The organism is Paenibacillus sp. J22P15 (assembly GCF_056269345.1).
This window is the reverse complement of record NZ_JBWDNT010000019.1, coordinates 1-57671: the sequence shown is the minus strand read 5'-3', so window position 1 is coordinate 57671 and position 57671 is coordinate 1. Positions and strand designations below refer to the sequence as shown.

Here is a 57671-nt window from a genome sequence, read left to right as displayed (position 1 = left end):
GTTACAGACCCAGCTTCAAGGACAAATGGATTATCTTTCAAGCACATCGGGAGCGACTGACTCCTTGCAAAACCTGAATATTAAAAACACGCTTTCTGAAGTCATAAGCAATTTTGTCCGGCCTAATACTCTAATTGCCGCCGCAAGTGTGATGGACTACAAAAACCATCTCTTTGATATAGGCTACGCTGATAACAACAACATATCAAGAATAATGAATCCGGATTTGATCCGCATGATCAAGGAAAAACAAGTTCCTGTCTGGACAAACCTGTTTGCCTTTAAATACAATCACGGCACTATTGAAAACAGTTTTGCAGTTGCGAAAGCGGTCATTCATAAAGATACAGGCAAGACTGTAGGGGTTGTCGTTTTGTATCTTACAGAAAAAGATATCGCGTCTATTTATTTGGATCATATGAAATATAAGGGCGGCAGATTTTACATTTTAAATAAAAACGGGGAGGTCATATCGTCTCAAGACAAGAATGAGCTTTATAAAAAATTCAGTGATATAAGCAAAATTACGTTTAATAATGAGTCTCGCATGAATGAGAGTCATATAAACGGAAGCGGCAAAGACAAAGTTCTAATAACTACACATAACTTTGAAAAACTAGAGTGGAAAATTTTAAGTGTGATTCCACTTGATGAGGTCACGGTCGAGAATAAAAAAATTAACCAGTTGATCGTTATTATAGGAATTATGTGTTTGTTATTTGCCTTTATCGTTTCCTTCATGCTTTCACGAACCATTACCAGGCCGATATTGCAGATCGCAAAGACGATGAAGGAAATACGGCTTGGCCATTTACATGTTAGGATAGACAATAATTCTTTAGATGAAATCGGATTGCTCGGCGAAGGCTTAAACAGTCTGATGAACCGAATCGAGAATCTCATTGTTGAAAACTATGAAGAACAGAGAACGAAAGCTGAAATAGAGTTTAAACTACTTCAATCACAAGTCAAGCCACATTTTCTGTACAATACGATTGAAACCGTTATTTCATTTATCAAGCTCAATATGAAGGAAGAAGCCATAACTGCTTCGAGATACTTAGCCACTTTCTACAGAATTTCGCTCAGTAAAGGAAACGATATCATTAAATTCAGTGATGAGGTGCAATTAACCGTCAGTTATTTGGAAATTCAAAAGTTAAGATATATGGAATATATGAACTTTACGATTGATTTCGATGAAGACATCATGCATTATTCGATTCCCAAACTGACGATGCAGCCACTTGTTGAAAACGCTATTTATCATGGTCTTAAACAAAAAAACGAACAAGGAACTTTGAGTATAATAGGTTATAAAAAAGAGCGGTATATTGTGATCGAAATCTATGACGACGGCGTAGGAATGAGCGCTGATGAAATAAAGAAAGTATTAAAACCGCCGAAGAAGCAGTCGACTAAGCTAACAAAGCACACCGATTTCGGTGTCGGCAGTGTCAACAACCGAATTAAACTGTTATATGGTGATGAATATGGCCTCGAAATTGAAAGTGAAGTAGGGACATATACAAAGGTTGTGATCAAATTGCCACTAAATGATAAGTGAGGGGTTGTTTAGCTTGCTTAAAGTATTGATTGTTGATGACGAATATTATTTTAGACAGGCATTGAAGGTTTCATTGCCATGGAACGATCTCGGGTTTGAAATTTGCTGTGAGGCCAAGAACGGGAAGGAAGCTCTAGAGAAAATTCATGAGTACAATCCGGATATTGCGCTTGTCGATATTAATATGCCGGTAATGGACGGATTAGAGTTTATCTATAACGTAAAGGAGCAAGAGAAAAAGCTTAAAATTATGATTCTTACTGGGCATAGCGAATTTACTTATGCCAAACAAGCTGTGCAGTTAGGAATCTACAATTACATTTTGAAGCCTATTGATGAGAATGAAATTAAGAAATCGCTACTGGAGCTCAAATCTATAATCGAAAGCGAGAAAAGGTTCAAACTCGAGATGGATGAATTAAAGAAACAAGCCCGTGAGCATATGCCGGTATTAAGGGACAGGCTGATCAACGAAATATTGCATGGGAATCTCCCCAATGACAGTAAGGAAGCGGAACAAAGACTGGAATATTTGGATATTTCTCTTCTTTCACCTTACTATCTTTCATTTGTCATCGAAATTGATAGGAAAGAGGAGTTTCATTGGACTGAAAAAAATTTTCAAATCTGGCAATTTGCTGTTTCCAATATTGCCTCTGATTTGGTTCAGGATCTATATGAGTATACAATTTGTCGTGATCCATATGACCGAATTTGCTTCATTCTTGGCTTCAAGGAGAAAGAGTCGCTTGACAACATGGAGGCGCTCTGTGACAGAATTAGGCATTCTGTCCGAAAATATTTGAAGTTTACAGTAACAATTGGAATAGGGGGCATATATAAAGGGCTTGAGGATGTATCAATTTCTTATAAAGAGGCATCATTTGCCTTGAAAAATAGATTGATTTTAGGGGAAAACCGGGTTATTCCGTATAACATGGTATCGGAAACAGGGATGATGGCCACGTTATACTCCATGGCGCAAAGAAGCCAATTGTTGATGAGCATGCGCATCGGAAATGTCATGGAAACAGAAAATCGGCTTACAGACTATTTCGCCATGTTCAGGACGAAAAATATCAGTGTTGACATGCTATTTGTTACAAGTGTTGAATTGATTTCTACATGCTTGGAATACCTCGCAGAAACAGAACAGAGCATCAAAGAGGTTTTTGCGGATACCGATAGTCTTCTTGCAGCCATTCAACAAATGCAGTCCATTGATCAAATCGAAAAGTGGATTAAAGATATGTATGCAACTACTATACGCCACGTACAACAAAATAAGCTTTCAAAATCGGCGAAATTAGTCGAGGAAGTAAAACATTACATCCAGTGCCACTTTTTATATGAAGAACTGAAAATTGACGATATTGCAAAACAAGTATATACAAATTACAGCCACCTTTGCTTTGTGTTCAAAAAAGAGACCGGAAAAACAATTAACGATTACTTGACGGAGGTGCGCATGTATAAAGCGAAAGAGCTATTTGATCACGGAGAGCGGTTAATTCAAATTGTCGCGAATAAAGTTGGTTATGCGGATGCCAACTATTTCGGCAAGTGCTTCAAAAAAAATTATGGCGTAACACCAAGTAATTATATAGAAAACATAAAAAAATAATGATTCTTTTAAAATGCTTCTATGAGATGGAAGCATTTTTTGTTTGCATACAAAAAAACCAACAATTTTACTGTTGAACCGATAATTTTCTCTTAAAGGTGTAAAGCGAAAAGGATAAGATATATTCAGGATAGGAAAGCGGAATAAAATAAGCTGTCCGAAAAAAAAGTTATCATTGGAGGTCTTGAAATGTCAAAATATTTGAAACTAACTAACGCATTATTAGTCGGTTCAGCTTTAATCGCAATGACAGCATGTGGAACAAGTGGAAATTCGGGTAGTACTTCCACCGCAACGAACACCCCCCCGAGTGTGAAGAAAGTTAAAATTAAAGTAGTGACAATTAGTACGGATGAAGCCAGAAATAATATTATGGAAAAGTTTATTAAGCCAAATATTGAAGCTGCTCTTCCTGATGTAGAAGTAGAGTTTGAAGCAGGTGGAGGAGGTGCAGATTTATCTAATAAATTAAAGGCGTATAATGCATCTGGAGATTTACCTGATGTATGGTATGGCGAGTCCAGTCAGGCAATCCCGATCATGTCTGCGGGCAACTTGCTGGATTTGACGCCCTATGTGACGAAGGATAAATTTATTGAAAAATATGCGGTTCCGGATGCTTTGAAATATAGAGATAAAATTTATGCGCTTTCATCTGGGGCTGATACATATTTTACTCCGGTCATTTTCTATCACAAAGATATGTTCGAACAGGCAGGAGTACAAATACCTAAAACGTTCGACGACCTGATAAGAGTAGCTCAGACGCTTAAGAGCAACGGGGTTGTACCGATCTCCACTCCGGGTAAAGGCGGATGGGCAACGAATATATTCTTATTCCAGAACATGGTACAAATTGGAGACCCGCAAGCCATGGATGATATGTTAAACAATAAGACGGATTTCAACAACCCATCCATTAAAGCGGGACTTGCAAAAATCGAGGAATTAGCGAAATCAGGTGTATTGCCTGAGGGGGTAGCTAATCTTGATTACGGACCAGCCAAAGAGTTGTTTACATCGAAGAAAGCGGCAATGTATATGATGATGACTTGGGAACTGCCTGATTTAGCAAATGATTCTACGGTAGATTTCTTCCCATTCCCTTCTGCAAGTGACAAATACGATCCTACCGAAGTAGCCCAATATTGGGGCTCGCCTCTTAACGGCTATTCTGTAAACGCGAAAAGTAAAAACGTAGAGGAGGCCGTTAAGGTTGCCGAGTTCTTGGCTATGGCAGATGCGCAATACTTCGAATCCACTGGTGCTCCTGTTGCACTTCAAACAGGAAACGTATCGGGTGAAACGCAACCGTTAATGAAAAAGTTTTTAGACTGGTATAATGCCGTACCTAAAAAAATCGCTTCCTATTCGCTCAATGCCCAGGACGGTAGTGTAGCTGCTGAGTTTTCTACACTGGGTCAAAACCTGCTGACAGGCCAATATACGTCTGAACAGTTTGTCAAAGATTTTGATAAAACGTGGAAGGAAAATACGTGGTTTAAATAAGCAGTAAAGAATAGTTTATCGTGTACTACATTCCATTCTGAATAGAATTTCTTTATGGGATGTCGTACACTAATCACTTTTCAAAAAATGGAGGCAAAATGAGAAGGTTCTATAACAACAAACTCTCCATCTTTGTATTTGCATTTCCGGGATTGCTTATTTTTACACTCTTTGTGGTGTACCCTCTCTTCCCCGAATTGTTGATCAGCCTGCAAAAACACGATGGTTTTAAGAGCCATGGGTTTATCGGATTGGCAAATTACAAGGAAGTACTCGACTCCCCTCAATTTTGGCGAGCCAACAAGAATACATTTCTCATTGTAGCATTATCCACATTCGTTGCCTTGCCTATTTCGCTGATGTTGGCATTTCTTATGGATGCACAGAGTCCCAATATACGGAGATTTTTTAAAGCAACCGCTGTATTCCCCGCAGTGCTTTCTGTAACGGTAATATCACAAATGTGGGTTGCTTTTTATGAGCCTAGCTGGGGTTTGTTTAATTATATATTAAGAGAAATAGGTTTTGGCCAACTCGCCCAACAATGGTTGACCGATAAACATACGGCACTTATTAGCATAGCCATAGCTTTCTTGTGGCAATATGTCGGGTTAAATGCGCTACTTTTCTATACGGGGATAAAAACGATCCCTAATAATTACTATGAAGCAGCTGAGATCGATGGGGCGAATTTTTTTCAAGTGAGGATAAAAATTGTGCTCCCGCTGTTACAGGATATAGTCAAGTATGTTTTAATCATTTCGGTACTTGGCTCAATGGCACTATACGGGCATGTAAGAATTATGACCATGGGCGGTCCGGGAGATTCTTCAAGAACCATCGTATATCAAATGTACTATATGGCATTTGAAAGGTCCGATTTTGGGGTAGGATCGGCTACTGCATTGTTATTTATAGTAGAGTGTCTCGTTGTTTCTTTTATTATTCATAAGTATGTTGCCAGAGAAAAAATAGAGTTTTAGAACAGGATAGAGGGTGAGAAACGGTGACATTAAGACAAATAAGGACGAATCTATCTAATTATGGACTAAAAGCATTTTTATTTGTGCTGAGCTGCAGCTTTATTTTCCCTTTATATTGGATGATAAGCTTATCGTTCAAGTCCAAAAGTGAGGCATACGATAATCCATTTGGTTTGCCGAAAGACTGGGTATTTACGAATTTCTCTGAAGCGCTGAGCAAGTACCACTTTTTTGTCTACTTTAAAAATAGCGTCATATATACCGTTGGGACACTCGTCATCACGATTCTCATCGGGAGTATGCTGGCATATTGTTTAAGCAGAATGGACTGGAAATTCAGTAAAACTGCGATTATGTATATTACTTTGGGATTAATTATTCCTATCGAGGTCGTCATCATTCCGTTGTTTATGCTGGTTAAGAATTTGGGCATAAAGGACAGCTATCTCGGATTATTGTTACCTTATACCGCCTTTTCGCTGCCATCCTGTGTGTTAATGCTCTATGCGTTTTTCAGATCACTGCCTAAAGAACTCGAAGAAGCTGCTTGTTTAGACGGGTGTAACATTTATCAATCATACTTTCGAATCATTGTTCCCGTTGTCATGCCGGCATTTGCTACACAATGTGTTTTGTTATTCATGCGTAATTGGAATGAATTTCCACTTGCCTACATTATTGCCGGAAAAGATAGCTTTAGGCCCCTTACGATCGGATTGCTTGATTTTTTCGTAAGCATAGGAGTATCCGACTGGGGATTGATTGGGGCGGCCATGCTCGTTTCAAGTCTTCCGACGATTATTGCCTACTTAATTGGAAACGAGAAAATAGAGAATGCCTTAACCGCAGGCGCAATATTAAAGTGAAACAGACCTCAATCATCATGAGACCGGAAATCCTGGGTTAAAGCTTCCTTACTAGTGAGCCCTGCAAAAGTCACACTAAAATCTGTAAAAAACAAACCCCGTGCCGCCTCGGTACTGGGTTTGTTATATAAATGGTAAAAACGAAAGAGCTGGATTCATTGCTGCCTTCCGTTAAACAACTAACTGTGTCTTTTCATGCATAACCATATAAACTAACTGGAAGTTATATTGCTTAAAATTGTAAAAAACCATCAATTTTACTAGGGAACCGAGAATATTCCCTTTATGGAAACTAAAAAAGAACATAAGATAAACACAAGACAAGAAAGCGGATACAAAGGAGTAACCGGAAATTATGGAGGTGATTCATAGGAGGTAATTCATGATAAAAGTACCCAAACACTTTGTTAAGCTCGGACCCTGGTTTCATTGGAGAAATTCGAAAATTGAGAGGAGAAATTGAAGTTGAGAAAACCTAAGCAGTGGTTAATAGCGATGATTTCGCTAATCGTTCTAAGCATGAGTGCGTTGTCCAGCGTATCAGCTGAAGCTGGGAGCCAGAAAGCGCAAGCTACGAATATTATGAAAGAGATTTACGTTGCAAATACAGGCAACGATACCACGGGTGACGGCTCGCTAAGTAACCCATTTGCAACGATTGAACGTGCGCGTGATGAAGTACGCACAATAAACCAAAATATGACTGGTGATATTTATGTTTATCTTCGCGGAGGCAATTATAGAATCAGTAATACCATTACACTCGGCCATGATGATTCAGGCACTAATGGTTATAACATTACTTACCAAGCGTATTCAAATGAAAAGCCTGTAATTAGCGGTGGACAACAAATCAGCGGCTGGACGCAGGACTCGACGAATCCAAATATTTATAAGGCGCCATTGACTAGGGATTCAAAGTTAAGAGCATTGTATATAAACGGTCAACGTGCATCTATGACAAGCAAAGCTTTAAGCGCGATTGGAAGCGGTTACGGTACCTACACCATTACGGCAGGGCAAAATTCCTGGGCTTGGGAAAGTGGTTCGAAGAATGCTGGGCCCGTGTTCAGTGCATCCGATATTCCTTTAAAGACGAGAAACCAATCGGATATCGAGCTTGAAACGCAAATGACCTGGAATCGTTTTATAGTTACTCTCGATCAATTAAAAGACATTGGTAACGGCCAGGTAGCTGCTATGCTGCAGCAGCCTTTTGGCTCAATTGCACAACGATACACACACACTGGTTATAAAACGAGTGGTACTCAAATTGTATACAATGTCTTTGAATGGCTAACCAGTCCAGGACAATTTTACTTTGATAGACAGGGACAAAGCCTCTATTATTACCCACGAGAAGGCGAGGATCTGAGTACGTCGGAAATCATCGCTCCATCGGTAGAAACGTTGGTACGTATAGAAGGTACACCGATAACTGGACGGGCGAATCATATTATTTTCAAAGGTATTAGCTTTACACACAGCGATTATAACTTGTATCACGTTGGTAATTCGAGCGGTGCGGCTACTACACAGGGTTCAACCGTTTTAACTGCTTACGGCAATAGTAGTGATCATAAAGATTTTTATCGAAACTTTGATATATTGCCCGGTGCGATTAAAATCAGCTCAGCTAACGACATTCAAATTCTTGATAGTGAAGTGAAGCTTACTGGAGCGGTTGGTATCTCAATCGAAAATGATGTACAAAATATTAATGTAACTGGGAACTATATTTACTCCACAGGGGGAAGCGCCATTTCTATCGGCCATCCGCAACATGTTTATGAGAATGACCCGGTAACCTACAAGCATCCGGACGGAGCACCTGCTACCAAAGAAAAGTATACGGAAGGAACCGAGGGAGCACCGAAAAATATCAGTATTACAAATAACTATGTATTAGAACCATCGAGGTTTTTCCCAGGTTCTGCCGGTATTATGGCTTTCTATGTTGACTCGCTGACACTGCAACACAATCGCATAGAAAAAACGCCATATCAAGGGCTTTCACTTGGCTGGGGATGGGAGCAATTTAACGGAGACTCCTCCGCGGTTCTACCAAATATCCCAACGACAATCGCAAAAAATAACAATATCAGCTACAACGAATTTATTGATACCATGAACATGTTGGACGATGGTGGTGCGGTTTATACGCTTGGAGAGCAGCCAGGGACGACAATTAGCAACAACTATATTAAAGGTATTCCCTCCGGTCATAAATACGCACTCCATCCGGATGCGGGATCTGCTTATATGTCCTATACAAACAATCTTACCGATGTAAATAAAGGGATCAGGTGGATAATAGAATCGGGAACATGGGGAAAACAGCATGATCTAACGATCACTCAAACCTACGGTACGATCAATAAAGTGGATAATAAGAACGTGCCGAAAAGTAACATCCAAGATGTAATCGTTTATGAAGATGCCGTTTGGCCGACGGAAGTTTATAGTATTGCGATGAACTCAGGTCTTGAACCCGCCTATAAAAACATCGTACCGTCGACCACGATCCCGTTACAGGATTATGTGCTTCCTGCCAGTGTATTTGTTAATGACCCAGCGAAGACGTCGATCCAGATTCGTCCTGCAGGCGATGACAGCAAATCCGTTTGGCTGGCTCCTTCTGGAACGACCATTTTCACAGAGGGCTCAACCATGACCAAGGCAAGCGGGTCGGCGACTTCGATTGCCGTTCCTGAAGCCAGCGGACTTTACAAATTATATATTGTTGATGGACAAGGAAATCGGTCTGCGGAATCAACCTCCCAATTGAGAGTAGGCCTGCAGGGTGGACAGTGGAAGCTTGTTGGAATAACAGCACCTTCACGTATAACAGCATTTCTCGGAACGGCAAAGACTGCGTCAGCTCTTGGATTACCTGTAACAGTACAACTGGTTACCGAAAATGGAAACGTGAATAGCGATGTGACTTGGGATTTAAGCGGCATTAATTACAATCCATCTTCGACGAATGTCCAGGGCTTCAGGGTACCAGGAACAGTAGCCCTGCTTAGAGGTATTGAAAACCCGAGCAAATTACCTTTGACAGTAAGCGTTAGCGTAACTGTAAATAAGATCCCTCAGTCAAACATTACGGCAACAGCGACAAGCCAGGAAACCGCTGGTGAAAACAACGCAGCCTCCATGGCGATTGACGGAAACCCGGGAACTTACTGGCATACAAAGTGGAATAAATCCGACGTTCTCCCCCAATCGATTGCCTTAAACCTTGGAGGAACCTACAATATCAATGAAGTCACGTATTTACCAAGGCAATCAGGCAACAACGGAATTATTACAGGCTATAACGTGTATGTGAGTACGGACGGTGTGTCCTTTACTAAGGTAGCAAATGGAAATTGGGCAAACGACGCTACAAAGAAAATCGCAACGTTTACTTCGACAAATGCATCCTATGTCAAGCTCGAAGCAACAGCGGGCGTCGGTGGGTATGCAAGCGCTGCGGAGATCGGTTTAACTGTGGTACCATCGGGAGTGCCGAATCTCATGAGCATCACAGCCCCGGCAGCCATTAGAGGAGTGGACAGCGGAACGGCGAAGACAGCGGACGCCCTTGGATTGCCAAAGACAGTATCCTTGGATACCGATGTATACAGTGTGGATGCCAATGTGACATGGAATGTAGATGCTTCAAACTATGATCCCACTGTAAAGACTGTACAGACATTCACAGTAAATGGAACTGTAACTTTGCCAACTGGGGTGGTAAATCCCAATAACGTGCCATTGACAACAAGCATTAGCGTAACTGTAGATAAGGCTTTCTCCTTGACCGATTACAGGGCGATGTGGGGCTTCAACAGCAACGGTAATGACAGCAGTTCTAACGGGTTTCATGCTACGTTAAAAGGTGGCGCAACGTACAGCACAGCAGACAAGAAGGAAGGCACAGCTTCGCTCATTTTGAACGGAAGCGGCAGTTATGCCAGCGCCAATCTGGTCACCACCAGCATAGATAATGTAACAATGTCTGCCTGGGTGAAATGGAATGGAGCCACGTCAAAAGCTCAACAAATCTTGTTGAACGGTAGCACAAGCGGAAGCGGTTATTCCATATTCCTAGAAAGCGACAATGCCAATAAAGTTGGAATCTTGCTTGGAGGTAGGGCTATTCTTAAATCACAGTCAGCTCTTCCTGTAGGTCAGTGGACACATATCTCTGCGGTGAGACAAAGCGGAACGTGGAAGTTATACATCGATGGCAGCAGCGTGCCGATTACAGGCAGTTCCTCGTCACCCAACATGCCTACAACCGGTACGTTTATCGGAAGCAACCAGTCCGGCGCCGAAACCTTCAATGGGTTGATCGATGATGCGAGAATTTATAACGTTGCGTTGTCCTCCGAACAAATCCAGTCGCTGGCAAGCGTGGAGCAACCTATCATGAAGAAGCTCGTAAGTATAACTGCACCGGCAGCAATCACAGAAGTGGTCAACGGAACAGCTAAGACGGCAGAAGCCCTGGGCTTGCCTATCACAGTAGAATTGGTTACCGATGCAGAAAGTGTGAATGCCAATGTGACATGGAATGTCGAGACTTCAAGCTATGATCCAGCTGTAAAGACTGTACAGACCTTCTCAGTAAATGGAACTGTAACTTTGCCAACTGGGGTGGTAAATCCGAACAATGTAGCATTGACAACAAGCATCCAAGTGACTGTGCTGGCAGCGCCAGCAATGCCTCAATCTACTTTGACAGGTTCACAGCAGGTGACTTCTGGCGAAACATTCGATATAACGATGGGGTTAAGCAACGTTACGCAAAGTGAACACCAGGTAATGTACGCTCAAGATTTGATGCTTCATTATGATCCGGCGAAATTGCAGTTCGAATCGGTTGAATCGCTAATAGACGGATTCAAAGTTATCGATAAAAAGGAGTCTGTGCCGGGACAAATTCGGATTGTGGCTGCAAGCGTGAAAGCGAATCAAGGGGTGCTTGGCGTACCTACACAAGGTAACTTGCTCTCATTCAAATTTAAAGCTAAATCTGCAACTCAGGCGGCCAATACGACAGTTTCCATAGACCAGGTCGCTATTGCCAATGGACAGGGGATAGAACTGTCCGTTGATGGTTCTTCCCGCGTGATTGAAATTGGTATCAGTATAGCAGTAGATAAATCACAATTGAATGCGTTGATCACAAGCGCTCAAGCTAAGCACAATGCAGCAGTGGAAGGAAATGAGGACGGCTTGTATGCGGTTGGATCTAAAGCACAATTGCAATCGTCTATCGATGCGGCTAGTGCGATAGCGAACGATGCGAATGTCACTCAGCAGCAGGTAGATGATACTAAAGCTACGTTGGATGCGGCAATTCAAGTGTTCGAATCCATGAGAATTAACGCAGATATTAATGGACAGGGCGGTATCACAATCGGAGACTTGGCGATCGTTGCAGCAGCTTACGGCAAACAATCAGGTCAGTCGGGCTGGGTTGCGAAAGCCGATGTCAATCATGATGGTAAAGTAGACATTGAAGACCTTGCGATCGTAGCTACAGCGATTTTGCAATAATCAGTTTAAAGAAGCCATTGATTCCATTTTAAATGGGGTCAATGGCTTTTTTAGTACAGGAAAATCGTAAAAATAACAATCTTAAAGAAAAGTGTTATTTTGAAGAAGAGTGAGTGGGTGCTTTAACTCATGCTGCCCCAGTTTACAGCTACTTTGTTGATCCGAATTTCTCTGCCGACTTATGGGCGAAAAGAGCAAAGCGTCAAGAGCATTCCTTAGTTTCAGTTGAATCAGTACAAGCAAGGTGTCACCATGTCAAGAGACAGGGCAGTGATGTAGTGTTGATTAAGAATGCATTCTTAAGTAGCAAAGAAGTTGTAATACTTAAACCGTCGCCCCTATTCTATACAGGGTGTCGGCTTTGTAACATTAAGATAAAACGTTTAGTTAATTTTCACCTGTAAAGCTGTAAAAGTTCGATAGTCAGACGTTCATTTGATGGGGGCACATCGTATAAGATTTGTTCACACTGAACACTCAACACATGTGGAGTGGGGAAACAGATTTGTAAATGACATCGCTTCGTGTCCAAAACGTCAAAAAATTCGATAATACAGGTGAGGATTTGGTAGATCTGATCTCGATAGGCACAATGGGGTTGATTAAAGCAATCGAGAGCTTCCAAACCGGTATAGGCACGAAGCTCGTGACGTTTGCAGCTCGTTGTATCGAGAATGAAATACTTATGCATCTTCGGTCACTGAAGAAAACACGCAAGGACGTATCGTTGCATGATCCAATTGGCATAGATAAGGAAGGCAATGAGATCACGTTAATCGATATCCTTGGTACTGAAGCGGACGATATTGTAGATAGAGTGCGGTTAAAGATTGAAAAGAGCAAAATATATAAGAACCTTGAAATACTTGATGATCGTGAGAAAGAAGTTGTCATTGGAAGGTTTGGTTTGGAGCACGGTGGGGATGAGCGGACGCAGCGAGAGATCGCGAAGGAGCTTGGGATTAGTCGGAGTTATGTGTCGCGGATAGAGAAGAGGGCTTTGATGAAGCTTTATCATGAGTTTTATAAGGCGAAGCGGTGACGGGTTATTTATTAATATTGTTGGAATAAGTTCTTTTGTAGACTCAATGGCCACGTCTTTGTAACGTGGCTATTCTTTATGTGATTTTTGCTAATCTGTTGTTTGAACGAAACAGCAAATCATAATAAAGGTTGGGTTTGTTTTCCGATTTAAGGGCTCAATAACTGTTTATCCCATATAGATAATCATGGGGACGGAATGGGGGATGAAATCCCCGCTGATTCGCTACTCTAATCGTTGTATATGAATATTTACGCTCTAATCGTGGATTGTAAAATGAAGGCATCGTGATTGTATTGGCACAAGCTCGGATTACACGTGAGTAGATGGCGGTTATGATTGCCAAAGCTATTAAAGCTACGGGAAAATCCAAAGATGGAAGTGATTTAGACGAGCGAATATTGTCTGAATTTGTGGATCAATCATCTATCCACGTGTGGGCGAGACAGGCAGTAGTTCAATGTGTTAACGCCGGAATTATTAATGGTAAATATGTCCAAAACCTGAATCTCTCTGCTAATGCAAGTCGTGCGGAAGTGGCCGTAATGTTGAAGAGATTCTTGCAGTATGTACAATTTGTTAATTAATCGTTTGTTTATGTAAAGCGATAAGACAAAAGAAACAACATTGGGATCCTATCCACGGCAATATCAATTATGAATTTATAGTTTACATTATTTATTAATCCAGTTATGCTAATGATTGTGTCACTTTTTGAATTTAATAGATGCAGTTTTTTATTGCTGATTTTATCCAATTTACCATACTATGAAAGCACTTTCATGAAAATTCTGATGTGCAAGGTGGGGTCCAGTTGCAGCGTAGAGTTTTTTTCAAAAACAGAAATTATTTCAAAGGAATATATCTATGGATCGCGATTGTAATATGTCTTCTAGTGACCATATTCTCGGTCACGATCTATTATAATGTGAAGAAAAATGTGGTAGAGAATAATTATTCATTGAATAAACAAACGTTGTATCAGATGAAATATAACATTACGTACATGAACGCTACCGTTAAAAATCTTATTTCTTCGATATACTTTAGTGCGGAAGCGGACTATTTGCTAAATCTAAGCGATACAGACAATAAAATTTTTGATATTAATCAGACCATAAATAAAATGACTACGTCAATCATTAACAATAATCCGCTAGTGCAATCGATCTATGTCTATAACCCGCAGGATGATCTCTACTTCTCTACCTACAAGGAAATGTTTTACGAAGATGAGGAGTTAATGAAAACACTTAATAGCTATAAGACTGTTCCAATGTTGGAACCGATTGCGAGGAAAGGACAAGATTCTAAAAACAATGACAAGGTATTTACTTATGTCATGTATGAGTCGACAAGTCCTAAAGGTATCTTCGACGGCGCCGTTTTTGTCAATGTTAATGCGGATTTGGTTATTAATAACTTGGAAATCATTAACACCAACGATGCAAAAGGTGAACTTTTCCTGCTTAGCGATAAACGTCAAATCATTAATCACGACAGCATTGACCAAAGTTTGCAAGCGCCAATCCAACAACTGTTTGATAGTAAAATTGAAAAGTCGATCGAGCGAGGTGAGCAATACGGCTATTTAATCGACCGAATCGAGGGTCGTAATTATTTCGTTACTTATATGTACATTGAGGGAGCGGACTGGGTCTTAATAAAAACTCAACATCTCTCGGATGTATTAAAATATATGAATAAAATTCAATTGAGTATTGTGATCATGACGGTCATTTTTCTGGCATTAAGTATTCTCGTTTCATTTACATTATCGAAACGAATCTACAGACCAATAGGAAGTCTTGTTCAGAGAATGCGTTCTGAGCAGTTAATTGTAGACGATGACGATGATACTAATCATGATGAGATTGGTTTCCTGCATAATTCTTATAGTAAGTTCGTTGAACTAGTAACTATTGCTCAAAGTAACGAGCAGGATAACCTGCTGACATTAAAAAATTATTACTTAAGAAATTTGCTCATTGATAGTGAAGCTGCTAGTGAAAAAGAGTTGAACATATTAAATGAGCATAGCCGCCTTTCATTAGATTTGGACGGAAATTTCGTTGTCTGTGTAGTGAAAATCGACAATTATCAATCGTTTAAAGACAGTAATAGCAGTAGAGATATAGAACTGTTCAACTATGCTATCGTCAATATTTCTTCAGAAACTACTTCCGAGCGGTTCATGAATGAATCATTGGACATGAAAAGAGATCATTTTGCGATTATTGCTTATTCCAAACTTAAGGAAAATGACACCATATATCAAAATCTTCAATTATCGATGAAAGAGCTTCAAGCTAATATTGCGAACTATCTGAGGCTCTCTATAACAGTGTCAATAGGGTCGGTCGTTGAAGAAATACACGAACTATCCCAGAGTTATCATATCGCGCTGAATAATTCGAATTATCGTTATGTGATGGGTAAGAACACGATTATTACTCCGGATTTGGTTGATAAGCAAAACAAAAGCCAAGAACTAAACTATTCCGTTCATCTGGAGAAGAAGCTTATTGAGGAGATGAAATCCAACAATATTGACGCTGCCGAAAATACGTTGTTTGCCATTCTGCAGGAAATTTCCGGACAAGCGGGCAATCACATTACATTTTCGGTCATGTTATTAATCAGAACCATTTTTACGACAGTATTCGAAATGAATGATTTCAAATACAATCAGTCTTCAATCGACTTTAACACGGTATATAGCAAATTTGTTGAGCTGGAAACGATAGAAGAAATCCATGACGAGATGAAGAGTCTACTGCGACGGATGATTAGTACTGAGAAATATCAAGTTCATGAAAAACACAACGTCATTGTGGAAACGATTAAGGATAGCGTTCAAAAAAATTATTCGGATCTTGATTTATCGTTGCAGAAGTTAGGAAGCTTGTTTAAGATGTCACCAGCATATCTTGGGCAAATTTTCAAAGGGCAGATGGGAATGTCTGTCGCGTCTTACATTAACGAGGTTCGAATTGTACGCGCCCAGGAGTATCTGGAAACCTCTAATTTAAGTGTTATGCAGATTATGGATAAGGTCGGAATTGCGAACGAAACTAGTTTCTACCGATTGTTCAAAAAGAGATTTGGTTGCTCTCCTAAAGAATATGTTTTTATTAAATCCATTCAAGAAGAATAAAAGCATTAAAAAGTGGATAACCAAGCGCGAATTGAGCGCAGGTTGTCCATTTTTTTGTGTTTTGGCAGTTTTTCTATAAAATGATAGTCCAATTTTTCGCATAACAGCAGGGAAAACTACACTTTTGTCAGTTTCTAAGATGAATATGATCCGATATATTTATTGGTGTAGCCGGCAAGGCAATCCAATACATTATAGGCAGGTGAACAGAGTGAAAGCTTTACGTACTTTCCGCAAGAACAAGGAGTTGTTCTATTTGACAATTCCAGGCGTGTTATTTATTTTTATTTTCAATTACGTTCCACTCTATGGATTGATACTGCCTTTTAAGGACTATCGATTCGATCTAGGTTTTTGGAATAGCCCTTGGGTTGGATTTCAAAATTTCCGTTTCCTTTTCTCTGGTGACGATGCATGGCGAATTACGAGAAACACAGTAGTATTGAACGCGTTCTTCATTGTCATATTACTTGTGTGTTCCATTGCTCTTGCGTTGATTTTATATGAGATGTCACGAAAATTTGTGAAATTTTATCAGACAGTTATGTTTTTCCCGTATTTCCTATCTTGGGTTGTCGTCGGTTATGTGTTTTTGGCCCTGCTAGATATGGATCACGGTTTTGTAAATGGGGTGCTGCAGAAGCTCAATATGGAACCAATTCTGTGGTATAACGAAGCCTCGCATTGGCCATCGTTACTGGTTAGTGCGAATACATGGAAGAATGTCGGTTATTATACGATCATTTACTATACTGGCTTATTGGGAATAGATAGTGAATTGTTCGATGCCGCTGACATTGATGGCGCCAATAAATGGCATAAGATCAAAAGTATCTCACTTCCGATGTTAAAACCTTTAATCACGCTATTGCTGCTGCTACAAATCGGAAAAATATTCTATGGAAACTTTGATCTTTTCTTTAACTTGACACGGGATTCTTCGCTACTATACGCAACGACAGATGTTATCGACACTTATGTCTATCGTTCGCTTAAAGGTGTGGGAGATTTAGGGATGTCCTCCGCTGCCGGCGCTTACCAAGCCGTCGTTGGATTTGTACTTGTTCTCGTTACAAACTGGATTATTAAAAAATACGACAGAGAAAATGCACTGTTCTAAGGATGTGAAATGAAATGCGGTTTAAATTCTCTAGCATAGCTATGCATAGTTTAATGATTATCGTTACGATATTGTGTTTAACACCAATGTTACTAGTAGTATCTGTTTCGTTAACTAGTGATGCGGATATTATCAACAATGGTTATTCCTTTATTCCAAAGACTATTGATTTTTCGGCGTATCGGTTCATTTTTGAAAATCCTAAGCAACTTTTTACATCTTATCTAGTAACCATTATCGTTTCGATTGTAGGTACGATAGTCGGATTATTGATTACAACGATGCTGGCATATGCCCTCTCTAGAAAAGATTATGCTTATGCTCAAAAAACTACGTTCTTTGTGTTTTTCTCGATGCTTATTAGCGGGGGATTAATTCCATGGTACATTTTAATCGTTAATCAGCTTCATATGAAGGATACAATTTTTGCCTTAATCGTGCCATATTTAGTTAGTGCGTGGTTTGTTATGCTCATGAAAGGATTTTTTTCAAGCATATCACCAGCTATTATTGAATCTGCGAAAATCGACGGGGCAAGAGAGTTTGGTATCTATCTCAAAATTGTGCTTCCAATCGCTAAGTCAGGCATTGCTACTATAGGATTGTTTTACTTGCTTACCTATTGGAATGATTATTATTTGAGCTTAATGTTTATTCAGAACAATACCGATATTATTTCCTTGCAATATATGTTGTTCAAAATCCAATCGAATATGGACTTCCTTAAGAGTGCATTTGTACCGCCTTGGATGGTTAGCAACGTATCGTTGCCTGAACTATCGGTGAGAATGGCGCTTGCTGTACTGGCTGCTGGTCCTATGATGTTTGTATTTCCATTCTTCCAAAAGTATTTCGAAAAAGGGATTACGGTTGGCTCAGTAAAAGGATAGTCATCTAGTCTTGGTTGTTACTGCAAATGCAGTTTCAATAGATATTATTATTATAGGGGGAAAAAAGAAATGTATAAAAAACAATTTCTACTTTGCATGACCATGATCCTGGCTGTATCTTTGCTCATTAGTGCATGTGGCGCAAAGACTGGAAATTCCGGTGAGTCACCGAAAGAAAATACAGACCCATCATCGAATGTAACGGGAACAGAATCAGAGTTGAAGCCAGTTGAATTAACATGGTACACAGTTGGTACGGTTCAACCGGATCATCAGGTTGTTATGGATGAAGTAAATAAAATTTTGAAAGAAAAGATCAATGCAACACTAACATTAAACGTTATCGATTGGGGTGCTTTCGATGAAAAAATGAAAGTAATCACTTCGACGAACGAAGCGTACGACCTTGCGTTCACGTCCTCATGGGCGAACAACTACGCATCCAATGTTTTGGGAGGCGCTTATGTACCGCTAGATGAGTTACTAGAGAAATACGGTAAAAACATATTAGAGCAAGTGCCTGCGAAATATTGGGATGCTACTAAAGTAAATGGTGAAATTTTCGGTTCTTTGAATTATCAAACGTATTTCATTGCTCGAGGTCTTGCTTTTAATAAAGAGCTTGTCGATAAGTATAAATTTGATGTGAATAGTGTGAAAAAACCAAGTGATTTGACTCCATACTTAGAGCAAATTAAAAACGGCGAGCCTGGAATTGCAGGATACTTGCCAGCAATGACTAGCTTCCCTGAATTATTCAATATGGAAACGGGCTTCACGATCGATGCTGTTCAAGGTAACAGTATGTTCCCATTAGTAATCAATGTGGACGACAAAGATATGAAAGTTTATAACGGTGTGGAAAGCCCGGAATTCATGGATCTGATGAAGGTGTACAGAGAGTGGTATGAGAAGGGTTACATTAAGAAAGATGCTATTTCTAGAAAAGATTATAAAGCTGAAGCTGATTCTGGAAAATATGCGGTATGGTATCGTGGTGGCGGTCCAGGTGCTAGTGAGTCGGCTACTATTGAACAAGGAAGTCCGACTGTCGTAATTGACTCAGCCCCTTCTTATGTTAATACTGGTGGAGTTATTGCAACGATGACGGCGATTTCTAGAACAAGTAAAAACCCAGAAAGAGCAATGATGCTACTTGACTTGCTGTATAGTGATAAAGATTTGTATCGTTTACTTAATAACGGTATCGAAGGAAAGCACTTTAACAAAGTAGACAATGATACTATTGAGCTTATTCCGAATACTGGGTACTTGCCTGCAGTAAATTGGGAATATGGAAACGTATTTAATGATTACCAACTTAAAGATTCGCCAGTGTCTATGGATGAGCTGAAATCATTAAATGAAACATCTGCTACATCCCCATTACTGGGCTTCCTATACAACCCGGATTCTCTTAAGCAAGAATATGCTCAAGTTAATGCGATCATGGGGGAAATGGTCCCTGCGATGATGACAGGAACAGTTGACCCTGCAGAGATGCTACCTAAATTCGTGGATCGATTGAAGAAAGCAGGCATGGATAAGCTGATCGAAGATGCACAGAAGCAGATCGACGATTGGAAAGCAGCAAATGTTAAATAATTAAATACTCATATTTTGCAAGGAGCCGTCCCAATCCTAAATGCCATTCTTATCTGGAGTAAGACGGCTTTTCTTAATGAATAAGGATTGAAAAGAGGGATACCGATGAACGCAACTCCAAGAACAGTACAAAACTTCGACTCCGATTGGATGTTCCATTTAGGTGATCTACCTATCATGCATGCTGTAAAAGGAGGAATGACAGGTGGGTTAACCGATTGCGAACAGATCGAAGAAGGGGAATGGCTGAAGATCGCTTTTTTCGACGAAAGAAAACAGGCTGTAATGAATGAGCGGGATTGGCAGGCTGTCGATCTTCCACATGATTGGTGTGTGGAAGGGAATTACGTATATGACGGGGATAAAGTTAAACATCATAAGAACCACGGTTATCTACCTGTTGGCATTGGATGTTATCGTAAAGTTTTCGAGATTCCTTCAGAAGATCTTGGCAAGAAGCTATCGATCGAGTTCGATGGCGTTATGCGTAACTGTACCGTATGGGTTAATGGGCATTTAATGGGAACTCATCCAAGCGGATATACGGGATTCTGTTATGACATTACCGATATTGCACGTTACGGTGATGAGGGGGAAAATGTAATTTTCGTTAAAGTTGATGCTAGTGATTATGAAGGCTGGTGGTATGAAGGTTGCGGTATTTATCGCCATGTCTGGCTCAACAAGACGGAAAGACTTCACGTAGGAAGGCACGGAACGTATGTGACCACGCCAAATGTAAGTAAAGAAGCGGCTGACGTTACTGTAACGACAACCGTATGTAACGAACAACCTCATGCCGTGAATTGTATAATCAAGACTTTAATTGCGGATGGAATAGGGAATGTAGTCGCTTCCAGTTCGGAGAACATCACCATTCAAGCAGACAGTCAAGCAGATGTTGAAACTACGATGAAATTGATGAACCCGGTGCTCTGGTCGCCTGAGAATCCTTATCTTTACGAAGTTATTACGGAAATTTATGAAGCTAATGAACAAGATGTGGTGGATGTTTACAGAACCCCATTAGGTGTGCGAACAATAAAGTTTACCGCGGATAGTGGATTTTACTTAAATGGTGAACGGTATTTAATTAAAGGGACTTGCAATCATCAGGATTTCGCTGGCGTAGGAGTCGCTCTGCCTGATCAAGTAACTGAATATAAAATCAAGCTTCTTAAAAGTATGGGATGCAATGCATACAGATGCTCGCATCATGCTCCCTCACCTGAGCTTCTAGATCTATGCGATAGAATGGGTATGCTCGTTGTAGACGAAAACAGGAAGCTCGATGTATCCCCAGACGGGATCGCGGACCTGAAAGAGATACTTTATCGAGATCGAAATCATCCATCAATCATTTTGTGGAGCATGGAGAACGAGGAAATATTAGAAGGAACGATTATGGGAGCGAGAATGCTTGATACGCTGTCACGAATTACGCATTCTATTGATCCAACTCGACCTACGATTTCATGCATGAATCATGGGTGGAATGACGGAGGCTATAGTCTTTCCGTAGATATAACGGGATATAACTATGGCCAAAGAGAAGATCAATATCTTGTCGATCATGAAACGTTCCCAGACCGAATCATGCTCGGAAGTGAGAGTACGAGCTGTACGACTACACGTGGCATCTATGAGAATGATGATGTTAAAGGATACTGTTCAACTTATGGAGATCAGATTCCAGAGTGGTCTTGTTCGCACGAGAAATCATGGCAGGATGTAGTGAATCACCCTCATTTGACAGGCATATTTGTTTGGACTGGTTTTGATTACAGAGGAGAACCAACGCCTTATCAATGGCCTTGTATCGGATCACACTTCGGGATCATGGATAGCTGCGGATTCCCGAAAGATGCTTACTATTACTATAAAGCTGCCTGGACAGAAGAACCGATGGTGCATATTCTTCCTCACTGGAACTGGCCGGATAAGGTTGGACAAGCGATCGATGTGTGGGCTTATAGCAATTGTGAGACTGTAGAATTATATATTAATGGTCGTACTCTTGGCGAAAAGACTGTTGATCGAAATTCACGAATCGAGTGGAAGATTGACTACATTCCCGGAGAATTGACAGCGATAGGGAAAATAGCTGGGAAAGAAATAGCAAGAAAGACTGTGACAACAGCAGGACCCGCTCATCATATTAGGCTAGAGCTGGATAAAACAGAAATAAAAGCGAATGGTACGGATATTGCGATGATTAAAGTTTCCGTATTTGATGATTATGGTGAAGTTGTTCCTACGGCAGATAACGAGATTATGTTTACAATCGAAGGTCCCGGTAAAATTCTTGGTGTTGGAAATGGTGACCCAAGCAGCCACGAACCTGACAAAGCAAATCTTCGACGAGCATTCAACGGACATTGTTTAGCAATTGTTCAAGCTAACAAGGAACAAGGGGACATTGTTATACGGGCAACTTCGGTTTCTTTGCAAGAAGCTGTTGTCGTAGTACGTTCGGAGTGAAGCTGTACGGGGGATATTAGAGGTAAAGTAGAAAATGCTGAGCCTCTAATATCGCTTACGAAACACCTGCAAGTTATCGAAAAGATAATTAAAGATGTTAGGAGACAATAGAATGAGTAAGTCTATTTATAAAAAAATAGTCACTGTATTATTAATGTTTACATTGGTTTTCAGTTCTTTTGGCGCAATTACTCAAAATGTAAGCGCTAACGCATCGGGAAATAATATTTATGCACAGTTTTTTGTATCTCCAACGGGTAGCGACGATAATGACGGGACTTATGAACGTCCGTTTCTAACTATTGAAAAAGCTAAACAAGCTGTCCGTCTAATCAATCAAGCAATGACTGGCGATATTTATGTTTTTGTAGAAGAAGGTAATTATTACATCCCTGAGGGAATGAATTTCAACGAAGCGGATTCAGGGTTTAATGGGCATCGCGTTCATTATAAAAGCCTTGGAGCTCCTGGAAGCGCGCATTTAATTGGCGGCGTTCCTATTACAGATATTACAACTGATTGGGAGCAGACGAGTGCTGCCGATGCAAATACTACGGACTATTTAAAATATTTACCAGAATCTGCAGTCGGTAAAGTATATAAAGTTAAACTTGATCCTGAACAATATAACTTTAACCAACTTTATATCGGCACTCAAGTAGATACTAGCTTCAATAAAGCGATTATGGCCCGTACTCCGAATAAGGAAGAGGATGCTATATTCCAAGCATGGAATGGCCCCTATTTCTTGTCAACTAAAGGTTCAAACAAAGATATGGGTTACAAATCGAGCGACCTGACTCCAGCTCAAATCGATGCTCTAGTAAAAGCTCAAGCCGCAAAGATTGCAGAAATTGCTCAACTTTTTGTTTTTGACTGCGGAGGATATGCTTTCGAGTCTAACACTCTTCCTATTAACAGAATCGATACAGCGAATAATATGATATATTCACCGTTCGATTCTGCGCATCCTGAAATGTATATTACAAAATACAACATTAATTCCAATGCTCGTTATTTCATGCAAGGAAATATTTCCTTCTTGGATACAGCTGGCGAGTATCACTATGATAAAAAAACAGGCTGGCTTTACTACTATCCAACGGCAGCTGACGGAGTAACAAGTGCTCAGGATATGAACAACTTGAATATCGTAGTTCCGACGACGAAGGAAATTATTCGTTTGCAAGGCTCTGATAAACCGAGCATTGCGGATTGGGGAAAAACACCGGATCTTGCAAAACAAGTTAGCCATATCACTTTCGACGGATTCACTCTCGAAGCTACAGAATCAGATAGTTATATTGTAGATGGCTGGAGCTATGGTGAAACTTGGTATGCTGGCGGTACAGCAATTCCATACCCACCAGCAGAGGCAGCGGGCAGTACACAGCCATATTATTCTGACTATGCTGTTCGTCCTGCATATATGCATGGCGGGTTCACATTGATTAATACTAATAATATTACTATTCAAAACAGCCGAATTACGAATATGGGGCTATTTGGAATCGTTGTTTGGCGCGATAATTCACACAATACGTTCCAAAACCTTGTTATCGAAAACACGGGTATGGGCGGTATCAATACGGATGGCGGTTATCCGGGAGTTGGAAAATACAATAACAACCATACGTTCTATAATTTGTCCATTCACAATGTTGGACAAGTCAATGCTTTTGGTGCAGGATTGCAAGTAATGAATACAGGTCATAGCATTTTTAAGAACCTCGAAATTTACTATGCTCCACGACGTGCAATTTCGTTTGTTGGTCAAGCACAAACTATGCCTAATGCAAGTCCAAACTTTGACCCGGTGAGAGATGTATATAACTACGGCAATCGTTTCGAATATATTTATGTGCATGATGCGGAGCAAGATACCGCTGAGGATAGTGCTATCTTCATCGGAGCTCTCTTCAAAGGCGGCGATGTACAGAGACTACACGGCACAAGAATCCCGGCAGAGGCTATTAATAAAGAAACAGGTCAGCCATATGGTGAATCCAAGGCGGGGAATGTCTTTAATCAAATTGTAACTTCGGATATTGGTAGTGCAGCCGACGTACGTGATCCTAATACGGTTCATGGTATGGACTTGGCTATGGGTGCTACAGGTACTTACCTTTCTAATATTGAAGGTATTAACAATCAAAGTGCTAATTTACGTGTTGAACCAACGCAAAATGGCGATGTATTTTATGTTGATAACGTAAACAGCGATTATCCAACGTCAGCGTATAGTCCGCGTCTTTATTATTCGTTTGACAATTCGAAGATGGAATATGACCGTATCGGTATTAATCGTCAAAATTTTCCATTTACTTCCGAATTGTATAATCCAAACTCGCCGAAATTACAATCGGATAGCTATTTTTCGGATGATTTTGAAGGCGGAGAGATTGACACAACAAAATGGTCAATTGAAAAAGGTAATCCTGTTATTTCCACCGCGTATACAGCTGAAGGTCCGTTCAATGGTCATTATTCTCTGTTCATTAATGGCGGTGCGAAAGGGAATTCAGACGGGGTTGCAGTCAGTAGAACATTCGACGACAACTTAAACAAAACCGTAACTGGTTGGTTCTTCGATAAACGTCGTGATTATGCCGGTAATGACTACAATGAAGGATTGAATGATTCGGATGTTAGAGGCCAATCTTACATGAGAGTTGATGACAATACTTCTGCCAACCATGTTGGGCTTGGAATTAACGGTCATGCTAGCAGAGACTATTTCACTTATCTTGATGGTACGACTGAAAAGTTAACGACTATACCGCGTAGTTTTGGGTGGCATCAGTTTAAGTTTGACTACTCTACTGCCGGCAAAGTTACACTTTATATTAATGATCAAGAAGTAACAACACTCGATAGAGCGTCATTCAATTATATTGGAATGGGAAATTACGATAGCACTGGCGCTCCAGGCAAAAATACTGGTATGTCCTACTATGATCTAATTGATGTTTACGGTGGTGTAGACGCTGATCCAGTAGTGCCGCTTCAACCGAGTGCGGGTTCAGTACCACCTTATACGCCACCAGTAGTTGTAGACCCTGTTACACTAATCAACAACTGGGATTTTGAGAACGGAATGCCGAAAACCGAAATTGCAATTACGGGTTCCGGACAGTCTGCAACATATAATAAAGATGGTTTTACAACTTTCTGGGGAACTAATCCAAATTTGAAAGTTATAGCGAACCCGAAGAAAGATACGAAAAATGGCAGTAATAATACTATGATCGTCAACAATGAGCCAGCCCTCTATTATGAAGAGACGCCTGCGCATAATTGGAGCAATTACACGCTTGAGTTAAAATTTGCGCTGTCTAGCGATTATACAGACACTGCACATCCATTACGTTTCTTTATTAATACGCAGCCGATCGTCAAATCCGGTACTCACGCTGGAAAAATGACATACCAACCGGCGGGATACAACGTTGCTTTTAATAAAGCCAACAATAAAATGGAGCTATACCGTGCAGATCAAAACAGTGATGCAACTCATATGAACAATAAAATAGAGGGATCGACAAGTGCTGATCTGCCTGCTGACCTATTTAAAGCAGTCACTAGCACTGGTAGCTGGCATACATTGTCCATCACTGTAGCAGATGGTACGATATCCGCAACGCTTGACGGAAGTACGACAATTGTAGGACAAGACTCAACTTACAAAAGCGGATATATTGCTTTTGCTCCTTGGGATGGTAGCTCAGCTAAGTTTAACTTGATGTTAGACGATATCAATGTAAAGACAAACAAAATAGAACCAAATATGGTATATGATGCGAATCTTAAACTGGGTAATGCAAAACTTAATGGAAATTTCAACCCTAGTCACACATCGTATCAGGCTTCAATTACCGATCCAACTAAGGACGTTACACTGATTATGCCAACTACAGAACATGAAGCAACATTTGCCATTTTACTGAATGGCACAGATATTACGGACCGATTCACGGATATGACGGCGCAATCGTTACCGTTAATCAATGGTTCAAATACGCTCACAATAGCTCAGACATCAAAAGTGGGCGCAACAACATATTATACTGTTGGTATTTATAAGTCCTACACAAATGCAACAATTGACACAATTTTACCGGTATCAACAACGGTTGGCACATTACCAACACTGCCTAAAACGGTTAATGTGACATTTGATGGCAGCGATTCTCAACCTGTTGCAGTTAAATGGGATATGATGAACAATACAGATCTTAATAAACTGGGAACATACAAGGTAAAAGGTTCCTTGATGGGAATGTATAGCAAAGTTGAAATTACCGTTTATATTAACGGGGTAACATCAATAGACTCATTAGCACCTATTTCAATATTGAATACGGAATTGCCTGTATTACCAACATCAGTTTCGGCGCAAACGATGGAAGATGGTGTACTTGGAAGTACGACATTACCGATTACTTTTGTTGAGGTTGATCCTTCTGTATATACAAAAGTAGGAACAGTAGTACTTGTAGCTCATGTTAACGGACGTACTGATACATTATTGCAGCAGATTATTGTCTCAGATGCAGCTGAATCACAAGTCGATACAGCAGCACTAGAAGCGGCAATTACAGAAGCACAAGCGAAAGTGGAAGATGCGGAATCAGGCACGGAGCCAGGCCAATATCCGCAAGCAGCGATTGATGCGTTAACAACAGCGATTGATGCAGCAACAGCAGTGAAGGAAAACACTTCAGCAACGCAAGCGGAAGTGGATGCGGCAGAATTAGCTCTTAAGGATGCTATAGCGACATTCAAAGCAGCTAAAAATCCAACACAAGGTACTGATACAACTGCACTAGAAGCAGAGATTACAAAAGCACAAGATAAAGTGAAAGTAGCGGAATCAGGCACAGAGCCAGGCCAATATCCGCAAGCAGCGATTGATGCGCTAACAGCAGCGATTGATGCAGCAACAGTAGTGAAGGAAAATACTTCAGCGACGCAAGCGGAAGCGGACGCAGCAGAATTAGCTCTTAAGGATGCTATAGCGACATTCGAAGCAGCTAAAGTTCCAACACCTGCAGTGGATACAACTGCGCCAGTATGGCCGGATGCACAATTAACTGCATCTAATGTTGGGAAGAATAGCCTGACACTGAATTGGAAAGTAGCAACAGATGACTTTGGAGTAATCGCAGGTTACAAGCTTTACATGAATGGCACTGAACTGGCGACAATGGATAGTAATGTTACTAGTTACCAAGTGTCAGGTCTAGAGGCTGACACAACATATTCGTTTAATGTTGAAGCGGTAGATGGATCAAACAACTGGAGCGTGAACGGTCCAACGCTAGCCGTCAAGACGTTGGCTAGTTCATCAGGTGGAGGATCAACACCAGAACCAACACCAAAACCAACACCAGATCCGACACCAACACCAACACCAACACCAACACCAACACCAACACCAGAACCGACACCAACACCAAAACCAGTCGAGTTGAAGGATATTACGACGCATTGGGCGAAAACTTCGATTGAAAGAGCGGTGGAGTTAGGTTTTGTAAAAGGCTACACGGATGAAACGTTCAAACCGAATCGCACTGTAACTCGTGGTGAGTTCGCTACAATGCTGACTCGTGCACTGAAGCTGGAAGCGGACAGCAACAATGAGTTTACTTTCGCGGATCAAGCGGAAATACCAGCATGGGCACAGCTGTTCATTCAAAGCACCTCTCAAGCTGGTATCATTAAAGGCTACGAAGATGGTACGTTCCGTGCGAATAACGAAATTTCACGTTCAGAGCTGGCGGTTATGATCGTTCGCGCCCTAGGACTTGAAGTGAATCCAACTGCCAAGCTTGCCTTCAATGATGCTGATCAAGTGCCAGTGTGGGCAACTCCTTACGTAGCGGCAGCTGCAGAAGCAGGTCTAATTAAAGGCTATACAGATGGCAGCTTCAAGCCTGCTGCATCTGCAACGAGAGCCGAAGCTATTACATTGATTTTAGCTATGCTAAATAATAAATAGATAACTTTCTCCGACGGACAAAACGATCCAGGTGCAAATGACTCCGACGATTATCAGTTGTTGAAGAAATAAGAGTATAACATATGCGCGATAACCCTTAGTAAGCAGGCAAGCATTGTCATGCTTGCCTGCACTAAGGGTTATTTGCTTCAATAAGGGAATTTACAAGTCAATGAATTTAACATAATCACTTATACATAAGGAGAGAAACTGAAATGAGAAAAATTACAGCTGCATTAATCGGAGCAGGACAAAGAGGGGCAGGAGCGTATGCTCCTTACGCGTTAAGCCATCCGGAAGAGCTGCAATTTATAGCTGTTGCAGACTTGGATACTACTCGGAGGGGAGACTTCCAGCAAGCACACAACATTGTTGAAGAGAACTGCTACTCAAGCTGGGAGGAGTTGCTTGCAGGGCCAAAAATAGCTGATGCTGTTCTGATTTGCACACAAGATAAAATGCATTATGAGCCTGTGCTTAAGGCATTGGAGAAGGGCTATCATGTGCTTCTGGAAAAACCAATGTCACCGGATCCTTTGGAATGTATCGTGATGGGCGAGTATGCCGAAAAATATAACCGGGTATTTTCGATTTGTCATGTGCTTCGTTATACCGACTTTTTCACGACGATCAAGCAGCTCATTACAGCTGGAAGACTTGGCAAACTCGTCTCGATTCAGCATACGGAGAATGTGGAACATCGACATCAAGCCCACAGCTTCGTTAGAGGTAACTGGAGAGATTCGGAGGCTTCCAGTCCGATGATTCTTGCCAAGAGCTGCCATGATATGGACATTCTACAGTGGCTCGTAGACTCGGAATGCACCAAAGTGTCTTCATTCGGTTCCTTGACCCATTTCCGCAAAGAAAATGCGCCAGCGGGTGCGACTCTACGTTGTTTGGACGGCTGTCCTGCCAAGGATGAGTGTCCTTATTATGGTCCTAAAATGTATATCGAGCGAGATGATTGGGTGGGGGCGGTGCAACGATCCGTCGTCAGCAATGAGCCAAGCGAAGATGGCGTGCTTCAGGCATTGAAGGATGGTCCTTACGGAAGATGTGTATATCATTGTGACAATAATGTAGTCGATCATCAGGTTGTAAATATCGAATTCGCCAATGAAGTGACCGTTGCTTTCACAATGAGTGCTTTTACATTTGAAAGTGGAAGATCGCTCAAGATTATGGGTACACACGGTCAGATTAGAGGCGATATGGAGAAAAATGTAATTGAAATAACAAGCTTTATTACTCGGGAGACGGAGACCATTCATCTTGATGCGGATGTAGCAGGACATGGTGGTGGAGATGCAGGTATTATACGAGATTTTGTAAACCTTGTACGAAGTGATGGGAAAGAAAAGGGATTAACCGGAGCGAGTATTTCTGTACAAAGCCATCTGATTGCTTTTGCAGCAGAGAAATCTCGGTTAGAAAGCCGTGTTATTAACATGTCTGAATATATTAGTGAATTGAAAAAAGATTAATGTAGGTAGATGACATTCGAGTATTTCAAGCTCAGGAGACAAAAAACCTGAGCTTTTTAATTTTCTAAATTTTATTAGAAAAATCAAGGTCAAATAAATAAGAGTGAACTTGTAGTACAACTGTTGGACTCCTTACCTTAGATCACGATTTAGGGGAAGATTATCAAGGAAATGAACTGAGGAACGGATATGATTTTGTTAAATACTTCTGCGAGCAAGGTCTGAAAGCTAACTTTTCTGCTTCTCTTATGCCTGAGGCTTTAATCGTTTTTGATCTTTTAATTAGTTTTCCTTCATTGTCGTAGCCTGTTTCAACAATTAAACGGTATGAGTTTTTACTTTGCTTTTCAATACTAGCCACTTTTATCCTCCTGTAAGTTCGCTTACAGGAAGTTATTTCCTAAATCGATTTCATGGATACTAATTAAGCCAATTATTAATTGAATCAAACTAAGAAAAATGATATTTGAATACCATCAACAAAATGAATTTTAGTGATTAGTGTTGATACGCAAGAGTATCGAATCGGGAGTGATTTAGATTTCGGAATGTTTTTATAAAGGATTCGTCTCCATTATAGTTTCGTAGAATCTGAGCGGACAAGAAATTCTACAACCTATGATGATTATTAGAAACAGTTGAGATAAATGAAACATAGCATACAATTGCAGAAAGAGACTGCTTATGCAAGATTTATTGTGCTTGGTCCCAATTTATATAGTTTTGACATTGTACAATTATTTTAATAGGGAGCGCACATTATACATGGACAAATGGTTAGATATTCAGAAGAAAGGATATAGATCAAAATCAATAAGATTTGAGTTATGCGCATTTGATGACTAAACTTGAACAAATTTATAAAATACCTATGCTGAGAAATAAACTTTTTGAACCTGAAGATCCTGATATTATTCGCGTATATCGTATGTCAACTCTGCTGTGAAAGTTGAGTTAATAACTGTTCCATGTGTTTTCACTTATTGTGAATGTTGTTTAGATTTTATCACTTGCAAGTTAGCATACCGTCACAACATAATGTAAGCGTTGACATTACATAGAGTGGACCAGTGCGGATTACTGCTTCACTACTAAAGTGAACATATTTTATTTTGAAGAGAGGTGACAGATAAAAGAGGGTAAAGCTTACTTGAATAGATCGCAATATGGGCTTCAGACCAACGGTTGTAAGGTTAATTTCAATATCAAAGATGCGAGAAGGAGGAATTGTGTTGTTCATATCAAAAAAGTTAACCATGCTGCTTGTAATGTCTCTATTGTGTTCCTTATTGATTCCTGTAAGTACCTTAAGCGCAGCAACTGAAGTCCTGCCTGAATCCTTCGAGGGCTCTACAATCCCTCAAGGGTGGTCTGCTGTAGGAGGTGGTGCTGTTGCGCTTTCTGATCTTCATGACAAAACTGGCTCCAATTCATTGATGTGGACATGGTCGAATGGAAGCAAGCTGCAGTCGACCAGCCTTCCGAATATGTCTGAAGCCATAGGCAGTAACGGGGGATTGAAAGTGTGGGTGTACAATGAACAGCCGATGGCCGACAAATTTCTGACGTTCAACCTGGGAACTGGGGCGGAGCTGTCGGAGGGCGTCCCGCGGTATACGTTCAAATTCCACATGAATTTTTCTGGGTGGAGGACGATCTGGATCAAATTAAATAATGAGGCAAAAAATCCAGCTTACACCGGCAATGCAGTTCCCACTACGATGGAGGTTGTTGCGCCGCCCACACCATCAACCGCCAACGTCTTTATCGATCATTTTCAGCTTACCGGTACGATCCACCATTCGTATTCGGCTGATAACCAGGCTCCTTATATGAGCAATGCCAAGTTCAGTCAGACCTATCGCGCATCCTTGAAGCAGCCTTCACTGCCTGCAGAAACGCAGATAACGTTGCAGCAAGAACAGGATTTCGACACGATCATGAGCCGCTTGGATGCATACATATACGGAGACAATTTGGATTATACAAGCTTGCCTGACGGTCCTGTCAAAACTCGTTTTAATGCCTTGCTTGCCAAATTGCCAACTCGTATTGCCGAATACGACGCATTCAACATAAACAGGGACGGAAATGGCATAGTTCATGGCCCTGGTATCTTTGTCGATGAAGAAACGAGTGCCACCAAGAGCCCGTATAATGGACTGTCACACAGCAAATTTGAGAAGATTTGGACGGGCTTGGTCCATGATTACAAGCTTAACGGGAATGAGCAAAGCAAACAAAAATACTTTGATCTCCTGGATCATTTCCATGATCAGGGTTGGGCTGATGGCAGCGGCATGGGCAGCCAGGCCTCCATCAAATTAAGGTTGTCTGGCTATGCTTATGCTACCTATCTGATGAGGAATGAATTAAAGGCAGCAGGCAAATTCGAGAGGGAAATGGCGACCTTGCGCTGGTTTAGCAAGTTCGGTGACGCCCTGGATTTCCGTCCTACGGACATTAATAGCCTGGATTTGGTGAACACGGATGAGATGAGAACGGTAACCATGTACAATTTGATGTACATTCTTATGATGGATCATTCGCCGGAGAAGGTCCGTTATATGAAGAGCTTCCTCGATTTTGTCGACAAGGAGTTGGCTGTTTACTCTGGATATCAAGAAACGCTCAAACCGGGCTTTACGGGTTACCACCACGAGGGCATTTATATGAATGCTTACGTACCAGATGCGATCTTTGTCGGCTCATTAATTCGGTATCTCATCAACGGCACCAGCTTTCAGCTGGATTCCGCAACGATGGAGAATATCAAGCAATTCCTACTCATGCAGCGCTCCTTAGGAAATAAATACGAGATGTCGCATAGTCTGTCCGGTCGTTTTCCGCAAGGCAATTCCACGTTGCAGACGCAGTATATCTCCTATGCGCTCAACGCGCTAAGCGGAGATGAGGAGCTTAAGGGAATCTTCCTTGACCTGTGGGATCCGAACGACCCGCTCATTGCAGCTAATTTTGCTACCAAGGTGGAGAACTCCATCATTTATAATGCAACGCTTGGAGAACTGCAGATCTCGGAATCCGCAGCTGCCCAATTTACACAACAAGGGATATCGGCGCAAAGTCCTGCTTTTGGCTTCAAAAACTATAATTACGGCGCGGTGGCACTATTCCGAAAAAATAATTGGTTAGTTACGACCAAAGGGTTTAATCAGTACAACTGGGACTACGAAAAAGACAGCATCAATAATGTATTCGGCCGTTATTTAAGCTATGGAAACACGGAGATTATGCTGCCTGGAGGCTACAAAAGCAGCGGCCTGGATATTTCTGCGGGATGGGACTTCAACCGCTGGCCCGGCACTACAACGAAGCATATTCCGATTCTACAGCTGGAAAACGCAAAGCATCGCTCCTACTCGGACGAAACGTTCGGCGGCGGCGTGAGCAGCGAGGGGCAGTATGGCGTATTCAGCATGAGAATGCATGATACAGCCTACGATACGACCTTCCGGGCGAACAAGTCGTGGTTCTATTTCGGAGATGAAATTATTGCCTTGGGATCGGATATTGTAAACAGCGACACCGACAATCGGACGGAAACGACTCTGTTCCAATCGAATATGAACGGTACCGTAATGCCTTTCTACAACAATTCCTCCGAAGCGATCCATACGTTCCCTTATAGCAGCACGACGACAACGAATGCCAAGGTATGGATGGTGGATCCGTTCGGCAATGGCTATATTATTCCGAATGCAAATGGCCTCCGAGTCGAAAGAGGGGTGCAGGAATCTTACACCGAAAAAGCAATTAACGAGAAGACGCAAGGAAACTATACGACAGCATGGCTTGATCACGGAACGGCTCCGACTAGCCAAGGCTATGAATATGTCATTCTCCCTCAAAAGACGCATGAGCAAGTGGCGGCAGCAGCGCAAGCTTTGGATTATTCGGTGCAAAGGAAGGACAATATGGCGCATATTGTCAAACATAATACGAGTAACGTCATTGGTTATGCCTTGTTCAATCCGACTATCCCGCTTACGTATGGTGTATTGAAAAGCGTGGATACTCCGGTGCTGGCAATGGAAAAAAACAAATCCGATAACCGTATCGTGCTCAGCCTCTCGGATCCTGATCTTCGACTGGCGAAATCACCATCTCTTGGCAACAAAACGGTGGAACAATTAAAGACGCCAAGTCAACACAAGACGGTATTGGCGAAGCTGAACGGCGATTGGACGTTCCCGGGTGCTGCGCCTGCCGGTGTAACGCTTGTGGGTTATGATTTAGCTACCAATACCACTACATTGGCTTTTGATTGTGTGGACGGCAAAAACTTCGATGTGGACTTGGTGACAAGGTCATCAATGTTCAGTGACGGCTTTGAGGGTGGATTAGGGAAGTGGATCGACACAACGAATGCCAAGATCCGCAATACCGATGTAAGCCTAACCAACAACAATACGATGAGAAGCGTCAACGGTTCTGAATGGACCGATTATACGCTGGAAGCGGATGTTACGGTTCAAAGCAGGCAAGGCGGGCTCGTATTCCGGGGGCAAAGCAATCTGAGTCAATATTATTTGCTCGATGTCAGAAACTACGACAATAAGATCAGTCTGTTTAAAATGTCAGGATCGGGAACCTTGCTTGCCAGTACTAATTTTAACGTGGAGTTAAATCGCGCTTATCGTCTTAAGATTGTTGCAAGCGGACACACATTCACTGTGTTTGTAGACGGGGTCCAGGTCTTGATAGCGTCAGACAGTACTTATACGAGCGGGAATGTAGGTTTTAGAGTGCCTGGTGCTACAGCCTCGGCCAAATTCGATAATATTAGTGTGACTTCTTCTTCCGGTGTGATGTTGCAAGAGGATGATCTGGAGAATGGCTTGGGAGGTTGGCAGAATACGACCAACGCTACTACGGGTCCGGTGGATCCGGGTCTAGCCGATCTGGCCTTGACAAATAACAACTTGATGAGATCAAACACAGGCTCCGCATGGACGAATTATACCCTGGACCTGGATGCTACCGTTCTTAATAAGCAAGCAGGCATCGTGTTTAGGAGTCAGGACAGTACCCATTATTATCTGCTTGATGTCAGAAGCTATGACAATACGATCAGGTTCTACAAGATTGCTGGATCCGCTGTGCAGCTATCCAGCACGCCATTCACTGTCGATCCGAACCGGAAATATCGAATTCGAGTGGTTGCGGACGGCAGCAATTTTACCGCTTATGTCGATGGCGTACAGGTGCTATCCGCGATGGACAGCAGCTACACCAGCGGAAATATCGGATTTCGCTTGCCTTCCGCGGATGCGCGCGCGGTATTTGATAACGTATCTGTATACGGGGAATATGATACAGAGGTATCTGAACCGTTAACTACAGCAACTGTTACTCCGGTTCAACCGGACGGACAAAACAATTGGTATGTTCATCCGGTAACATTAAGCCTCAGCCCGGCGGAGCATTCATCCCATTTAGCAAAAACGGAATACAGTCTCGATAACGGTGCAACGTGGTTGCGTTATAACGAACCGGTGGAGTTTGATCAAGACAAGGCGTATTCGGTCACCTACCGCTCTACGGACCTTGCAGACAAGGTGGAAGTTGCAAAAACGGTAAGTTTCAAGATGGATATATCGGCTCCGACGATCACGGTAACGAATGTTGTATACAATCATTTCAGCGATGCAGAAACGTGGTTGCCATCAATCGAATTAAACGATAATGGTTCCGGAATTGATGCAAGCAAGACAAAGGCGACGCTGGATTCGAAGGATTATCAACTAGGAGATCGCATTGAGCTTTATACTCTGCCGCTGGGGCCACATACTCTAAAGATCCATGCGAGCGATTTAGCAGGAAATGAAGGAAGCACAACGGTGACATTCCAGACTTATGCAAGTGTCGCAGGTTTGAAACAATTGGTGGCGCGCTTTGCAAACAACAATTGGATCAATAACAAAGGAATAACGAATAGCCTGCAAAAGATGTTGGATCATAATAAATTACAGTCATTCATCCATCATGTTCAGGCCCAAAGCGGTAAGCATATTACGAAAGAGGCAGCCGATTACCTGCTGCGCGACGCAAACGCATTGTTAAACTAGCCATATGATCGTCCAAAAACAATCCCCCGCCGATGTTACGGCGGGGGATTGTTGCTTAGGTAAAATGCATGATGATTCAAAGATGCCGATTGGTTTCCACATCACATTTATTGCAATTGCTTTCTACGAATTAACAACGCCCTTTTCCACTTTTAAAAGTCGATTTTGCGTTTTATCAGTATACGTATAAGCCAAATCCATTCGATAATGAAAATGTATCACACTACATGGAATAGAAAGGAAAACTAAAATGGAAAAAAAGAAGAAGCTCTGTACGGCAATCAGCATTGTGTTAGGAGTGGCAATGCTCACGGCAGGATGCACCTCCGCTCCCGAGGGGGAGAAGCCATCGATACCGGATAAGAATCAAGCTCCGGCAACAGTAAGCTACCCGCTCAAAGCAGGCTCCACTCTCACTTCATGGCAAGTGCTGAACAACAATCTGTCATCGGTTAACATTCAGAGCATGGCAGAGACCAGCTTCGGAAAGGCACTTGAGAAACAGACTGGCGTCAAGGTAACCTATACGCATCCTCCGGTTGGGCAAACATCTGAGAAGTTCAACTTGATGGTCGCATCCAACGAGTTGGCGGATGTTGTCGAATACACCTGGACGGCTTATCCAGGAGGACCGGAGAAGGCCATTAAAGATAAGGTTATTCTGCCGTTGAATGACATCATCGATCAATATGCGCCAAATTTGAAGAAAATCATTGATGCTGACCCGGAAATGTCTAGGCAGTTGAAGACGGACAGCGGGCAATACTATGTATTTCCTATGCTGCGGGAATCGCCTTCACAGTTGGTATACAAGGGACCTGTAATACGCAAGGACTGGCTGGATGAATTAGGTTTGCCTGTCCCTACGACGATCGACGAATGGCATGTAACACTTAAAGCTTTCAAAGAAAAGAAAAATGCAGCTTCGCCGTTTACCGCGAGATACGCCGGCGGCAGGTGGGATCTGGAAGATGCTTTTATCGGGGCATTCCAAACTTCGAATGATTTCCATATCGACGATCAAGGAAAGGTCCATTACGGTCCCTATGATCCGCAGTTTAAAGAAGCGCTGACGCTGCTTCGCAACTGGTATCAGGAAGGACTTATCGATAAAGATTTCGCCATACCGGATGGCGATGGGAAAATCCTTGATAATAAAATAACTTCCGGCATCTCCGGAGCTACAGTTGGCGCATTGGGAGGAGGCATCGGACGCTGGCTCGATACTATGAAGACCAAGGATCCTGCATTTAATTTGGTGGGAGCGCCTTATCCGGTACTGAATAAAGGAGAGAAGGCATTCATCGGGCAGCGAGACTTTAAATATACCCCCGGAGGTTCGGCAGCTATCTCCGCTTCGTCCAAAAATGTAGAAACAGCAGCTCGTTGGCTTGATTATGCATATAGCGAGGAAGGAAAGATGCTCTTCAATTACGGCATTGAGGGCGAAAGCTACAAGATGGAGAGTGGAGTACCGAAATTTACAGACTTGATATTGAAAAATGAGAAGTTTAATGTTCAACAGATATTGTCCCAATACTCCAAGCAAAACGGACCGTACATGATGGATAAGAACCGAAATTCAAACACGTATAAGCAGCAGGATGATGCCGCCCAAGTCTGGTCGGAAACGGAAGCGGCAAAGCACATCCTTCCGAAGATCATTACACCGACACCTGAGGAAAGCGCTCAAGTAGCCAAAATTGTAACCGATCTGAACAGCTATAAGGAAGAAATGTACGTGAAATTCATTATGGGCAAAGAATCGCTGGACAACTTTGAGAAGTATCAAAAGCAACTGAAAGCAATCGGAGTGGAGAAGGTCATTGCCATCTACCAAAGCGCGTATGACCGTTATTTAAAGAGATAATGCACAGAATTCATCTAGGGAAGTTAGTTTCCCATATAGGTTAGGGTTGCCAGCTTCCCTTATTATGGATTCGAGAGAGGTGTAGTGTATGGGATTACAAGGCATTGTGAAAGAACTGAGGACGAATAAATATATCTACTTGATGCTCGCTCCCGTCCTGTTGTATTATGCGATCTTCCATTATGGTCCCATGTACGGCGCTATTATCGCATTTAAGGATTTTAGTCCCGCGCTTGGAATTACGGGGAGCCCTTGGAGCGGGTTTAGTCATTTCGCCGATTTTTTCAATGGCATTTATTTTTGGCGTATTTTAAAGAACACAATCTTGATTAGTACATACGAACTAGTCTTCGGATTCCCTGCGCCTATCATCATGGCACTGCTGCTTAATGAATTAAGATCAGCTATGTTTAAGCGTATGGTACAAACGGTTACGTATATGCCGCATTTTATCTCGCTTGTCGTCATTTGCGGAATTCTGAAGGATTTTACAAGCTCAGGCGGCATTATCACGTTAATTTATGAGTGGATTACCGGCAGTAACCTTGGGGAGAGTCTTCTGTTGCAGCCCGAAATGTTCCGAACGATCTTTGTTTCATCCGGAATTTATCAGCAAATTGGCTGGGGGACGATCATTTACTTGGCAGCTTTGACAGGAATTGATATGGAGCAGTATGAAGCTGCCAAAATGGATGGAGCGAACCGTTATCGTCAGATGCTCCACATCACAATTCCGGGTATCCTTCCTACGGTTGTCATCATGCTCATATTAAATTTAGGTCAAATGCTCAGTGTCGGTTTTGAAAAAATCATTCTGCTCTACACGCCGGTCACCTTCGAGACGGCCGATGTTATTTCTTCCTATGTGTATCGGATAGGCTTGCAAGATTTCAACTACAGCCTCAGCGCAGCGGTAGGCTTGTTCAATTCCGCCATCAACTTCATCATGGTTATTGTTGCCAATGCCTTAAGCCGTAAGTTGAATAATACCAGTTTGTGGTGAAAGGAGGAAACTTCATGGAGAAACGTACACTAAGCGGCACCCTTTTTGATTCGGTAAATTATGTTGCGTTAGCGGGTTTGATGGTACTAACGATCTATCCAATCCTTTATGTATTTCTAGCGTCGGTGAGCGAGCCCAGTGAAATTCTTTCTCATAGCGGCCTGTTATGGAAGCCTCTCGGTTTTACGTTGCTCGCCTATCAGAAAGTGTTCGAAAATCCCATGATTCTGACCGGCTATATCAATACCGTTACTTATGTCGTACTCGGATTGGGGATTAACTTGCTGCTAACTTCACTTGGTGCTTACGGGCTGTCCCGTCGCCAATTAAAGTACAGGAAGCAAATCACGTTATTCATCATCTTTACTATGTTTTTCAGCGGTGGATTAATTCCGTTTTACCTGGTTGTAAAAGGCATAGGTTTGAATAATACGTTATGGGCATTGGTCCTTCCTACTGCGATCAGTACGTTTAATCTCATGATTATGAGGACCTCCTTCGAAGCGATCCCTGCCAGCCTGGAGGAATCTGCACGCATAGACGGGGCGAACGATCTTGTTATCCTGTTTCGTATTATTCTTCCGCTATCGCTCCCGGTCATTGCGGTCATGACGTTGTACTACGGAGTCAGCCATTGGAATTCTTGGTTTAATGCCATGATTTTTCTCAACGATCGGTCGCAATATCCGCTTCAGTTGATCTTACGGGAGATCTTGATCCAGAATGATACCAGTGCGATGTCGGCAGGTCTGGACATTGGCCAATCCAATATAGTTGGCGAAACGATTAAATATGCAACGATTATGGTAGCGACTGTACCTATTCTTCTCGTGTATCCGTTTCTTCAGAAATATTTTGTCAAAGGGGCATTGGTTGGAGCTGTTAAGGGATAATGCTTACCGAACTTAAATTAGAAATATACCATTGGAGGTTATACGATGAGCCAGAAAACGAGTACAAAAGAACAAGATCAAGCACCAATTGTTAGGCGAGGTGTCCATAGCTATAGCAAAGCAGAGCAATGGGTAAAGCCCGAGAATCCGCTTCTGCTTGAGCGTCTCGAATGGTTCAAGGATCAGAAGCTGGGTATCATGATGCACTGGGCGCCTTACTCTCAGCTTGGTGTCATATCATCGTGGCCTCTTAGCGACGGGGATGCATCTTGGTCACGTGCGAATATCGATTGGGATGTCGACGCAGAGGAATTCAAGCAGCAGTACTTCGCATTAAATAAAACGTTCAACCCGGTGCGTTTTCAGCCCGAGCTATGGGCAGACCTGGCTGCGGAGAACGGATTCAAATATTTAAATTTTACGACCAAACATCATGACGGCTTCTGTATGTGGGATACCCAAACTACAGACTACCGAATTACAGGTCAAGATTGTCCATTCCATACACACAAGTATGCCGATGTTTGCAAGCAGCTTTTCGATGCCTTTCGCGCGAAAGGCTTAGGAATCTCAACCTACTTCTCAAAGGCCGATTGGCACACGCCTTCCTACTGGGCGCCAGGAATGGAGTGTGGAACCGTGACGTCGCGAGGGGTCTCTTATGATGCAAATGAATATCCAGAGCTATGGGAGCAATTCGTGCAATTCACCCACGAGCAGATTATGGAGCTGATGACTCGCTACGGCCGCATTGATATGCTCTGGCTCGATGGAGGCTGGGTCAGGGAAAGCAGAGGCGAGAACATCAGACTGGGTGAAGTCGTGGAGAAAGCCCGGGAAATTCAGCCTTGGCTCCTGACGGCTGACCGTGGTGTCGGCGGACCGTATGAGAATGTGATTACTCCTGAACAGACTGTGCCCGATGTTGCATTGGATGTTCCGTGGGAAAGTTGTCTTACGATGGGAGCGGGTTGGTCGTACCGCTATGAAAATGAGCATGATTATAAATCCGTTCGGCAGTTGATTCATCTGCTTATTGAAGTTGTAGCCAAAGGGGGCAATTTGGCCCTCAACGTCGGACCTCAGCCTGACGGTAGGCTGCCTAAAACCGCCATTTCCCGGATTAAGTCCATGGGAGAATGGTTGAAGGTTTATGGGGAGGGAATCTACGGGACGCGTATTTGCGAGCCATATTCGGCGGACAATAGCTATTTTACGAGAAAAGGCGATACGATCTATGCCTTCTGCTTGTATAACGACGATAGTGAGACTGTCCAGGAGGAAGTACACCTTCCATTAACGCAGGACTTCGGCCGCATTGATCTGGTGGGCGGACAAGACAATCTGGAATACCGCCGGACCGAGAACGGGATCGTCGTGCGGATACCCGATCATGATCGTTCTGCTCCAGCGCCGATCGCGCATGTATTCCGAATCAGTTAAGTTTGAGCACAATCGAAGAGGAGGAGATACGCAATGAGAAACATACTGATTATTGTCTCCGATCAGCTTTCCTGGAAGGCGCTTCCTGTTTACGGCGGGATTGCAGAAACTCCGAATATTGACAGAATTGCGAATGGGGCCGTAGCCTTCGACCGATGTTATACCCCGGTTCCGTTATGTATGCCCGCACGAGCCTCTTTCTGGAGCGGTGTTTATCCTCACGAGACAGGCGTTTTGTCCAATATTAAAAAGTATGCTATTCCTGCCGATCTCCCAACATTAGGAGAGGTGTTCAATCAAGCGGGATATGATACGGTTCATTTTGGAAAAACTCATGCTGCTGGAGCGTTAAAGGGCTTTTGGTGTGAAGAGGAGGGCTCGTTGGAGGTGGAAGGTACACCGGCATGGCCTGTATCCAAGGATACCGAGAGAGATCGTTTTACGACGGAGAAAACCGTGGAATATTTAGAAAAAAATAAACATTCCGATACGCCGTTCCTTATGATTGCAGATTTTGTGAACCCCCATGATATATGTTCCTGGACGGGTAAAAACAAAGGGCTGCATGAGGATGTGGACCCAGGCAGTCCGTTGCCGCCTCTGCCACCAAATTTCGAGTTTGATGATATCGAGAACAGACCGGATGCAGTCAAATATATTTGTTGTTCACATACTCGTCAGGCTCAGACATCGGAGTGGAGCAGCGAAATCTTCAGGCATTATCTGGCTGCCTACTACCACTATATTCATAGAGTGGATGCGGAAATCGGTCTAGTTTTGGATGCGCTTGAGAAATCAGGCAAGTATGAGGATACGCTTATTATTTTTATGGCAGACCATGGAGACAGCATGGCATGTCATGGCAAAGTAACAAAGGATGTGGATTTTTATGAAGAAACGAACCGTGTACCGTTTATTTTCAATTTTCCGGAGTACCGCAATCAGCCTTCACGTAAGGAACATGCTCTGACAAGCCTGCTGGATCTATTCCCGACCCTTTGTTCCTACGTAGGGATTGAACAGCCAACAACGCTGCGCGGCGAAGATCTAATGCCGATCATTATGGGGCAAGGGAAGCTTGACCGTGAATATATTATTGGTCAATGGTATTCAGAATGGGATTTATCCATTAGCCCTGGAAGAATGGTTCGGACAGGAGACTATAAATATATGCATTATATTAACGACGGTGAGGAACTGTTTGATCTTGTAAGGGACCCTTATGAAACGAAAAATGTAGCAAGACATGCTGCATATGCCGAACAGATGGAAAGACACCGCAGACTTCTGGAAGACCATATAAAAAAAACTAAGGATAACTTTATGGACTTACACTGGAAAGAGTTGGATGATGATTTGCGGTGGAGAAGCCATGAGGTTGGCTATGGAAAGCATCGGGGACCGGCTGTAGGAGAAGTTGGAAAGGGATTGGTCAGGGGCTAGAAGGTTTCCGAATCCGCTAAGTCATTCGAAGGAGAAAAAATACAAATGGGTGAACATTCGAAAGAAGTATGGGTGGACGAAGCATGGAGCAAGATCATTGCGAAAATCGATCAAACGAGCCAGACGATCGGTGCGGGCTTTCCGCATGTATCCAAGGAAGGCAAGTATGATTGCACGGGTCCTCATTTTTGGACGTCTGGCTTTTGGCCCGGACTCTTGTGGCTCGTATTCCGCGATACGAACAATGGGGAGCTGAAGCGGATTGCCGAAGCCTGCGAGAGCGCAATGGACGCTTGTATCGACGAATATACGAGACTTCACCACGATGTCGGCTTTATGTGGAGCTTGACCTCGGTTGCTAATTATAAGCTGACGGGAAGCGAAGAATCGAAGCTGCGCGCTTTGAAGGCGGCGGCATGGCTTGCGAGCCGGTTCAATATCCGCGGCAATTTCATCCGCGCCTGGAATGGGGAGAGCAGAACCGGATTGGCGATCATCGATTGTATGATGAACCTGAGTCTGCTGTTCTGGGCTTCCGATGCCATAAAGGATCCGCGGTATAAGCATATTGCAGTGGAGCATGCGAACACCGTGCTACGCGAATTTATCCGCGAAGACGGCTCTGTTTACCACATCGTACAGTTCGATCCGGAGACCGGAGAGCGCGTCGGCGCATTGGGCGGTCAGGGATTTGCTCCTGAATCGGCATGGGCGAGAGGCGCGGCATGGGCGCTATACGGATTGGCGATTTGCTACAAGTATACGAAGGAAGACAAGTATTTACAGGGTAGCAAGAAAGTAGCTCACTTCTTCCTGGCCAATTTGCCGGAAGACCTCGTACCTTACTGGGATTTCCGTTTGACAACGCAAGAGGGCGCGCCAAGAGACTCTTCTGCCGCCTCGATTGCGGCAAGCGGTCTGCTGCTGCTTGCGGAGCTGCTGCCAGAGGAAGAAGGACGATTATACGGAACGTCGGCGAGACGCATGTTGAAATCGATGGCGGATCATTACGTAATCTGGGATGCGGGCGACGAAGCGATACTGCCTCATGGCACAGGGCACTGGCCTGCTGGCAAAAATATCGATGTCGGCTTAATTTACGGCGATTATTATTTCGTGGAGGCGCTCTCCAAACTGCGCGGACAGACGGAATTGTTCTGGTAGACAAGCAAGACCAAGCTCGAAAGAGATAGAACAAACACGCGAATCTATTACTTTTATTTGGAGGATAAGCATGGACAGTCAAGCGTCAATAAACTCTGGTTATATGAATTACGATGGAGAACCTGTTAAGGTCGTCATTGTGGGTGCCGGTCATCGGAGTCTGATATATGCCTCTTATGCGGAGAAGCACCCCGAACAAATGAAAATTGTCGGAGTCGTCGATCCGGATGGTGAGCGCAGAGCTCTAACCAAGGAGAGATTTGATTTACAAGATGAATGCTGTTTTGCTGATATTAAGGAGCTAGTCGGTAAGCCCAAGATCGCGGATGCCGTGATTAACGGTACCATGGATCATTTGCATGTATCTTCCTCGATTCCGTTGCTTAGGGCCGGATATGACATCATGTTGGAGAAGCCGATCGGCGTCAGCGCGGATGAAGTTTTGGAGTTGTATGAAGAAGCGGAGCTCCTGGGCAGGAAAGTTATGATTTGTCATGTGCTGCGCTATGCGCCATTTTACGAGTCGATTCGTCAAACGATAGCAGATGGCGTAATTGGCGATATTGTCAGTTTGACGACAGCTGAGAACGTCACTTATCACCATATGGCCATGGCTTATGTCAGAGGAAAATGGGGGCGTCTGGATAAAGGAGGTTCCTCTATGCTCATGGCTAAAAGCTGCCACGACTTGGACGTCATAGCTTGGATGAAGGGAGACGTCCAGCCGGTGAAAGTAAGCAGCTTCGGAAGTCTGCTGCAGTTCCGGCCTGAGAAAGCGCCTTCAGGGGCGGGCACGCGTTGTCTGGTCGATTGTTCCATTGAGGAATCTTGTCCTTATTCTGCGCGGAAACATTATATTGATCAGCGTTTGTGGAGTGGTTATGTAAACTATAATACCCACTTAGGCGTTACAATGAGCGATGAGGAATTGGCGGAATCATTGCGAACGGACAGTCCGTACGGCCGTTGCGTCTGGCGCTGCGATAACGATGTGGTCGATCATCAGACGGTAATCGTAGAGTTCGCAGATGGCAGTACGGGAACGCATGTTATGACCGGGGGCACTTCTAAGCGAGGTCGGACCATCCATATTGTGGGGACTAAAGGCGAAATTCAAGGAGAGATGGAGGAAGGTGCTTATGTCATCCGACATCCCGATGCCCGCAAAGGCCATATCTATTCCGAGCAACAGATCGCTGTTGGGGTGCAAGAGGATATGCATGGCGGAGGAGACTTGCTTCTTGTCGCCGATTTCGTAAAAGTATTGAAGGGTGCGGTGCCATCGATCTCCTCTACATCTCTGGAGAAGTCGCTTCATGGGCACTTGATCGGATTCGCAGCCGATCAGTCGCGACTGGAACAAAGAACCGTTGAAGTCAAGCGAGTGTAAAGGAGTTAGAGGATGTACAAGCGACCGAACGTACTGCTCATTATGACGGATCAGCAGCGATGGGACACGCTGGGCTGCTATGGGAACAAAGCGATCGAAACGGTTAATTTGGATTGGATTGCTGCGGGAGGGACGGTTTTCACTAGCGCTTACTCATCAACGCCTTCCTGCACGCCGGCAAGAGCTTCATTAATGACGGGGATGGATCCGTGGAATACCGGAATTCTTGGGATGGGTCTCGGTCAGGGACCGATGAAATGTCTGGAGAATACGCTGCCGGAGCAATTGGCAGGAGCAGGATACCACACGCAAGGAGTCGGCAAAATGCATTTTAACCCGCAGCGGGCATTATTCGGCTTCCATCATACCGTGTTGGACGAATCGGGAAGAGAGGATGAGCCAGGCTTCGTATCCGACTATCGAAGATGGTTTGAGCAAAACAAAACAGGTGATTATGGATTCACCGATCACGGTATCGATTGGAACTCGTGGATGGCTCGGCCATACCATGCCCCGGAATTTCTTCATCCGACCAACTGGACCGTCAATGAATCGATCCGTTTTATACAAAATCGGGATCCAGGCAAACCCTTCTTCTTGAAAATGTCGTTTGCGCGACCGCATTCACCGTATGATGCCCCCGCCTTTTACTACGACATCTATGAGAAAAAGGATATCCCGAAGCCGCTTATCGGAGAATGGTCCGCTATGCATCATGTAGAGAAGGACGCCGCCAGTCCGGAAGCCTGGAGAGGCAAGCGGAGCGACGAGGAAATTCGTAGAGCGCGGATTGGCTACTATGGCAACATCCATCATATTGATTTGCAAATCGGCCGTCTGCTGATGTACTTGAAGAAAATCGGGCAGCTCGATCATACGCTTATCTTGTTCACCTCGGACCACGGCGATATGATGGGCGATCACCATATGTGGCGCAAAACGTATGCCTATGAAGGATCGGCTCATATTCCGCTTATCGTAAAGCTGCCGAAATCAATGGATGGCGCTCTGGTCGAACGGAGCGATGCCCCTGTATGCTTGCAGGACATCATGCCGACCATTCTCGATGTGGCTGGGGTTCCTATTCCCGATTCCGTGAATGGGCGGAGCCTGCTGCCGCTTATTCGGGGGGAGACAACCCCTTGGCGGGAGTTTGTGCATGGGGAGCATAGCACTTGCTATTCGGAGTTACAGGAGATGCAGTATTTGGTAGACAGTAGATGGAAATACATCTGGTTTCCGCGGATTGACAAAGAGCAGCTATTCGATTTAGCTTCAGATCCTGGCGAATGTGTTGATTTGGCAAATGACGAAGTCTATTCAACTGAGCTGAATCGCTGGCGAGATAAGCTAGTTGCGGTGTTGGCCGTACGGAATGCGGGTTTAACGGATAATGGCGCACTCGTCTGTCAGGCGGGCAAATCGCCGATTGTTTCACCGAAGTACCAGGAACGAATTGCCCGATTAAGCGGCGTTGTTGATTAAAAGAAGGGATGGGTATAACGGTGAATAAGAAGGAAAAGCCCAATATATTACTCATTACAACGGACACGCAACGTTGCGACACGCTTCGATGCATGGGTTCGACATTTGCCATTTCACCTCATCTGGATAGATTGGCAAGCGAGGGGGTGTTGTTTAACAATGCTCATACGGCTTCTCCGGTTTGCTCTCCAGCACGCAGCAGCCTGTTGACTGGTCTTCATACGCCAGTTCACGGCTGTATTGAGAATGGAATCGATCGAAAAAGCGGTCATTTGACCTTTCCAGATCTACTGCGAGAACAAGGATATGTGAATATCATGGTTGGCAAAACACATTTCGGCGAGCAACCGGCTTCATTCGATATTATACGTGAAATCAAAGGTGAAAAGTCCTCGCCCTCTCTTGATGACAGTTACAGCAAGTTCATAAGTCAGTATGATCTGTCAAGATCGAGTACAGGTCCACGATCCATCCCAGATCATCAGCATTTGGACGCTTTTCTGATCGATGCTGCAATCGAGGAAATTGAAGCCTGCCGACAAGCGGGAGATGGTCCGTTCTTTACGTTCTGCTCACTGCTGAGTCCCCATTCGCCATTGGATCCTCCTGGAAATTGGGCCACCCTGTTTGACTCCACTCCTCTGCCGCCAATCGATTACAAACGAGGCGATTTGGAGAATCTCCCCATCCATGCACGAAGATTGCTCGGATTCATCGGCAAGGAGACCGAGCTTGAAGCCAGACTGGATACCCCGGAAGCGTTACAAGAGATGGATCAAAAACGAAGACTTTATTATGGGATGACCGCATTCATTGACGCTCAAATCGGAAGATTGCTCGACTATTTAGATCAGACCGGCTTGAGAGAAAACACGCTTATCATATTCACTTCAGATCACGGCACCCAACTGTTCGATCATGGTTTTGATGATAAGCACAATTACTTGGATGCCACATGGCGCGTTCCTTTTATTATGAGTATGCCTGGAACGCTGCCATTCGGAAAAGTTTGCGATTTTGCTATCTGGACAGACATTGCCGCAACCATTCTGGCAGCAGCAGGAACATACTCACGTTATGTGCAAGGTCTCGATTTGTTTACACCGCTGATGCAAGGCTTGGATTCGCCTCGTCGATGCGCTGTCGGAACACTGTATAAATCGGCAGCTATTGCGACGCGACGCTGGAAGCTAGAGTATTACTTTGAAGAACATACCGGTATGTTGTATGACCGATTAAACGATTCCTCGGAGCGAAGCAATCTATACAATGATCCGAAGTATGATCGTGTCAAGCAAGAGTTGCTTTTAGCGCTTCTGACATGGAGGGCCGACTTGTCAGATTTACAGTTGATGGAAGAGTCTCAGCAAAGTGGCGGTCCAGTAGCGAAACGCATTAAACCGTATTCTCTGGCCAAGAGTGGAATGGAAGTTGAGATGAGACTCGGAATGAAAGCCGAGGCTATAGATCTCTTAATCGATGTATAGGAATAATAGAAATGGAGGTTTAGCCCATGACCATTGGAAAAGTTAAGTACTACAGTTTCCGTACTTACAATAAGGGAATTCATCCCGTTCAAATTGTAACCCCCGATGACGGATACTACATTCACAATTTCTTCGATGTGAAACCATGGAGCCCTTCCGGTCGATATTTAGCCGTGCTTAAACTGCCGTTCCAGGATAAATTGCCGGGACCCGATGACGAAGCAACCGTCTGTATGATTGATTTGCATGATCAGTCAATGGTTGAGCTTTGCAAGACAACTGGATGGGGTATTCAAGTCGGTGCACATCTGTGTTGGGGAGGAAGCGATGATGAGCTATTCTTCAACGATAAAGAGGCGAACTGCGTCTTTGCATACAAACTGAATCCGCATACGGGAGAGAAGGTGCGACTAGCAGGATCCGTATACCAAGCGTCTATGGATGGCCGTTACATCTACAGTCCAAATCTTTCGGTTATCAATTATGCCCAGATGGGCTATGGCGCAACATTGGCACCCGAATACAGTTGTCCGCCCCCGATCGGGGCATCCGAAGAAGATGGACTGTGGAGAACAGATGTTGAAACCAATTGCAGGGAACTATTGTTCAGTTACAAGCAAGCGCTTGATCTTCTCCCGGACAAGAGGGATGTAGAGGGGGCGCGATTTACCTTTTTCCATGTGAAGATCAATCCGCAGCAGACGCGGCTCATGCAGGTAGTTCGCTGCCTGTTTGATGATGGAAGAAGTGAGTTGCGTTTTATTATCACGATGAACATGGATGGGACCGACGCCAAGCTGTCGTTACCGTACGAGTTCTGGCTTAATGGATCTCATCATCCGGATTGGTACACCAACGGAAAAGAGATTCTGATGAACATTCAATTAAATAGGCTGCGCTTCTGTCTATTTGCTGAAGATGGGCAATCTTTTCGACTGACAGCTCCGTTTGCTACAGGTGGCGGTCATCCAAGCTTCTCGAATGACGGACGTTACATTCTGACTGACGCTTATACAACGGAAAAAGAGTTTGTGAATGAACGTTTTGAAGTGCCCATACGATTGGTCGATACAATAGCTGGAACAGACCGTCGATTAATTGATATATGGACGCTTGGAGGTACAGAAATACACGGCACTTTACGCTGCGACCCCCATCCAGTTTGGAGCGAAGACAACAAATACATTTGCTTCAACGGCACGCCGGAAGGAAGAAGACAGGTCTTGATAGCCGATGTGAGTAATCTATTACTATAGAAGAAATGATTGGGCTACGAGCTGCTGACGAATGGAGGAATGTCCTATGGTTAATAAACCTAATATTGTGCTGATTACGACAGATCAGATGCGAGGAGATTTGTTAGGGTGTGCGGGGAACACATTGATCCAGACTCCTCATATTGATTATTTGTCACGAAGCGGCGTACGATTTGATCAAGCCTACTCGTTGACGCCGATTTGCATCCCGGCAAGGGCAACGATTATGACAGGACTGGAGGGTCATCGGCTTGGATTAACGACATACAAGGAGGGTTTTGAGCTTCCTACGAACATAACATTGCCTAAGTTATTAAGCGATGCCGGTTATGAAACGAGAGTGGTAGGCAAAATGCACGTTTACCCTGAGCGATGTCAATATGGATTCGACAGCATGCTGCTATGTGAGGAAGGCCGCATGCTGGGAGTAGGATCCGGAAAACAGCGAGGGTATGATGATTACGAGCAATGGGTTGCCGATCAGGGCTACCCAGGACAGGCCTTTGGCCACGGCATTGCCAACAATGAATATGCAATGTCGCCTTGGCACCTGCCTGACAGCTTACATCCGACGGAATGGATTGCAGACAACAGCTGCAGAACGATCAAGCGGCGAGACTGGACCCGTCCGTTATTTCTGTGGGCTTCTTTTACGGCGCCTCATCCTCCCCTTACCCCATTGATGCGTGATCTATACATGTATGAAAAGGACGACATGCCGCAGCCTGTTTGGGGAGACTGGGTCGACAGACATTCGCTTTATCACCAAAGAATGGTCGCCAGGCATCAAGGGAAGGTGAAGACACCCAAACAAATCGACAGCGCCTATCGTGGATTCTATGCTTCTATCACACAAGTAGACCGTGCTATCAACAGAATCATCGGTACCCTCCGGGAGGAGGGGATACTCGAGAATACATGGTTTCTCTTTACATCGGATCATGGCGACAATATGGGGGATCATGGTCTATGGTTCAAAGCCAACTTCACACGTGGAGCTTGCCAGATCCCGCTTATTGTAACACCGCCCGCCAAAAGAGATACGGGATCCATCCTGGAACTGGGATGGATTCCGGGACAGGTGAATCATTCGCCGGTAGGACTACAAGATATTCTACCGACATGTCTTGCAATTGCAGGACTGCCTGTGCCTGACGATCTAGATGGAAAGAGTTTATTAGGAGCAATTCGCCAGCCCAAGACTGATCGCGTGCGAGAGACGGTACTCGGCGAGTTTGGTCATATTGGTAAACGTTCACTAATGGTAACAGATGGCATTTGGAAGTATATCTGGTTCGAAGAAGAAAGCGAGGAATTGCTCTTTCACATCGAGGACGATCCACAGGAGTTGCACGATAGATCTAGGGATCCATTAGCGCCCCTAGAGGAGTGGAGAAATCGGCTAGCGTTCAAGTTGGGGACGCGGTTATCGGATCCGGCCGTTAGTGATGGCGTATTACGGCCCCGTCAGCTTTTGCCTGAGTTGTCCGAATTTGAACGCGCGCATCTCAATTCGCACAACAACCCTCGAGGTTTACACTGACGCAAACGCATTGTTGCACTAAACTAGCTGCGACCATTACCCCCATGTATGGGGTAATGGTCGTATTATCGATACCGGTGAAGAAAATGCCGAAAACTTAGCTGAATGACTAAATTGTGAGCGCTTTCAACGAAATAACAACGTCTTTTTCGCTTTTATAAGTCGAGTTTGCGTTTTATCAGTATACGTATAAGCCAAAATTATTGGATAATGAAAGCGCATCACCTAATATATGATTGGACAGAAAGGGGAAGCAAATGTGCTAAATAAGAAAAAGCTATATGCAGCAACCAGCATAATCATTGGGATGGCCATGCTCGTAGCAGGATGCACCTCCGCTCCCGAGGGGGAGAAGCCTTCGACTCCCGAGAAGAATCAAGCTCCGGCAACAGTAAGCTACCCGCTCAAAGCAGACTCCACACTCACTTCATGGCAAACGCTGAACAACAATCTGTCATCGGTTAACATTCAGAACATGGCAGAGACCAGCTTCGGAAAGGCACTTGAGAAACAGACTGGCGTCAAGGTAACCTATACGCATCCTTCGGCTGGGCAAATAGCGGAGAAGTTCAACCTGATGGTCGCATCCAACGAGTTGGCGGATGTCGTCGAATACACCTGGACGTCATATCCGGGAGGGCCGGAGAAGGCCATTACAGATAAGGTTATTCTGCCGTTGAATGACATCATCGATCATTATGCGCCAAATTTGAAAAAAATCATTGAGGCTGACCCGGAACTGTCTAGGCAGTTGAAGACGGACAGCGGGCAATTCTATGTATTTCCTATGCTGCGGGAATCGCCTGCACAGTTTGTATACATGGGCCCCGTAATACGCAAGGACTGGCTGGATGAATTAGGTTTGCCTGTCCCTACGACGATCGACGAATGGTATACGACGCTCAAAGCTTTCAAAGAAAAGAAAAATGCAGATTCGCCATTTACCGCGAGATACGCCGGCGGCAGGTGGGATCTGGAAGATACTTTTATCGGGGCATTCCAAACTTCCAATGGTTTTCATATTGATGATCAAGGAAAGGTCCATTACGGACCCTATGATCCGCAGTTTAAAGAAGCGCTTACGCTGCTTCGCAACTGGTATCAGGAAGGGCTTATCGATAAAGATTTCGCCATACCGGATGCCGATGGGAAGATCCTTGATAATAAAATAACTTCCGGCATCTCCGGAGCTACAGTTGGCGCATTGGGAGGAGGCATCGGACGCTGGCTCGATACGATGAAGAGCAAGGATCCTAAATATAATTTGGTGGGAGCTCCTTATCCGGTACTGAATAAAGGAGAGAAGGCATTCATCGGGCAGCGAGACTTCAAATACTACCCGGGAGGATCGGCAGCTATCTCCGCTTCGTCCAAGAATGTAGAAACAGCAGCTCGCTGGCTTGATTATGCATATAGCGAGGAAGGGAAGATGCTCTTCAATTACGGGATTGAGGGCGAAAGCTACAAGATGGAGAATGGGGTACCGAAATTTACCGATTTGATATTGAAAAATGAAAAATATAATCTTCAACAGATGTTGTCCCAATATTCCAAGCAAAACGGTCCGTACCCTAAGGATAAGAACCGAAATACAAACACGTATAAGCAGCAGGATGATGCCGTCCAAGTCTGGTCGGAAACGGAAGCGGCAAAGCACATCCTTCCGAAGTTCATTACACCGACACCTGAAGAAAGCGCTCAAGTGGCCAAAATTGTAACCGATCTGAACAGCTATAAGGAAGAAATGTACGTGAAATTCATTATGGGCAAAGAATCGCTGGACAACTTCGAGAAGTATCAAGAGCAACTGAACGCTATCGGAGTGGAGAAAGTCATTGCCATCTACCAAAGCGCGTATGACCGTTATTTAAAGAGATAATGCACAGAATTCATCTGGGGAAGTTAGTTTTCCATATAGGTTAGGGTTGCCAGCTTCCCTTATTATGGATTCGAGATCGGATAAGATTGCAAGATTTCAACTACAGCCCCAGCGCATCGGAAGGTTTGTTCAATTCCGTCATCAATTATTCTTGCCAATGCCAGTACTAATGATAACGGTGATTCATTTAATAAATCCCGTGAAATTTTATTATAAAATTCTGCTTTGGAAGTCTACTGAAGTTCCGGCCTGAGAAAGCCCTTCAGAGGCGGGCACGCATTGTCTGGTCGATTGTTCCATTAAGGAATCATGCCCTTATTCTGCACGGAAATATTATATTGATCAGCGTTTGTGGAGTGGTTATGTAACCTATAATACCCATTTAGGTGTTACAATGAGCGATGAGGAATTGGCGGAATCATTGCGAACGGACAGCTCGTAACGCCGTTGCGTCTGGCGCTGCGATAACGATGTGGTCGATCATCAGACGGTAATCGTAGAGTTCGCAGATGGCAGTACGGGAACGCATGTTATGACCGGGGGGCACTTCTAAGCGAGGTCGGACCATCCATATTGTGGGGACTAAAGGCGAAATTCAAGGAGAAATGGAGGAAGGTGCTTATGTCATCCGACATCCCGATGCTCGCAAAAGCCATATCTATTCCGAGTAACAGATCGCTGTTGGGGCTCAAGAGGATATGCATGGCGGAGGAGACTTTCTTCTTGTCGCCGATTTTGTAAAAGTATTGAAGGGTGCGGAGCCATCGATCTCCCCTACATCTCTGGAGAAGTCGCTTCACGGGCACTTGATCGGTTACGCAGCTGACCAATCTAGGCTGGAGCAAAGAATCGTAAAGCTTTAACATATGAATATGAGAATTAAGCCCCCTCAAGCCACTTGAAAATGGACGCCATCGGAGTCTAATCCCCCCAAGAAAACGGGGAGGTTCAACATTAGACGACCATTATTCCAATTTATAGGTAAGGTCGTTTTTTTTGCTGCGGAAGGTGCTTCAAGTTTAGATGGCTACATAAGTTGTAAGCGATTTCTACGAATTAACAACACCCATTTTCACTTTTATAAGTCGAGTTTTCGTTTTATCTGTGTAAGTTAAATCAAAATCTATCAGATAATGAAAGCACACCATTCTATATGATTGGACAGAAAGGAAAACTAACATAGCAAGAAAGAAGAAGCTCTGTACGGCAAACAGCATTATGAAGTTAGATTCCTCTATGTCGATGGATCCAAGAGAGGCGGAGTGTGGGAATGGTGTTTTAGATACTGTTGACAAGTAAAGCTGATTCATGGACAATTTCTCTTAATGCTACCGTATCCAGCATGTCTGCCAGAAGACGATAGAGGAGGCCAACCGTGTTACTGAAGAAAATCACAAGAACGAATTCCATCTGGACGAAGTGGTTGATTTCGTATCTATTCATTTTCCTTGTCCCGGTTTTTCTGGGGATCGTTTTTTATTGGCAAACATTGAATATTGTAGAGCAGGAAATTGATTTGTCGAATGAGAAGCTGATTTCACAAATGAGGGAAATGACAGACAGTCGCATGAGAGATTTGGAGCGACTTGGACTGGAATTATCGCTGAACAGCGAAATTATTTCCTTTGCCAGTAAAGAAATCAAGGATCAGGGCTCCGATGATTATCATTATGACGCGCGCCAGCTTGCCATCGTTTTGAACAATTTTAAGCTTACCAACGAATATATTGATCAGATTATCCTCTATTATGATAAAAGTGGAACGGTAATTACCACTGACAGTCGAATATCGGTGGGGCAGTTTGAGAAGATATACCAGCCTTTTTCTCTCTATCAATCCTGGAGAAATATACTAGACAGCAGATTCATTAAAGGATTTTTTCTGGTGAAGGATACGTCCGATCTAAGCGATGAAGCCCAGATCATGCATATAAGAACCCCGTATATGAAAGGACTAGGTAGTGATGGTGCTTACATTATGTTTACAGTGAAAAGTGACAAGCTGTTGCCGCATGCAGAGCAAATCCATTTACACAAAGATAGCTATTATGTGATTAGAGATATGTATGGCAATGTTATTGCATCTACGAGTAAAGCTGCGGCCAACAGCGTGCCTCATATGGAGCTATTATCAACAGATGGGGTGCAAGATATTGAGGTGGAAGGGCAGAGGCTGACGATTCAATACACGACCTCCAATGTGACGGGGTGGAAATACATTTCGGTGACGCCCTCGAGCGTTTATATGGAAAGCGGCTGGAGTGTGAAGCGTCTTATCCGGATTTACATCGTGCTCTGTCTCGTTATTGGTGCACTGCTCACTGCATTCGTGCTGCGCCGGAATTACAACCCTATTCAAGCACTCATTCGCAATCTTGCAACTAAATCCGGTACTACGATGGACGGATCAATTGATGAGTACCAGTTCATTGCCAAGACACTGTACCAGAGCATAGAGTCAACGGAGAAATCGATGGTGCAACTGAAGCAGCAGGGGAACGCTCTATGTAATCAATTTCTTGCTTCACTGGTCAAGGGGAAGCTGGGAGCAAATATCCCTTTAGATGAGAGGTTGGCTGCTTACGAAATCCAATTTGTAGACGCTAAGTTCGCTGTTATCGTTGTTCAAGTGGAGAATTTGGGGAAGATGACTACTGACGAACCTGTGAAAAGTTATGACCATGAGAAGCTTCTCCAATTTTTTATTACCAACGTAATGGTAGAGCTGGCTAGGGAAAAAAATCAAGCTTACATGTTCGAGGTAGATGATTTTCTTGTCTGCATCATCAATGGAAATTCCCTCACGACGAAGGAACTCACTAGAATTGCTCAATTAGCCAAGAAGTTCATATATGACAGCTTGGAAGTAAAGTTAACCGTATCTTTAAGTGATATTCATGAAGATGTATGGAAACTTCCGCAAGCGTATCAAGAAGCGTTGGAAGCGATGGAATACAAGCTGGTGATGGGCAGCGGAGAGATGATTAGCTATACGGATATTCCGAGTGAGGAGGTCAGCCATCGAGGATACTATTACCCCTTGCACGTGGAGCAGCAGTTAATCAATTTTGTTAAAGCTGGTGATTTACAGCAAGCTCGAACAGTAATCGATGAAATTCTTAAGCAGCACTTAGCTGCGGGTTCGGCCACTGTTAATTTGTCCAGGTGTCTCATGTTCGACATTATCAGCACAATCTTGAAGACGATTGATGAACTGAATCATTTTCAAGGGATCAACGAGATGAACAAGCCGCTGGAGAGGCTGATGAATTGCAAGACCATTCAGGAAATGAAGGAACATTTAATGGTCATTTTACAAGAGGTAACGAATCACATCCAGAGTCAGCGAGATCTTAATACGTATCACTTCTGCGAGAAGGTCAAGTACTATGTGCATCAAAATTACTCCAACCCGGATCTGAATATTTCTGCCATCGGGCAATGGTTTGAAATGACACCCTCCTATTTGTCCAAACGGTTTCGAGAGGAGACCGGGGAGTCGTTGCTTGAATACATCAACTTGTATCGCATCAGTCAAGCGAAAGGATTGCTTCTGGGTGAGTCTCTTTCCATTGCAGATATTGCTTTACAGGTAGGTTATACCGAGTTCGCTACATTTAATCGTATTTTTAAAAAGTATCAAGGAATTACGGCCGGGAAGTATAGAGAAACCGAGTCAGGGTAAGAAGTATTTCTCAGCCGTGTCAATCCGACGTTAAGAGAAACCAATTTAACACGACTTTCGATAAAGAACGTGCAAAAGAAAGAGGATATTAAATAGATGTGTACGTTTGATCTACCTACTATTGCGAGACACACAATTTTTGTTATTAACAAGGTTGACTTCGATTCGGGGCACTGGATATGGAGGGACTATTCATCGTCTTATTCAACTAGCAGGTACTATATCTCAATAAACCATAATAGGGTAGCAACTAAAAAACACGACACAAAACTGCTTGAACAACAGTAGTGTCGTATTTTTTTTGATTAACGGTGCGATCATATTGACGTTTCAGCTCAGCTGTAATTCTACGATAACCATATGTCCGTTCACGTTGATGGTAAATCGATTGAATTTGCTCGGTAACCTCACCATCGAGATTTTGGATCTTGCGCTCTAGGTAGCGATAATAAGCACTTCTCCAGACACCTAGTAATATGAACTGTTAATGAAGGCGTTGATCGTGGTTCGAATGTAAAAATAGTGAATGTTTATGTCAATATTTTTAATGGATGGCCTAAAAGAAAGCGATTACAATGAAGGGGCGGACATGATATCCGTAAAAAAAATAGGAGGATTTAAACGGAAAATATTTTTTTGTTTTGTCTAATGATAAAGTTCATCCTACATCTTTGTCGATGTACTCTGTTCTACGGCCGCGCTGGTCGAGCAAGCCATATTCTCCTTGTTGACGATATTTCCTCATGTTTACATGGAATTAGTTAATACGCGTAAGACAAGACTGAAATCACCAAAGGAAGAAGTGGTGATTTCAGTCTTTTTGTTTTGCGTGCACCGACGCTGCAGTTAACTTAGAAGTGGACGTTAATGGAAAATAGGGAACAGACTATCGCACAAATTGCGTTATTGGTCGGCCGCAATAACGATGCCGCATTTGAAAAAGTTGGAGGGCATTACTACGGGAAAATATCTTAAAACGTGATGTAAGCGACAACCGGTTCAGACGCATAAAAGGGCAGCCTCTTTTTGATATGCTCCCCCTACAGTAGACAGGTTAAAAAATAAAACCTGTAACTGTAAGGGGAGCTTTTTCATGGTCGGGGGAAAATATAATGCGCTAGAGAAACTCAATATCATTGAAGAAGTTTCTAGTGGA

At 43.3% G+C, this 57671-nt stretch carries 31 protein-coding genes and 1 pseudogene (1 of these 32 running past the window's edge); 31 read left to right on the top strand and 1 reads right to left on the bottom strand.

Features of this window, described 5'->3' with window-relative positions:
• The 31 genes and pseudogenes from AC0YN6_RS25130 to AC0YN6_RS24980 all read left to right on the top strand — a co-directional run.
• Positions 1-1567: the 3' portion of a sensor histidine kinase gene (locus AC0YN6_RS25130; protein ID WP_475750302.1), read on the top strand. The gene continues 155 nt to the left of window position 1, outside the view; 1567 of the gene's 1722 nt are visible here — the last part of the coding sequence; its start codon lies beyond the left edge, outside the window; its stop codon occupies positions 1565-1567.
• A gap of 13 nt (positions 1568-1580) precedes the next feature.
• Positions 1581-3191, top strand: coding sequence for a response regulator transcription factor (locus tag AC0YN6_RS25125; RefSeq protein WP_475750300.1), 1611 nt, complete (start codon positions 1581-1583; stop codon positions 3189-3191).
• A 189-nt stretch (positions 3192-3380) separates the two neighbouring features.
• Positions 3381-4700, top strand: a complete 1320-nt coding sequence (locus tag AC0YN6_RS25120) for an ABC transporter substrate-binding protein (RefSeq protein ID WP_475750298.1) — start codon at positions 3381-3383, stop codon at positions 4698-4700.
• 98 nt (positions 4701-4798) lie between these two features.
• A complete protein-coding gene (locus AC0YN6_RS25115) occupies positions 4799-5683 on the top strand; it encodes a carbohydrate ABC transporter permease (protein WP_475750296.1) in 885 nt (294 codons plus the stop codon).
• Positions 5684-5706: 23 nt separating this feature from the next.
• Positions 5707-6549 carry a carbohydrate ABC transporter permease gene (locus tag AC0YN6_RS25110; protein ID WP_475750294.1) on the top strand — a complete coding sequence of 281 codons (843 nt, stop codon included), beginning with the start codon at positions 5707-5709 and terminating at the stop codon, positions 6547-6549.
• Positions 6550-7014: 465 nt separating this feature from the next.
• Positions 7015-12102 carry a LamG-like jellyroll fold domain-containing protein gene (locus AC0YN6_RS25105; RefSeq protein ID WP_475750292.1) on the top strand — a complete coding sequence of 1696 codons (5088 nt, stop codon included), beginning with the start codon at positions 7015-7017 and terminating at the stop codon, positions 12100-12102.
• A gap of 511 nt (positions 12103-12613) precedes the next feature.
• Positions 12614-13144, top strand: a complete 531-nt coding sequence (sigK, locus tag AC0YN6_RS25100; RefSeq protein WP_475750290.1) for an RNA polymerase sporulation sigma factor SigK — start codon at positions 12614-12616, stop codon at positions 13142-13144.
• Between the two features lie 335 nt (positions 13145-13479).
• Positions 13480-13731 carry a hypothetical protein gene (locus AC0YN6_RS25095; protein WP_475750289.1) on the top strand — a complete coding sequence of 84 codons (252 nt, stop codon included), beginning with the start codon at positions 13480-13482 and terminating at the stop codon, positions 13729-13731.
• A gap of 227 nt (positions 13732-13958) precedes the next feature.
• Positions 13959-16301: an AraC family transcriptional regulator gene (locus tag AC0YN6_RS25090; protein ID WP_475750287.1), complete on the top strand. Its 2343-nt coding sequence runs from the start codon at positions 13959-13961 to the stop codon at positions 16299-16301.
• A gap of 211 nt (positions 16302-16512) precedes the next feature.
• On the top strand, positions 16513-17421 hold the full coding sequence (locus AC0YN6_RS25085) for an ABC transporter permease (RefSeq protein ID WP_475750285.1): 909 nt from the start codon (positions 16513-16515) through the stop codon (positions 17419-17421).
• A gap of 14 nt (positions 17422-17435) precedes the next feature.
• Positions 17436-18311: a carbohydrate ABC transporter permease gene (locus tag AC0YN6_RS25080; RefSeq protein ID WP_475750284.1), complete on the top strand. Its 876-nt coding sequence runs from the start codon at positions 17436-17438 to the stop codon at positions 18309-18311.
• 69 nt (positions 18312-18380) lie between these two features.
• Positions 18381-19916: an ABC transporter substrate-binding protein gene (locus tag AC0YN6_RS25075; protein WP_475750282.1), complete on the top strand. Its 1536-nt coding sequence runs from the start codon at positions 18381-18383 to the stop codon at positions 19914-19916.
• A 105-nt stretch (positions 19917-20021) separates the two neighbouring features.
• Positions 20022-22397, top strand: a complete 2376-nt coding sequence (galA, locus tag AC0YN6_RS25070; RefSeq protein ID WP_475750281.1) for a beta-galactosidase GalA — start codon at positions 20022-20024, stop codon at positions 22395-22397.
• 112 nt (positions 22398-22509) lie between these two features.
• The gene (locus tag AC0YN6_RS25065; RefSeq protein ID WP_475750280.1) at positions 22510-28398 is read left to right on the top strand and encodes an S-layer homology domain-containing protein; all 5889 of its coding nucleotides are present in this window, start codon (positions 22510-22512) and stop codon (positions 28396-28398) included.
• A gap of 215 nt (positions 28399-28613) precedes the next feature.
• The gene (locus AC0YN6_RS25060) at positions 28614-29885 is read left to right on the top strand and encodes a Gfo/Idh/MocA family protein (RefSeq protein WP_475750278.1); all 1272 of its coding nucleotides are present in this window, start codon (positions 28614-28616) and stop codon (positions 29883-29885) included.
• Positions 29886-30049: 164 nt separating this feature from the next.
• A pseudogene (locus AC0YN6_RS25055) lies at positions 30050-30190 on the top strand (hypothetical protein); the annotation flags it as partial.
• A gap of 927 nt (positions 30191-31117) precedes the next feature.
• A complete protein-coding gene (locus AC0YN6_RS25050) occupies positions 31118-35974 on the top strand; it encodes a chondroitinase family polysaccharide lyase (RefSeq protein ID WP_475750276.1) in 4857 nt (1618 codons plus the stop codon).
• Positions 35975-36224: 250 nt separating this feature from the next.
• Positions 36225-37844: an extracellular solute-binding protein gene (locus AC0YN6_RS25045; RefSeq protein WP_475750275.1), complete on the top strand. Its 1620-nt coding sequence runs from the start codon at positions 36225-36227 to the stop codon at positions 37842-37844.
• 88 nt (positions 37845-37932) lie between these two features.
• Positions 37933-38847: an ABC transporter permease gene (locus AC0YN6_RS25040; RefSeq protein WP_475750273.1), complete on the top strand. Its 915-nt coding sequence runs from the start codon at positions 37933-37935 to the stop codon at positions 38845-38847.
• Between the two features lie 14 nt (positions 38848-38861).
• Positions 38862-39740, top strand: coding sequence for a carbohydrate ABC transporter permease (locus AC0YN6_RS25035; RefSeq protein ID WP_475750271.1), 879 nt, complete (start codon positions 38862-38864; stop codon positions 39738-39740).
• A gap of 45 nt (positions 39741-39785) precedes the next feature.
• Positions 39786-41183, top strand: coding sequence for an alpha-L-fucosidase (locus AC0YN6_RS25030; protein WP_475750269.1), 1398 nt, complete (start codon positions 39786-39788; stop codon positions 41181-41183).
• 33 nt (positions 41184-41216) lie between these two features.
• Entirely contained in the window at positions 41217-42626 is a 1410-nt protein-coding gene (locus AC0YN6_RS25025) for a sulfatase family protein (protein WP_475750267.1), read from the top strand.
• A gap of 45 nt (positions 42627-42671) precedes the next feature.
• The gene (locus AC0YN6_RS25020; protein WP_475750264.1) at positions 42672-43790 is read left to right on the top strand and encodes a glycoside hydrolase family 88 protein; all 1119 of its coding nucleotides are present in this window, start codon (positions 42672-42674) and stop codon (positions 43788-43790) included.
• 70 nt (positions 43791-43860) lie between these two features.
• The gene (locus AC0YN6_RS25015; RefSeq protein WP_475750262.1) at positions 43861-45180 is read left to right on the top strand and encodes a Gfo/Idh/MocA family protein; all 1320 of its coding nucleotides are present in this window, start codon (positions 43861-43863) and stop codon (positions 45178-45180) included.
• 12 nt (positions 45181-45192) lie between these two features.
• Complete coding sequence (locus AC0YN6_RS25010) at positions 45193-46665, top strand: arylsulfatase (RefSeq protein WP_475750260.1); 1473 nt, start codon at positions 45193-45195, stop codon at positions 46663-46665.
• Positions 46666-46685: 20 nt separating this feature from the next.
• Positions 46686-48152, top strand: a complete 1467-nt coding sequence (locus AC0YN6_RS25005; RefSeq protein WP_475750258.1) for a sulfatase family protein — start codon at positions 46686-46688, stop codon at positions 48150-48152.
• A 26-nt stretch (positions 48153-48178) separates the two neighbouring features.
• Positions 48179-49408 (top strand): TolB-like translocation protein, encoded by a 1230-nt coding sequence (locus AC0YN6_RS25000; RefSeq protein ID WP_475750256.1) that lies wholly within the window; start codon positions 48179-48181, stop codon positions 49406-49408.
• 46 nt (positions 49409-49454) lie between these two features.
• Positions 49455-50951 carry a sulfatase-like hydrolase/transferase gene (locus AC0YN6_RS24995; RefSeq protein ID WP_475750254.1) on the top strand — a complete coding sequence of 499 codons (1497 nt, stop codon included), beginning with the start codon at positions 49455-49457 and terminating at the stop codon, positions 50949-50951.
• 259 nt (positions 50952-51210) lie between these two features.
• Positions 51211-52830: an extracellular solute-binding protein gene (locus tag AC0YN6_RS24990; RefSeq protein ID WP_475750253.1), complete on the top strand. Its 1620-nt coding sequence runs from the start codon at positions 51211-51213 to the stop codon at positions 52828-52830.
• Positions 52831-53528: 698 nt separating this feature from the next.
• Positions 53529-53693: a hypothetical protein gene (locus AC0YN6_RS24985; RefSeq protein ID WP_475750251.1), complete on the top strand. Its 165-nt coding sequence runs from the start codon at positions 53529-53531 to the stop codon at positions 53691-53693.
• A 512-nt stretch (positions 53694-54205) separates the two neighbouring features.
• The gene (locus AC0YN6_RS24980) at positions 54206-56515 is read left to right on the top strand and encodes a helix-turn-helix domain-containing protein (protein ID WP_475750249.1); all 2310 of its coding nucleotides are present in this window, start codon (positions 54206-54208) and stop codon (positions 56513-56515) included.
• Between the two features lie 250 nt (positions 56516-56765).
• Here the strand turns inward: AC0YN6_RS24980 and AC0YN6_RS24975 are convergent, their stop codons facing one another.
• Positions 56766-56942: a helix-turn-helix domain-containing protein gene (locus AC0YN6_RS24975; RefSeq protein ID WP_475750374.1), complete on the bottom strand. Its 177-nt coding sequence runs from the start codon at positions 56940-56942 to the stop codon at positions 56766-56768.
• Positions 56943-57671 lie beyond the last annotated feature (729 nt).

Bases quoted from the DNA above. Each gene is read 5' to 3' on its own strand.
- AC0YN6_RS25010 (WP_475750260.1), top strand. From the start codon at position 45,193: ATGTACAAGCGACCGAACGTACTGCTCATTATGACGGATCAGCAGCGA.
- galA (WP_475750281.1), top strand. From the start codon at position 20,022: ATGAACGCAACTCCAAGAACAGTACAAAACTTCGACTCCGATTGGATG.
- AC0YN6_RS25120 (WP_475750298.1), top strand. From the start codon at position 3,381: ATGTCAAAATATTTGAAACTAACTAACGCATTATTAGTCGGTTCAGCT.
- AC0YN6_RS25065 (WP_475750280.1), top strand. From the start codon at position 22,510: ATGAGTAAGTCTATTTATAAAAAAATAGTCACTGTATTATTAATGTTT.
- AC0YN6_RS25020 (WP_475750264.1), top strand. From the start codon at position 42,672: ATGGGTGAACATTCGAAAGAAGTATGGGTGGACGAAGCATGGAGCAAG.
- AC0YN6_RS25045 (WP_475750275.1), top strand. From the start codon at position 36,225: ATGGAAAAAAAGAAGAAGCTCTGTACGGCAATCAGCATTGTGTTAGGA.
- sigK (WP_475750290.1), top strand. From the start codon at position 12,614: ATGACATCGCTTCGTGTCCAAAACGTCAAAAAATTCGATAATACAGGT.
- AC0YN6_RS25115 (WP_475750296.1), top strand. From the start codon at position 4,799: ATGAGAAGGTTCTATAACAACAAACTCTCCATCTTTGTATTTGCATTT.
- AC0YN6_RS25030 (WP_475750269.1), top strand. From the start codon at position 39,786: ATGAGCCAGAAAACGAGTACAAAAGAACAAGATCAAGCACCAATTGTT.
- AC0YN6_RS25080 (WP_475750284.1), top strand. From the start codon at position 17,436: ATGCGGTTTAAATTCTCTAGCATAGCTATGCATAGTTTAATGATTATC.
- AC0YN6_RS25040 (WP_475750273.1), top strand. From the start codon at position 37,933: ATGGGATTACAAGGCATTGTGAAAGAACTGAGGACGAATAAATATATC.
- AC0YN6_RS25095 (WP_475750289.1), top strand. From the start codon at position 13,480: ATGATTGCCAAAGCTATTAAAGCTACGGGAAAATCCAAAGATGGAAGT.
- AC0YN6_RS24995 (WP_475750254.1), top strand. From the start codon at position 49,455: ATGGTTAATAAACCTAATATTGTGCTGATTACGACAGATCAGATGCGA.
- AC0YN6_RS25015 (WP_475750262.1), top strand. From the start codon at position 43,861: ATGGACAGTCAAGCGTCAATAAACTCTGGTTATATGAATTACGATGGA.
- AC0YN6_RS25075 (WP_475750282.1), top strand. From the start codon at position 18,381: ATGTATAAAAAACAATTTCTACTTTGCATGACCATGATCCTGGCTGTA.
- AC0YN6_RS25060 (WP_475750278.1), top strand. From the start codon at position 28,614: ATGAGAAAAATTACAGCTGCATTAATCGGAGCAGGACAAAGAGGGGCA.
- AC0YN6_RS25025 (WP_475750267.1), top strand. From the start codon at position 41,217: ATGAGAAACATACTGATTATTGTCTCCGATCAGCTTTCCTGGAAGGCG.
- AC0YN6_RS24985 (WP_475750251.1), top strand. From the start codon at position 53,529: ATGCATGGCGGAGGAGACTTTCTTCTTGTCGCCGATTTTGTAAAAGTA.
- AC0YN6_RS25000 (WP_475750256.1), top strand. From the start codon at position 48,179: ATGACCATTGGAAAAGTTAAGTACTACAGTTTCCGTACTTACAATAAG.
- AC0YN6_RS25035 (WP_475750271.1), top strand. From the start codon at position 38,862: ATGGAGAAACGTACACTAAGCGGCACCCTTTTTGATTCGGTAAATTAT.